Raw genomic sequence first — 54,738 nt, forward strand, 5'->3', positions numbered from 1 at the left:
GGGCGGGACTCGAAGGGGCAGTCGCGAGGACGACGCAGGCGACGTAAGCACCGCAGCGAGTGAGCGGAGCGAACGAGCGAGGAGCGCAACGAGCGTGCGTCGTCCTCGCGACTGGGGCTTCGGCGGTGTTCGCCGTCGATCCGCCACCAGCCATTTATAAACAAGCGACTGTGGCTTCGGCGGTGTTCGCCGTCGATCCGCTATCAGCCAGTTATAACTGAACGGATACGGCGGCTATCCACCGATCGGCGACCTCGATTTATCACCTAACGACTCGGCACCGACCAGCAACGACTACGGACTCCGTTTATCAGTCTGATTCGATCTCGTTCGCGGCCGCGAGCACCTCGTCGTGGAGTGCGCCGTTCGAGGCGACCAGCCCGGTCGAGTCGTGCCGCCAGCGGTTCCCGTCCAAGTCCGTCACGCGCCCGCCGGCCTGCCGGATCGCGAAGACGCCTGCCACCGTGTCCCACGGGTTCGCCGCGACGTTCGTGATCGTCCCCTCCAGCCCGCCGGCGGCGACGGTGGGCAGGACCACCTGCGCCGCGCCGAGCCGGCGCATATCGCCGAAGCGGGTGACAATCGCCTCGCAGGCGCGGGCGTACTCGTCGCGGGCGTCGTATTCCCACCAGATCGTCGGGTCGACGGTCGCGTGCCGGGTCTCGGTCACGCCGCTCACCGCGATCGGCTCGCCGTTGCGGTACGCGCCCTCGGCGTCGGCGATGTAGGTGTCGCCGAGCGCGGGCGCGACGATCGCCGCCGCCACCGGCTCGCCGTCGACGACGGCGGCGACCGCGGTGGCCCACACGCGGATGTCGCGGACGTAGTTGTGGGTTCCGTCGATGGGGTCGATCACCCACGCGGGGCCCGACTCGGGGACCGTCTTGCGCTCGTCCTCTTCCTCGCCGACGACCGCGTCGTCGGGGTACGACTCGCGGATCGACTCGATGACGGCGCGCTGGGCGGCGCGGTCCGCCTCGGTCACCACGTCGTCCTCGCCTTTCGTCTCCACCGCGATGTCGCTCCGGAAGCCCTCGTTCGCCACCGCGGCGCCCGCCTCCGCGGCACGCTTCGCGACCGCGGCGCGTTCGTCGACGTCGCCCGCGCGGGCCGCGGGAGCGGGGACTTCCTCGCGCCCGCCCGAATCGGCGCCGCGCTCGTCTGCGTCGGTCATGCGCCCAGTCGACGCCGCCGCGGAGTATAAACGTCGGTTCGACGCGGGGCGCGAGTCGAAATTAACTCAGTTCTGAATCCGAGTACATTTAAGTAGGTCGGAGTCGGACAATTGGATATGAAACCCGAGGAAGCGGTCCGTCAGCTCGAGTACACCATCGACGCCTCGCTCGACGAGATCGGTCAGCGCGCCGCCGCCGGCTACCGGCCCACCTTCGAGCGCGTGGCCGAGCGCGCGGACGGGAGCGCGGTGTACGACCTCGCGGGCGAGCTCTCTCAGGAGGTCGTCGACGGCTCCTGTCCCTCGCCGGCGGAGGCGAACGCGGTCGCCGAGCGCGTGCTCGACGACTGGGCGTACACCGACGGCGGGGAGTAAATCATGATACTCTTGTCAGAAATTCATTCGCCGGTATATGTGTTTATAGATACAAATAAGTGAATTATGCCGCTTATTTCTGGTGTAACCGATGTACAAGAAGAAAAATTAATTATGTATACTGAATAGAGTGAGTGGGCCTTGTTTAGACGCGGTGTAGATCGTGTTCTACAGTCGGTGTCCAACGAACGAGATCGGGTAGAGAGCTACTCTCAGAGTGATTCGGTTCACCCAACAGAGCAACTAACCGCAGTCGTCGGGAGCGTCTAAACAAGGCCGAGTGAGTGTCTGTTAGTTAGAGGTATTGGTTCTCGAAGCGTAGAACGAGATCTCAGATGGGATTTTTCCGGTACCACTGTCATTCCTCAACCGGCCGTAGGGTCTCACAAAACCGGACAATTCCGATATTATCTGATTAAGTACTTTCCCGCTTTGTTTGGTGTCCCGTATCCAGTAATGTTAAACGCCGAACAGGAGATCGCCACCGCGGTCTCGGCCGGCGTACGCCACACGAGGCTCTCGGCGACCGATGGGAACGACAAGCGACGTATCGCTGCCGGAGGAAACCATCTTCAAACTGCTCGCGAACCGCCGCCACCGCTTCGCAATCCACGCGCTGAAACGCACCGGCGGGCCGATGGATGTCGCCGACCTCTCGACGCGGGTTACCGCGTGGGAGTGCGGGATCGACCCCGAGACGATCGACCACGACGACCGCCGGAACCTCCACACGGTCCTCACGCGCACCCACCTGCCGAAGCTCGACGAGTGCGACGTGGTGGAGTACGACGACGAGGCGAAGCTCGTCGAGCCGACGCCCGCGCTCGACGACCTCGACGTGTACATCGAGGTGTTGCGCGGGCGCGAGATCCCGTGGAGCCTCTACTACGTGGGGCTCGCGGTGCTCGCGGGGCTCGTCCAGGTCGCCGTCGCGGTCGGCGTGCCGGGCTTCGCCGCGCTCGACGCGACCGCCGCCTTTGTCGTCACCTTGTTCGCCGTCTCCGCGCTGCTCCACTACTACTACGACGAGGGTGCTCGGTTGGGGAATCTGGAGAAACCGCCCGAACTGCGCGAGCGGGAGTGGCGGAGAAAAAGTATTGTTATTATTTTATAATCCTCAAATAAAATCTTTATTTAAAGATGATTCAACACCGACAGAAGTATACACAACTAATAAATTTAAATAAAGTCAAGATAAACTCAAAATAAGAGTCTAATTACGAAGTCGGAGTAGAGGTATTGCTTCCGTAGGGGCCGTCCTCGTCCGTAACGGCAAAAATAATCTCTCCGCCCGGCACGCTATTCAGGTCTCGTGCGTCGATTGCCACACCGACTAGCGTGGAGTTACCGGAGTCGAGTCCACCTGCACTCGCGTTAGTTGTCTCGTAGCCACCGTAGTTGTCCCAACTTGGGTAGAAGCTGTCTTCAGGGTAATTTCCGCTGTACTCATCGTACACCTCTTTCGGCACGAAGTGCCACCGCTCGGGGTTGGCTAACCCTGATTTATCGATGGTTATGTCAAGATCCTCCGGACCGTTGTTAGTCATCCTGAACACTCCGTCGAACGTCGACACGGAATCGGCATTGATACCACTCCCACCGTTCCCGTTGTTCGCGAAGTTCAGTTCCATCTGCTTGCCGTTCGTCTCTGCGTACGGTGACGTGTCCTCCAGACCCAGGTACGCACTCCCGTCCCCGGCCACGTTAACACTGACACTCCGGGTCGCTTCGACGCTTGCGAAAGCGCCGGTCCCCATTGCGGCTGCCCCACCGGCAGCGAGCGATCCTGCACCGATCACGAATTTACGTCGGTCCATGTCGTATCTCACCTGTGTTCACGCACCCCTGCGACCCGTCGTCCGGACCGGGAGTGCTTGGATATCCCATGTAGGGAGAGGTACTTCGTTATGAAATTCTCGACACGTTCGCGAGCCGCTCTCGATGCGTGACGTGGCCCGCTCGATTACTTGAGGGCACTCCTCGTCGCTCGAATCGAGGTCATCCTGAACCCGTACAACGTAGTCTTAGACCGCTTCAGGGAGTCGTCTTGATAAACAACGACTCCTTGAAGATCGGTCAGATGTACATACTGGGTTTCAGTCACTCCTCGCCTGACCGGTGATCTGTCCCTGTTAACATCATATAACAAATATTAACAGGTTAATTATCCCACCTATTTATGCTATTACATCTCACACGCTACAAGCGAGAATCGCCGGTTATTGGGAGACGGTCGGCGGCGCAATACCAGGGTGGCCACACTGATGCTCTCTACAACGACCACGACGGACCGACCGAGCCGAAACGGGGGTGAACTATCTGAGGACGAGGTGTTCGAGGTGCTGTCGAACCGACGTCGCCGCTTCGTCATCCACGCGCTCAAGCGCGCGGAGGAACCGATCGACGTCTCGGATCTCTCCACGCACGTCACCGCGTGGGAGCGCGGCGTCGATCCGGAGGAGGTCCGGTACGAGGACCGACGGAACGTGTATAGTACTCTCCAGCGGACGCACCTGCCGAAACTGGAGGAAAAGAACGTGGTCACGATCGACGACGAGGAGAACCTCGTCGCGCCGACGCCCGAACTGGAGGCGCTCGACATCTACGTCGAGGTACTCCGGAGCAGAGAGATCCCGTGGAGCCTCTACTACGTCGGGCTCGCGGGCCTCGCCGCTTCGCTCCTGCTCGCCGTCGCTACGGGAACGCCGGGGTTCGCCGGGCTCGAAGCGATCGACGTGGGAGTGTTCACCGCAACCGTCTTCGGAATCTCTTCGGTCGCTCACCACGTGATCGGCCGCCAAGCACGCCTCGGAAACACGGAGAAACCGCCCGAAATCCGCAAGCGCAGATGAGCACCGCGACCCGGACGCCGACGGCCAGCGTGCGGCCGCTCCGCGCGCTGAGCCTCGTGCTCGCGTTCGCGGCGGCGATCGGGCTGGTCTTCGGCACCGCCGGGTTCACGACGATGGAGGCCGACCGCGGGCTCTCGGTCAACGTCACCGACGACGAGAGCGCGTACCTCGGCTACGCGCCGCTCTCCGGCGAAGTCCACGACGGAGAGCCGACGTCAGTCGTCGAGTACCGCAATCAGTTCGGCAGCGACCTCAATGATTTCGACGTCGATGTCTCGATCTCGGACCCCGGATCGACGGACGCAACGATCGAGTCCGTCGGTCCGCCGCTGTCTCTCGACGAGGGAACCGCCGCCGCGGTCGACGTCACGCTGCGCTGTCCCGAGGAGGAGACCGTCTCGCTCGTTTTCGATGTCGACGGGAGCGGCGACGGCGTCAGCGTCTCGCTGAGCCGGGTCCGCTCCGTGACCTGCGTTCCGGCGGAAACGCAGCCGGCGGGAGGCCGACACGCCGGCGCCTCGAACGCGTCCGCCGCCGACGGACGCGACGACTGACTCCGCTCACGGTACGACCCGCACGCGGGCCGACCTGCTCACAGTTCGATCCGCTCCCCGATCTCCGGCGCGCTCGCTTCGAACCCGCCCTCGCGCAGGTCCGCGGTGAACGCCTCGCAGCGGTCGCCGTGGTTCACGATCACCGTCGCGTCGCGGTAGGAATCGAGGAACCCGAACAGCCCGTCGCGGTCAGCGTGCGCGGAGAAGTCGTACTGCTCGACGCGCGCGCTCACGGGCATCACGCGCCCGTCAATCTCGGCGCGGCCCGACTCCAGCAGGTCACGTCCGGGAGTCCCCTCAACCTGATACCCGGTCATCGTGATCTTGTTCACCGGGTTGGCCCGGATTGCGGGGATGTACGTCATCGCGGGGCCGCCGGACAGCATCCCGCTGGTGGTGACGATCGCCGCGTTCCCGTCGGCGATGCGCTCGCGCTGTCCGTCGCGACCGGTGACGAAGCGCGCGTGCGACTTCGCGCGCCGAAGCGCCTCAGGGTCGCGAACGAACCCGGGGTACCGCCGTAGCATCTCGGTCACTTCCTTCCCCATCCCGTCGACGTAGCATGGGATGTCGTGGGCCGCACAGACTAACAGCAGCTCTTGGGTGCGCCCGATGGCGAACGCCGGAACGACGACGGCCCCGCCCTCCCAGAGGGTCGTCTCGACGCTCTCTGCGAACCGCTCTTCAACGCGGCTCCGTTCGTCGTGTTCCACGTCGCTGTACGTGCTCTCGCAGACCACCACGTCGGCGTCGGGGCGCGCCGTCGTCCCCGCGACCAGCCGCTGGTCGTCGGTGTGGAAGTCGCCAGTGTACAGCAGCTGAGTGTCTCCGTCGTCGACGAGGACGTGCGCCGAGCCCGGAATGTGCCCGGCCGAGAACAGCGTCACCTCGTAGCCGCCGCCGTCGATCCCGCCCGCGACCGGGAAGGGGTCGCCGTAGCCGTGTCGCATCTCCACTTCGCCCAACCGCGCGACGTGCTCGGCGCCGAACGGGCACAGCGGGCTGTTCCCGTGGAGCTTCAGCGTGTCCTCGGCGAGCGTCCGCGCGAGCTCCCCGGTCGGCGGCGTCCAGTGGATCGGCGGGCGGCGGTCGCCCTTCAGCAGCGCAGGGACCGCGCCGACGTGGTCGAGGTGTCCGTGCGAGACGACGACCGCGTCGGGCTCGGGATCGCGAACCGGGTACTGCGGCGGCTCCGCGGTCATCAGTCCGTAGTCCACGAGCAGCGCGTCGTCGACGAGGAGGGCGCTCCGCCCCACCTCGCGGGCGCCGCCGAGGAACTCGATCTCCATCGAGGGACCGTAGCGGCCGCTGGCGTTAGTGTCCGTCGGTCGGTCGAGCGGCGCTGTCGACCGCAGTGAGTCACTCACTCGGGCGACCGACCTCGCCGACCGCGGTCAGTCGATCCGCTCGGCGGCGTCGCGCTGGACGAGCGGATCGACGTTCTCGACGGGCAGTGAGACCACGTCCTCGCTCGCGAGCTCGTACTCCCGCTCGTCGACGCCGAAGATCGCTCCCACGTCGCGGGTGATCCGCACCGTGGCTCGCTCGGTGGGCCGGTCAGGCTTCGAACCGGCACCCGGCTCCGCAGCCGCGTCCGATCCGCCCCCTGCCGGCGACTCGGGGATCGCTCCCCCGTCCGTCGTCGCGCCGGGGTCGGCCCCCTCGTCCGTGTCTCCCGCGGGGCGATCGCCCGGGACCGTGCCGCTGTCGCCGATCGCGCTGTCGCCGATCGTGTCGTCGGCGTCGGCCGCGTCGTCGGCCCCGATCGCTCCCGGAGGCGCCGGTTCGGGGGGCACCGGCGTCGGACCCTCGCCGCCGTCGGACGCGGACTCGGGGTCGGGCGCCGGGCGGTCCTCGTTCGGCTCCGGCTCGGCGTCGGCGGAGGAGTCTCCCCCGTCGCCGCCCATCGCGCCGGCGAGGGCGCCGGCGTCGCCCGACGCCGTAGCGGCGTCCGACGGCTCGGGTTCCGGGTCGGCGGGAGCCGTGTCCGCGTCCGACGGCTCGGGGCCACCGTCGGGTGAGTCGGTGTCTGCCCGACTCGGGTCCGGCGTCCTCGCTTCGGGGGCCGAGGACCCCTCCTCGGTCCCGAGCGGCCGGTCGTCGCCGTCCGCGGTCGCGGACTCGTCCGGGACCGGCGACTCGCCCGCGAGCACATCGAGCACCGCTGACTTGTTCGCGCTGATGCGCTCGACGAGGTCGTCGAACAGCCGCCGCTCCTCGGCCGTCATTCCCTCCTCGTCGACGGACATGTCGGCCGCGGCGAAGGAGGCGAGCTTGACGACCTTCCCGACCCGGCGCTCGTAGAGCGCCTCGGCGACCTCCTCCGCGGTCTCCACCTCGTCGGAGAGCCGTCGGACGTCGTCGTCGGAGAACGGGTTCTCGACCTGCTCGGCGCGGCGGTCGCGCGCGGCGCGCAGGTCCGCGACGTACGCGCCCACGTCGTCGTAAAACGAGTCCCGCAGGTGCTGGAGGCTGTCCTTCCGGCGCTCCTTCGCCTGCGCGGATCGGAGTTCGTCGAGGTTCATTTGTCGTCGGTCATCGTTCGGGAGCTTTCCGCGCCTCGCCGCGGGCCATCAGGAAGGCTCCCGCGAACTCGGGCACGGTGTTTCTACCGGATTCAACTCTGACGCGCTCGCCGTTTAATTCTACCGTCCGATCCGCGTCCGTCTCGATCCGGATCTCGCGGCCGACGAACCGGTCCGGGACCGCGTCCCGGAGCGGGTCGAAGTCGGCGAGCTCGTCGCGGTCGAGCGGCGTGACGACGAGCGCGGAGCCGCCGTGGAGCGTCCCCGGGAGCCGGATGAGCCGCCGGGTATCGGTCGTCACCGGCTCGTCGATCGGCGCGGCGTCGGTCGCGGCGACGCGCGCGGCGAGCGCGGAGACGAGCCGGCGGACGCCCGGCCCGCCGGCCTCCACGTTGCCCTCGCGCACGGCGGTCGGGTTCCGGTCAAACGCGCCGAGGATCGTCTCCGCGCGCCCCTCGCCGATCCCGTCGAGTTCCATGAGGCGCTCGCGCGCGGCCTCGTCGCCCATCTCGCGGAGGTCGTCGGCGTACTCGACCAGCGCGTCGTGAACGCGCGCGCCCCACCCGCCCTCGGTGCGGAGGACGCGCTTCGTTGTCCCCCGCTCGGAGACCGTCCGGATCAGTCCGTCGCTGTCGAGGTCGATGGCGCGCACGTAGTCGACGATCTCGCGGCGCGCCTCGCTGTCCAACTCCCGCACGCTCTCGTCCCGGACGTGGACGTGGTAGCCCCGCCCACCGGAGAAGACGACCGTCACGTCTTCGAACGCGAAATCGTCGTCGATGAAGTCCAGCAGCCGCACGAGCGCGTCCTTACATGCCGCCAGCATCTCCGGGTAGGAGGTGGTCTCGGGGTCGACGCCGGGGAGGTGGTCGGCGTCCAGGTCGAAGACGAGGTCGGCGTTCCGCCACCCCTTCTGCCCCATCGTCGTCGCTCCGGGGTCGTCGTAGCGCGCGGCCGAGAAGTAGGCGTGCCGGGGCGCGTTGTCGGCGAAGAAGGTGTCCACGTCGCCGAGGTCGTACAGCGACTGGTGACGGACCATCGTCGTCCCCGATCCGGGGGTCCACGGGATGTGCCCCCACTCGCGGAGGTTCGCGTCGGGGGGGAGCGACAGCGACACCGACCGGTAGTAGTCGCCGAACCGCCCCCGGAGGTACTCGCGAGTCCGGTCGTCCATTCGTCTCCTCTCATATCCGCGGTCGACGTATCAACGTTACCGTTCGCCGGTGTCCGCGACAGTACTCATCGAAAAGACGCGGCGGCGCGTGGCGACGAGCGCTCGAAGAGCGCGAGCCGCGAGGCTGGGGAGGCGTGGGGCGCTGCGCGGTACGGGCGCGGCCCCGCGGCTGGGAATTTGCGGTGTCCTCTGTCGAACTACGATCGATATGTGTAACCAGGCGGCCGTGATTTGGCCTCAGGCCCTCTCCTCGTCACTGACCGTCGACAGCATTTAGTCCGGCACCGTCGTCGGCCGAACACGGCCGGTCCCCATGCTCGACGAGACACTCGACCTGCTCATCGACGAGGTCGCAAAGCTGGTCCCCGATGTCGTGTTGGGCGCGATATTTCTGGTGACCGGTCTCCTGACGGCGATGCTCGGTGTGGCGACGCTTCTCGGCGTGGCGACGGTCGGGTGGTCACCGCGGTTCGGCGGGGTACTGACCGCCGTCGGCGCACTCCTCGTGGTCGGCGTGGTCGTCTGGTGGTATCGATGACCCTCCGGATCCGGTGAGCCCTCAGTCAGTCGCGAGAGTCTCGGCGACGGCGCCCCGTCAACCGCTCGACACCCTTCCGGCCACAACACTATCCGGGACCGCTCCGTACCGAGTGGTATGCGTTCGGAAGAGGAGATCAGAGAGCAGTACGAGTTCCTGCGCGAGCAGTTGGACGACGAAGAGATGAACCACCGCGGCGTCGAGGAGCTGTTCGCGCACTACAAGCGCGCGCTCGGCTGGGTGTTAGAAGAAGAACACATGTGAGCGGCGTACAACACGTTTATTACGCTCTACCTGCTATCGTCAGGTGACGCTTCGTCTGGAGGGCCGAAGCGTCAGCGGGGACCAATCGGCAGGCTCGACGCGGCTTTTTTCCGCGTCGGGCGTGCCTTCTTCGAGCGCTACTCCGACAGCGTCCGGCATATCCTGCTTCGATAGCGCCTCGCACGCCCTGATCCGATAGCGCCTCGCCTCCGTCTCGTCGCGCCCGATCGGAGCCGCTCGGTTTCTCTCCGATCGGCGCCCTGCTCCGACAGCCAGTCGTTCCTGTGAGCCGCGGGCTCCGGGCACGTATCAGGTAACCGTAACGACTTCCCATCGCCGAATACCCGCTCTATTTCGGATGACAGTTACGGAGTTGACAGAACGAACCCGTCGGTTACGGAGGCGTAGGTGCCGCCGGCTGGTCGTATGAGGACAGATGTAACGGTATATTTATTTATTTTCGGATAATATGTCTAGGCAGTCGTATGTATGACCTCACAGGTTTTCAGCGAGACCTGCTCTACGTGATCGCGGGGCTCGACGAGCCGCACGGGCTGGCCATCAAGGAGGAACTCGAAGAGTACTACGAAAAGGAGATCCACCACGGCCGCCTCTACCCGAACCTCGACACGCTCGTCGAAAAGGGGCTCGTCGAGAAGGGCCAGCGCGACCGCCGCACCAACTACTACACGCTGACCCGCCGCGGCCGCCGCGAGATCGAGGCCCGGACCGACTGGGAAGCCGAGTACATCGAGCACTGACCCGGCCGCCCGCCGCTCCCGCACTCGGTCGATAGCCGTCGGCCTCTCTTCTTCCTCGCCGTTTTTGCGACGCTCCCGTCGCGCCGCCTCGAACGGTTGGATTCAAGTCCGCCCCGGCGGAAGCGGAGCGTATGCAACCGGGAGATCGCGTCCGCGTCGAGCGCGGGGGCGTCACCAACGAGGGCGTACTGCTCCCCTCCACGACGCGCGACCACCTCGTCGTCAAGCTGGACGGCGGCTACAACGTCGGCATCGACCGCGAGGCGGCGGATGTCGAGGTGCTGGACTCCGCCGCCCGCGAGGTCGACCCTGCGGCCGAGACCGACGACGAGGCTGACGCCACCTCCGAGATCACCTTCGACGAGGACCTCCCTACCGTCTCGCTCATCTCCACCGGCGGGACGATCGCCTCCACCGTCGACTACCGGACCGGCGCCGTCACCGCGCAGTTCGACGCCGAGGACGTCCTCCGCGCCGTCCCAGAACTCGCCGGGCGCGCGAACTACCGCGGGCGCGTCGTCGCGAACATCCTCTCGGAGAACATGGAGCCGTCCATCTGGCGCGACCTCGCCGACGCGGTCGCCGAGGAGATCGAGGCCGGCGCCGACGGCGTCGTCGTGATGCACGGTACCGACACGATGCAGTACTCCGCGTCCGCGCTATCCTTTATGCTCGACTCGCCCGTCCCGGTCGTGTTCACGGGGAGCCAGCGCTCCGCGGACCGGCCCTCGTCGGACAACGTGATGAACGCGGTGTGCGCCGTCGAGGCCGCGAAGGCCGAGCATAGCGAGACCCTCGTCTGTATGCACGCCGACCCCTCCGACGACGCCTGCGCGCTCCACCGCGGCACGCGCGTCCGCAAGAATCACACCTCGCGCCGGGACGCCTTCGAGACGGTCGGCGCCGCGCCCCTCGGGCTGATCGACTACGAGCGCGCCGCGGAGGCGGGCGCCGACGGTGACGCGGCCGACGCTGCGATCGAGTGGAACCGCGAGCCGCGCTCGCGGGGCGGAACCGACGGGAGCGACGCGGCCGACGGCGACGCGATCGCGCTTGAGCCCTACCTCGACGGCGACGTGGAGCTGGTGAAGTTCACGCCCGGAATGGACCCGGCCGCGTGGGCGTACCTCGACGACAAGGACGGCGTCGTGATCGAGGGCACCGGGCTCGGCCACGTCCACACCGACCTCATCCCGCGGATCGAGGAGCTGGTCGAGGGCGGGACTGTCGTCGCGATGACGAGCCAGTGCCTCGAAGGTCGGGTCTGCGACCGCGTGTACGACACCGGCCGCGACCTGCTGGACGCCGGCGTCGTCGAGGCGGGCGACACCCTCCCCGGAACCGCGAAGGTGAAGCTGATGTGGGCGCTCGCGAACCGCGCGGACCCCGCCGACGCGATGACGCGTGACCTCGCGGGCGAGCTGACAGAGGAGTCGCGGCCCTGGCGATGAGCGAGGCAGCCGACGAGGCCGACGCAGCGCCGACCGTCGTCGTCCGCGAGGCGCGCCCGGCCGACGCCGACGCGGTCGCGGCGTTCACCCGCGACACGTGGGGCGAGCGCCACGAGGACTACATCCCTCGCGTGTTCCCGGAGTGGGCCGCGTCCGACGACCCGGACTGCGGCACCTTCGTGGCGACGCTCCCCCCGGACGCCGCCGACGTGGGCGACCTCGACGGCAGAGACGCGGGCGACACGCACGTCACGGGCGACGGAGACGGTGCCGCCGACGCGGGCGACCCCGAGGCGGTCGTCGGCTGTATCCAGGGCGCGCTCCTCAGCGAGTGGGAGGCGTGGGGACAGGGGATCCGCGTCGACCCCGCCGCGCGCGGCCACGGCGTCGGGACCGCCCTCTCGGAGGCGGTGCTCGACTGGGCGCGCGGACGCGGCGCGACCGTCTGCCGCAACATGGTGTTCTCGTGGAACGTCATGGGACTCGGCCAGTCGCGCGCGGTCGGCTTCGACCCCGCGACGGAGTTCCGGTTCGCGGAGCCGGCGCCCGACCCGGACGCAATCGACCGCGACGCCGCCGGTCTCGACCGTCTCCCCGACCCCGACCCGAACGCGGCGTGGGCGTTCTGGAGCGACAGCGCCGTCCGCGACCGCCTGCGCGGCCTCGCGCTCGACCCGGACGAGTCGTGGGCCTGCTCCTGGCTCACCCGCGACGAGCTCGCGACAGCGACCGCCGAGGACCGACTGCTCGCGGTCGCCGACGCCGACGCGCTCGCCGGCTTCGCCGTCCGGACCCGCGTGACGGAGCGCGAGGTCGACGGCAAGCCCACGCGGACCGCGGTCTACGGCGTCGCCGCGTGGCGCGACGTCGACGCGGCGGGCGCGCTGTACGACGCGATCGCCGCCGACGCCGCGGCGGCGGACGCCGACCGCGCTCGCGTGCTGATCCCCGAGACGGTCGAGCACGTCAGCGACACCGGCGCGAACCGCGTGCCGGTCGCGGCGGAGCCGGACTTCGTCATGTGCGCCGACCTCACCGGTGGAGACGGATGACCCTCTTCGGTCTCGCTCTCCCGTGGTCGCTGCCGCTCACGCTCGTGATCTACGGCGTCGTCGTCGCCGCCGCGGTGTGGATCTACCGCGACGCGAGGGCGCGCGGGAGCCGCTACGCGGTCGTTTGGGCCGCCTCGACGCTCCTCTTCACGATCGTTCCGGTGCTGGCGTACCTCTATCTCCACCGCGACGTCGGTCCGGCGCGCTAAATTGGTCGCGCGCGGCACCGGTCCGGGCCCCCTGCCGAACCCCCGGCCGCTTATGTACGCCGACCCGGAACGACCGACGGATGCCCTCCTCTCGCCCGCCCGACGGGTTGCGCGCGCTGGCCCGCGGCCGTCGTCCCCGAGTCCTCTCGGTCGCGCTCGCGAACCTGCTCCCACTCGTCGGCGTGGTCTCGCTCGGCTGGAACGCGGCCGCGCTGATGACGCTGTACTGGTTCGAACTCGGGATCGCCTCCGGGTGGGCGCTCGTCCGCGCGCTGTTCGCCGGACGCCCGTCCGAGATAGAACGCGACGGGCTGCTCATCGGCCCGCTCGCACAGCGACGGGTCGCCCTGTCGATCCCGTGGACCGGCGTTCAGGTCCGGCTCTCGTCGCTGCTCGTCCTCCCCGTCGCCGCGCCGATCCTCGCGGTCGTCTGGCTGGTCGTCGGCACGCTCACGGTCGGCGTCGTCGTCGAGGAGGGGACCGTCTCGACCGTGGTCGACACGGTCGCGCTCGCGACGCTCGCCCTCTTCATCGGCGAGGGGGTCACGACGCTCGTCGAGTACTTCGGTCGCGGCGAGCACCGGGATCACAGCGCGCAGACCGCGATCCAAGGCGTGTTCGCTCAGGGCGCGGCGATCTTCTTCGGCGCGCTGTTCACCGTCACGATCGTCGGCGCGGGAACGCTGGAGGAGGACACGCCGATCTCCGCGATCGATCCGGACGCGATCGGGATTCCCCTCCTGCTCGGCATCGTCGCGGTGAAGTTCGCTTTCGACCTCGCGAGCCTGTACGGCGACAGACTGGCCGCGTTCGACGAGTCGTCGTCGCTCGATCTGGGGCTCTCCTACGACCCGCCCGCGGCCGAGCCGGTCGACGGATCGCTCGCGAAGCCGACCGAGACGGTCCGCCAGCCCCGCCGCGCTCGCCTCGCCGGGGCGCTGACGACGCCGCTCGGCCACCCGGGGCTCTGGTACGTCAGCGGGGGCCTCGCGCTCCTCGGCCTCCTGTTCGCGTTCGGCGGCGACTGGGGGACCGTCGCCCTCCTCCTCGCGGCCGCGGTCGCGGTCCCGCTCGCGCTCGCCGCGCTCGACCACGAACTCCGGCACGGGCTCGTCGAGTACCGCGCCGGCGACGGCGCGCTCGTCGCGCGCGACCACCTGTCCGGCGCGACGATGTGGCGCGTCGAGCCGTGGGACGAGACGGATCTGCGGGTGGAGCGCCGGCGGCTCGACCGGCGGCTCGGGACCGAGACCGTCGTGATCGAACTGCGCGACGACGAGTACCGGATCCCGGGCCTCGACGACCCGGAGCCTGTCCTCGACGTGTTCGATCGGCGGCCGGACCGGCCGGACGGCTGACGGCTATCGATATCGATACGCGAACCCGAACGCCTAATTGGTCCCGTCTCGCCCGTGGAGACATGGTTGCGACGCTGCCGGACCTCCTCCGACTCGTCGTCGTCCCCGTGTTCGCGTGGGCGGCGATCCGGGACGTCCGGACCCGGCGCCTCCCGAACAGGCTGTGGCCGCCGCTGTACCTGTTCGGCGCGCTGCTTCTGGTCTGGGAGATTGTGACGATCTGGCCTCTCGGGGGGTTCGTGGAGATGCGATTCCTGGTGCGAGTCGCGATCAGTCTGCTTTTCGTCGCGCCGCTGGGCTACGCGTTCTGGTACCTCGGGGCGTTCGGCGGCGCCGACGCCAAGGCGATGATCGCGCTCGCGGTGCTCTTCCCGACGTTCCCGGCGTACGACCTCGCCGGGGTCACGCTCCCGCTCGTCGACACCCAGCTCGGCGTGTTCTCGCTGACGATCCTCACGAACACCGTCCTCCTCGGGCTCGCGTACCCGGTCGGCCTCGCCGTCTTCAACCTCGTCCGCGGCGAGGCCTCGCGGCTCATGTTCTTCGCGCGACCGGTCGCGACCGACTCGCTGCCCGACCGGCACGGGCGGCTGTTCGAGGACCCCGACGGGCCGACCCGGAACGGCCTCGATCTCGACGCGCTCCGGATGTATCTCCGGTGGCGCGGCCGCACGCTCTCCGACGTGCGGGCCGACCCCGACGACCTCCGCGACCCCGCCTCGGTCGGCGAGACGTTCGCCCCGACCGACGGCGGGACCCACGTCGGTCCGCGGACCGACGGGGGGCGCGCAGTTGACGACGCGCCCACCGACGGGGGGCGCGCAGTTGACGACGCGCCTACCGACGGGGGGCGCGCAGTTGACGACGCGGCCCCGGACGGCGGGCATGCGGCCGACGCGGAGACCGACAGCGACGCCGACCGCGAGTCCGACGACCCGTGGGCGGCAGAGCGGTTCCTAGACGAGATCGATCACGGCGCGTACGGCACCGACGCCGCGACGCTCCGCGAGGGCCTCGACGTCGTCGCCCGCGAGGACCGCGTGCTGGTCTCGCCCGGGATGCCGTTCGTCGTCCCGATGGCGGTCGGACTCGTCGCCTCGCTGACGTACGGCGACGCGCTGTTCGCGGCGCTGGGCGCGCTCGGGCTGGTGTGAGCCGACACTGACGACGCCATTTATAAACAGATGAGCGGTGCGGCGGCGCGTGCCGACGAGCGGCCGCAGGCCGCGAGTCGCGCGCGCGAGGGAGTCGCTGGCCCCGGAGCGAAGCGGAGGGCGCCAGCGACGAGGCCGGGGAGGCGTGAGGTGCGGCTGCTGTGCGTTCGGGTGAGACTCAAAGGGGCAGTCGCGATTCCCGCTCGCTTCGCTCGCGGGAATCGCGGCTGGGGCTTTGGAGGCGTTCGCCGCCGATCGCCAATCGCTCTTTTATCGGCGAGCAGCTGCGACTTTAGCGGTTTTTACCGCCGATCGGCGATCGACGATCCGTAAGCGATCAACGACGACCTCCCCGTCTCGCTAGCTCCCAGCGCGGAGGGCGGCCGCCGTCAGTACCCGCGTTCCGACCGGGCGCTTCACGAACTCCCCGAGGTCGCGGCCGACGAGGTCGCCGACCCCGCGCTGGGCCGCCACGTCGAGCAGCCGCTGGTCGACGGTGCCGTCGACAACGACGGCTCGCGGCGCGGGCTCGGCCCCCTCCACCGCGTCGAACGCGTCTCCCGCGTCGACCTCATCGACGACGCCGAACTCGTCGCCGAGGAGCCGGGCGCGGCCGGTCTCGCCGTCGACGACCTCGTCGACGTGCGCCGCGATCGACCGCGGTTCGTCGTGCTCGCCGGTCGCGCCGTCCGTCGGTTCCTCGTTCGCGGTCGCGCCGTCCGAAGGTTCCTCGTCCGCGGTCGCGTTGTCGCTAGCCATCTCGTCCGCGGTCGCGTCGCCTCCGGACACCTCGTCGGTCTCTCCGGCGGCGTCGTCCGCGACGGTGTCGGTACCGCCGGCTTCTTCGGGAGTTGACGCCGAATCCGCCGGTTCTACTTCGCCACCGGAGGCGGACGCGCCGCTCGTTCCGGCGGCTTCGGCGTCGGCGTCCGTCGCGTCGCGCGATTCGGTCGTCGACCCGGCAGTCGGCGGCTCGGTCGATTCGGGCGACGGGTCGACCGCGTCGCCGCCCGCGGAACCGCTCGGCACCGCGCCGCCGTCGCCGACGCGCGCGGCCGACTCGGGACCGTCGTCGTCGGGTGCCACGTCGTCGGTAGTCGTCCCGTCGCTGACGGACGCCCCGTCGCCGTCCTCGGGATCCTCGTCGCCGGCGGCCGCTCGGAGATCGCCGGCGTCCGCGAGGCTCGCGTACGGGACCTTCCCGCGGAGCGCCTCGAAGACGGCGTCGCGGTCGAGGTCCTCGACGGACTCGCCGGGCGGCGCGAACGCGACGTAGTCCACGTCGCCCACCTGCGCGAGTTCGCGGAGGATGAGCTCCCCGCCGCGGTCGCCGTCGAGGAACGCGGTGACGGTCCGGTCGGCGGTCAGCTCGGCGACCGCCTCGGGGACGTTCGTCCCCTCGACCGCGACGGCGTTCTTGATCCCGCAGTCGAGCAGCGTGAGCACGTCGGCGCGGCCCTCGACGACGATGACGGCGTCTGAGTCGCCGACGCGCGGCCCGGCCGGGAGCCCCTCGTAGTCGACGATGCCCTCGACGCGGGCGGCGTCGCGCACCTCGTCTAACACGTCGCTGCTCGCGAGGCTCGTCTCCTCGAAGCCGCCCGCGATCAGCTCCTTTGCGCGCTCGACGACCTCGCGGCGCTTGGCCGCCCGTACGTCCTCGATGCTCGTCACCTCGACGGAGGCGTGACAGGGGCCGATGCGATCGATCGTCTCCAGCGCGGCGGCCAGGATCGCGGTCTCGACCTTGTCCAGGCTCGACGCGACGGTGACCTCGCCGAACGACTGGCCGTTCTCGGACTCGACGGAGACGTCGATCCGACCCACGCGCGAGGACTCCTGGAGGTCCCGGAGGTCCAGCTCGTCGCCGAGCAGCCCCTCCGTCTGGCCGAACACCGCCCCGACGACGTCGCTCCGCTCGACGACGCCGTCGGCCGCGATGGTGGCGTGTATCAGGTATTTCTCTGTGTCTTTCATGAGTGGTGAATGGTGATAGCGGGCGGTAGCGCCCGTCCGTGTATCGTTGCGCTCCTCGCGGAAAATAGCTATCGCCACGTCCCTCCGGCAACAGTTATCGAAGAAAATTTCTCTCCGATATGTGTGTTCGAACTCATTCGATAGCTCTTTGTGTTTATAGTCGTAGTTTCATTGTACATGACGCGCTTACGGAGCGATCTCGTTTGGATACCGACGTTCGCGATACTCGTTGCGTTCGCGGTGCCGTGGCCGCTGTGGGGCGTCGACCGCGTCGCCGCCGGGCTCCCGGTGTGGATCTGGTGGCACGTGGCGTGGCTCGGGCTGTGTGCGGGCCTGTTCGCGCTGTTCGTCCGGAGCGGCGCGTGGGAGCGCGGGATGGGCAGGCGGGCGGGGACCGACGCCGTGGCCGCAGATTCCGCGGCCGCCGACACCGTGGCCACAGATTCCGCCGCCGTGGACGGCGCGACGAGCCACGACCCGTCGGAGCCGACCGGGGGTAACCGCCGGTGACGCTCGGCCTTTCGCTCGGCGTCGTCGTCGGCTACCTCGTCGTCGCGCTCGCGCTCGGCCTCGTCGCGTACCGCGTCTCGGAGACGACCGCCGAGGACTACTACCTCGCGAACCGGTCGATCGGCACGCTCGTGCTGCTCTTCACGACCTTCGCCACCCTGCTGTCGGCGTTCACGTTCTTCGGCGGGCCGAACCTTGCCTACCGCGCCGGCCCAGAGTGGCTGATCGTTATGGGGACCTTAGACGGCGTCCTGTTCGCGGTGCTGTGGTACGTCATCGGCTACAAGCAGTGGCTGATCGGCGCTCGTAACGGCTACGTGACGCTCGGCGAGATGCTCGGCGACCGCTTCGGCTCGACCGGGCTGCGCGCGCTGATCGCCGGCGTCAGCCTCCTGTGGCTGTTCCCGTACGTCATGCTCCAGCAGATGGGCGCCGGGGAGGCGCTCGTCGGCCTCACCGACGGCGTCGTCCCGTACTGGGGCGGCGCGGCGCTCATCACTGGGTTCATGATCCTCTACGTCGCCGTTGCCGGACTCCGCGGCGTGGCGTGGACCGACACGCTCCAGGGGCTGTTCATGCTCTCCGTCGTCTGGGTCGCCGCGGCGTGGGTCGTCTCGGCGCTCGGCGGCGTCGGCGCCGCGACCGGGGGGATGCTGGCGGCCCGGCCCGAGTTCGGGGGCTTCGGCGGCGGCGCGTACACGCCGGAGTTCATCGTCTCCACGGCGATCACCATCGCGTTCGGAGTGACGATGTTCCCGCAGATCAACCAGCGCTTCTTCGTCGCGAAGTCGGCCGCGACGCTGAAGCGGTCGTTCGCGCTGTGGCCCGTCCTCGTCTTGCTGCTGTTCCTCCCCGCGTTCATGCTCGGCGCGTGGGCGGCCGGGACGCCGGTCGAGGTGCCAACGGATGCGAACGTGCTCCCGGTCGTGCTCGGCGAGTACACCCCCGCGTGGTTCGCCGCGCTCGTCGTCGCGGGCGCGATGGCGGCGATGATGTCCTCGTCGGACTCGATGCTGCTCTCAGGGTCGTCGTACTTCACTCGCGACCTGTACCGACCGCTCGTCGACGCCGACGCCTCCGAGCGACGCGAGGCGTGGATCGCGCGGATCGGCGTGGCGGCGTTCGCGACGCTCGCGTTCGCCGCGAGCCTGTTCCGCCCGGGGACGCTGATCGAGGTCGGCGACACGGCGTTCTCCGGGTTCGCGCTGCTCGCGCTCCCCGTGATCTGCGCGCTCTACTGGCCGCGGACGACCCGCACGGGGATGATCGCCGGCGTCGCGGTCCCCCAGGCGGCGTACCTGCTCGTCGTGCTGTCCGCCGTCGTCGGTGCCGTCCCGACCCTGCCGAAGACGGTCCTCGGCGGCTGGGACGTTGCGCTCGGGCTGATGGCGCTGTCCGGCGCGCTCACCGTGGGGGTCTCGCTGCTCACTGCGCCGACCGAGGAGGGCGACGCCTCGCGGTTCGCGGTGGCCGGGGACTGACTCGGCCGATCCCCGTCGGTCGGGGTTCGACCGCCGTCGGTCTCACTCGTTCCGCAGGAACCGGAGCGTCTTCGGATCGGGCCCGTCGTAGTACCGGTCGAGCGCGGTCCCGAACGGATCGTCCCCGTCCGCGACCGCGTCGAACAGCGTCATCGACGACCGGAACTTCAGGTCGTCCGGCGACCCGAACACCTCGCGGGCCGACCGCCCCTCCAGCCCGTTGACGATCGCCGTACACTCCCGCAGCCGCGGCCCCAGCGTCGGGTGCGCGAGGTACGCGGTCGCCTCCTCGCGGGAACCGATCGCGTAGCGCTGCGACCTCCGACTGGTCCCCAACCCCCCGACCTGCGGGAACACGAACCACATCCAGTGGCTCCGCTTCCGTCCCGCGCGCAGTTCCCGCTTGGCCGACTCGATCACGCCGGCCTGCGCCTCGACGAACCGTCGGAGGTCGTGGGAGTCGTTCGGGTCGGCCATCTCCTCGGGGACGTTCTCGTCGCTTGTTTATAAGAGTGGCCGGCAGTGCCCGTTCCCGCCGCGTCGAACCCGGCGAAAGCCAAAAGACCGCTTCGCCCCGACAACGCGTATGAACGAGCCCGGCACCGAGGGCGTGCTGTTGGACCAAGAGACGCTCCACGATCGGCTCGACGACGCGTCGCCGTGGTTTCAGGAGCACTACCGGACCTTCCGGGAGTCGATGCTCGGCGAGCGCGACGGGTCCCCGTTCCCCTGCTACTTCGGGATCGAGGTCGAGCGCGAGGGCGACATGCTGTACGCCGCCTGCGAGTCGACCACGGACCCGGCCGCGCTGTTGCGGCTGCGCGATGTCCTCTCAGAGTACCTCGACACGTACCCGGACCACGCCGACCGCGCGCCGCTCGCGGTGTTCTTCAGGCCGCCCGACAACGACCGCGGCGAGGCGCACTACCACGAGCGGCTCTGGCACGTCCTGGAGTTCCTCCACGTCCACGACCCGGAGCCGTGGCCGGACGACATCCCGGTCGACCCCGACACCCCGCGGTGGGAGTTCTGCTTCGGCGGCGAGGCGCTGTTCCCGACCTCGCGCGCCCCCTTCTACGACGACCGGAAGAGCCGCTACTCGCCGGTCGGCTTAGAGATCACCTTCCAACCCCGGAGCGTCTTCGAGGGGATCACCGCCGACACCGAGGCGGGCGAGCGCGCCCGCGAGACGATCCGAGGCCGGATGGAGGAGTACGACGGGGTCTGTCCCCACGCCGACCTCGGCGACTGGGGCGCCGAGGGCGACCGCGAGTGGAAGCAGTACCTGTTCCGCGAGGACGACGACGCGAGCCCGGACGCCTGTCCGCTCGACCCGACGCGCGAACACCCCAAGGCGTCCGAGTCGCTGCTCGAACCCGGCGCGTGGCGGGCGTTCGACGCGGCCGACACCGGGAGCGAATCCGACGCGCCCGTCAGTTCCGGACTCGGCGATGACTGACGACGCGGTCCTCCTCCTCGTCGACTTCCAAGTCGGGTTCGACGAGCCGGGGTGGGGCGAGCGCAACAACCCCGACGCCGAGGCGGTCGCGGCCGCGCTCCTCGACCGCTGGCGCGAGACGGACCGGCCGGTCGCGCACGTCCGCCACGCCTCGACGGAACCCGACTCGCCGCTGCGTCCGGACGCCCCCGGCTTCGCGTGGAAGCCGGAAACGGCGCCCGCCGGGGGCGAGCCGACCTTCGAGAAGTCGGTCAACGGCGCGTTCCTCGACTCCGGGCTCGACGAGTGGCTCCGCGAGGCCGGGTACGAGTCGCTCGTCGTCTGCGGACTCACCACCGACCACTGCGTCTCGACGACGACGCGCGAGGCCGAGAACCGAGGCTACGACGTGCGCGTGGTCGCCGACGCGACCGCGACGCACGCCCGCGAAGCGCCCGACGGGGAGCGGATCGACCCGGAGACCTCCCACTGCGTCGCGCTCGCGCACCTGAACGGCGAGTTCGCGACGGTCGTCGAGAGCGACGACCTGCTCGCCGACCGCTGAGGAGAACCGCCCGTACGGCCCGTCGGTGACGGCGTCGCGGTCGACCTCGAACGTCGAGGAATTCGGTATTCCGACGGAGCCACCAAGCGCGGGGATCTACCGCGACCCGCACAGCAGAGAACGGAGGGACGCCGCGCCGGTCGCGGCCGCTCCGTGCCCCGCACGCGGCCGCCCGGCGCCCGCGAAGGGAAACCTCTTAATGGACTACGCGCGGAGTTCGTGGTATATGAGCAACGGCGATGACGACCCGGCCGACGCCGCGGACGACGGCGAGCCGGCGGAGACGGCCGCTCCGACGCTCCCCGACGACGCGACCGAGGAGTCCCTCACCGAGTACCTCGACGAGATCGCCGACCGCCTCGAGGCCGCCGAGACGGAGGCCGACCTCGACGACGTCGAGGCGCTCTTAGCCGACGCGGAGACCGGTATCGATGAGGCCGACCTCCCCGAGCCGGACGAGGACGACCAGGACGCGGACGACCCGCGCGGCGACCTCGAAGACCGCGTCGCGGAGCTTCGCGACGGCGTGGACGACGCCCGCGGCCCCTACGGGGAGGACGTCGTCGACGCGATCGAATCCGCCGCCGGGACGGTCGAAGACACGGAGTGGACCGACGACGGGCGCGAGGACGTCGCGGCCGCCGTCGAGTCGTTCGTCGACGCGGCCGCCGACGCGATCGACGACGCGCTCGGCGACGCCGACGAGGATCCCGAGGCGCTTCTCGCGGAAGGCGAGGCGGCCGACGCCGCGGCGCCGGCCCCCGTCGATCAGCTCGTCGCGGCGCTCGACGCGGTCGCCGGCGCGGTCACTGACGCCGACCTCGACGCGGACGACGACGCCGACGACATCGCCGCGCTGCTGGACGCGACCGACGAGCTGGAGGCCGGCCTCGACGACGCCGAGGAGTGGGACGACCTCGAAACCCACGAGCAGCTCCGTGCGCAGGGATACTACGACGTGCTCGGCCACTACAAGGACTTCCCCGTCGAGTGGGCGGCGCTGAAGGAACACGAGGCGCGGGGCAACGTCGACATGATCCTGCTCGCGCTCGACTCGCTCCAGTCCGAGTTCATGGAGCGCCACTGCCTGGAGGCGTTCGAGCGGATGGGCAAGCGCGGCAAGACCGAGGCGTCGGTCGAGGAGATCCTCGGCCGCGCCGAGAAGCGCGACCAGCCCGCGATCCGGATCCTCGGGACGATGGCGGCCGAAGAGGCGACCGACACCCTCGTCGAGTACGTCCCCGAGGACTCGAACCCGCAGCTCCAGAAGGTCGTGTTCAAGGCGCTCGGCGAAATCGGCGCGTCCGAGGCGGTCCAGCCGCTCGCGAACCAGCTCGACCCCGACGGCGACACCGACGAGCTCGTCCGCCCCCACGCCGCCCGCGCGCTCGGGCTGATCGGCGACACCCGCGCCGTCGACCCCCTCGCCGACGCGCTCGAGGCGCACCCGTCCGACGACGTCCGCGCGGCCGCCGGCTGGGCGCTCCGCCAGATCGGCACCCGCGAGGCGCTCGAAGCGGTCGCCGAGTACGCCGACGAACACTCCTTCGTCGTCTCGACCGAGGGCGAGAAGGCCCGGGACGCGCTCGACGACGAGGCGGAACCGGCGCCGACCGCCTGACGCGGCCCGCGTGATGCGGACCGACTGACCCGACCCGCTCCGCCCGCCGTTCGACCGACCCTTTTCACCGATACCGAGGGCACTCCCCTCGTGTCACCCGCTCCGTTCCGTGTCCCGATCTACTCGACCGCGAGCGTCGCCGCCGTCGTCGCGCTCGGACTGCTCGTCTCCGCGGCCGTCGTCCCGGTCGCCGTCGCTGGCGATGCCGGAACCGGCCCGGGAGTCGGCAGACTCGACCCCGGCGGCGCTGCCACCGCCCCGGCGAACGAGAGCCCCGAGAACCTGACGCTCGTGTCCACGACGCCGCGGATCGTCGAGCTGTTCCCGAACCCGACGACCGCGGAGAACCGCGGCGAGTACCTCGTCGTCCGGCTCCCCGAGCGCGGGAACTGGTCGCTCGCCGACGGACACCACGAGGCGGAGGTCCCGGCGAACGCCAGCGGCGTCGTCGCCCTCTCGATGGACCCCGCGAACGCGACGCCCCTGCTCGCCGACGAGACCGCGGTCGCCGGCAACGGCGGCACCGGGGACCCGACGCTCCGCGCGCTCGACGACCACTTCCCGCTCGCCGCGTCGGGCGACCGGATCGCGCTCCGCCGGAACGGGACGACGGTCGCCGCGGTCGACTACGACCGCGCGCCCGAGGGACACCGGTGGCGCGCCGACTGGGGGGAGTGGCGACCCCGCGGGTACGAACGCCGGTCGCCGCGTCGGACCGCGAACGCCGCCGTGACGCCGTTCGTTCTCCCCGACAGCCCCGGCCTGCCGGTCGAGCCGCTCCGCGACGCCGAGGACCGCCTGTTCGTCGCCGGCTACACGCTGACCTCGGAGCGGGTCGCCGACGCGCTCGTCGCCGCCGCGGACCGCGGCGTCCGCGTCCGCGTGCTGCTGGAGGGGTCGCCGGTCGGCGGTTTCCCGGCGCGGAGCGCGGAGCTGATCGACCGGTTGACGGCCGCCGGCGTCGAGGTCCGGATCCTCGACGGCGAGGTCGAGCGGTTCCGGTTCCACCACCCGAAGTACGCGGTCGCCGACGACCGCGCGGTCGTCCTCACGGAGAACTGGAAGCGGTCCGGCACGGGCGGGCGGAGCAACCGCGGCTGGGGCGTCGTCGTCGGAAGCGACAACACCGTGGACGCGGGCGGTCCCGGGACCGAGCGCGACGCGCTCGTCGCGGAGGACCTCGCCGCGCTGTTCGCCGCGGACTTCCGGGCGCGGGACGCGCGCTCGTGGCGCGCCTTCCGCGCCGACACCGAGTTCCACGGCGGCGGGCGCGTGAACGGCTCGTACCCGACGCGGTTCGACGCGCCCGCGAAGCCCGCGACGGCGAACGTGACCGTCCTGACCGCGCCGGGGAACGCCGCCGACCGGATCGTCGCGCGGATCGACGCCGCGGACGAGCGGGTGCTCGCGGTCGTGCCGCGGGTCGGCGGTCCCGACGATCGGATCGTCCGCGCGCTCCGACGCGCGGCCGACCGCGGGGTCGACGTCCACCTGCTGCTCTCGGACGCGTGGTACGACCGGGAGGCGAACCGGAACCTCTCCGAGTCGCTCAGGGACGAGCCGATCGCCGTCGACCTCGCCGAGCCGCGCGGCCGGTTCGAGAAGGTCCACGCGAAGGGGCTGGTCGTCGACGACACGGCGCTCGTCGGCAGCCTCAACTGGAATCCGAGCGCGGAGACGAACAACCGCGAGGTGGTGCTCGCGGTCGAGAACGAGTCGGTCGCCGACTTCTACGCTCGCGCGTACGCGGCCGACTGGCGGGGCGGCGGAATCCAGCTTCCGATCGCCTTCGTCGCCGGGTTCGGCGTCGCGCTCGCGGGAGCCGGCGCCGTCGCTCGACGGGAGCTCGCGTTCGGCTGAGAAACGAGGTCGGTGCGAACGGCCGCGGCGCCCGGCTCAGTCGTCGAGCGCGATCGTCGACGAGAGCGCCTCGTCGATCTCCGCCCCCGCCATCTTCTCGACCAGCGTCTCGATCACTTCGCTGCGGCGGCGCTTCACGAACTTGATCGAGCCGACGACGAGGTGGCCGCCCCCGGAGACGCCGGCCTCGGGGAGTTCCTCGTTCAGCTCGGTCACCATGTTCGGGATGTCGAGCCGGACGCCGTCGGACCGGAGGACGCAGAAGTCGGGGCCGTAGCCGATGGTGATGACGGGGTCGCCGGTCTCTTTCACTCTCGTGTCGTGGAGCTCGCCGGTCGTCTTGCCCGGCGCGGGGTAGGTGAATCGGTGCGCGTACTCGTCTAAGTCGATCCGGTAGAGGTGCGCGCCGGAGGCGAGCCGCTCGTGGTCGACGTGGTCCTCGACGGCGTCGAGCTGGCGCTCCACGTCGCGCTCGGCGCGCTCCGAGAGGAACTCGACGAGCTCCTCGTGGCGCGCCTCGTCGTCGCAACCGACGTTGAGCGCGTCGTTGACCAGGGTCTTCCCCTCGGAGTAGCGGAGCCAGTGGGCGGCGTAGTCGAGCGCCTCGCCGATGTCGAGGAGGTCGGACTCGTCGTACCCCGCGCCCTCGGCGAGCGCGACGTAGTCGTCCATCGCCTCCGCCTTCGAGCGGTCGGAGAGGCCGGCAACCGCCGGCACGTGTTCGAGCTCCTCGGTGAGCGACGGGTCGACGAGCCGGGCGAGCTCGACGCACATCATCCCGGTGGTGACCCGGTAGTCCTCGCCGTGGAGGTAGGGGTTCACGTGGGCGTCGAGCAGCGGCCCGACCGCCTCGGGGTCGGGGTGGTGGTGATCGACGGCCGCGATGGGGATGTCGTAGTGCGCGAGGTTCTCGTAGGCCGGCACGTCCTCCTCTGTCGACCCGTTGTCGAGCATGAGGAGGAAGGAGAGCTTCTGCCCGTGGCGCGCGCGGCCCTCCAAGGCGAAATTGAGGTCGCGGGTGACGTCCTCCATCTCGTAGTAGGGCGCCTTGCTCGGGAGCCGCTTGAACAGGTGTCGGGCGGCGTCGGGGTCGCCGTGGACCTCCTCGATGAGGTTCTCAACGGCGAGCTGTACCGGGATCGCGGCGCACATCCCGTCGCCGTCGGCGTGGTGTCGGACACGGATCGGGCGGCCGGCGAGGACCGTCCGGCGGAGCAACCGCGCGAGTTCGCGGAGGTCCTCGTGGATCGGCTCGAACGCCTCCCAGTCGACGAGCGGCTCGACGTCGGCCGGCTCGGCGCGCTCGTCGAGGGCCGCCTCGAAGCGATCGCGGGCTTCGGCGGCGCGCTCGTCGGGGAGCCGCGTCAGCGAGTCGACCTCCAACTGGAGCGCGTTCTCGCGGCTCTCGATCGCCCCCGAGACGTGGACCATGTCGCCGACCTCGACCTCGGGGTACGCCCGGACCCCGGCGGACTCGAAGGCGGCACAGGAGAGGACGCCGGAGGCGTCCGCGACGGCGAAGACGGTGGGACCCCCCGTCTGTTTCGCCTGAACGACCTCGCCCTCGACGGTCACCTCGTCGCCCGGCGTGAGGCCCCGGACCCGAGAGACCGTCGGCTCGTGGGCGACCGTCTCGGTGCGGTAGTCGTCGGGGTCGACGTCGTCGAACGCCACGTCGCCGTTCTCCTTGACCTCGGTGAGCCGGACGATCAGCCGGTCGCCGACCGCGTAGTCGCCGTCGAGGTTCGACTCGTGGACCAGCCCGCTTACGGCGTCGGAGAGGTCGACGAACACGCCGTAGTCGACGACGCCGTTGACTTCGGCGTGGTACAGCTCGTCGACTGCGGCGTCTTCGAGGGTACAGTCCGGCGCCAGATCGTAGACGGTCGGCCGGTCGTCGGCCGCCCCCTCCGCCGCGTCGGCGTCGGGTTCGGGGCTCGAATCGCCCCGCGTGCCGGAATCCCCGGCGAAGTTTTCGCTCATGAGCAGCCTTCGGGAACGGCCGGTGTTAAGCCTGTTCTCTCGGGGCTCGGGCCGGGAGTCCGCGTCGCGTTCCGCGGTCCGGAACCCCTATGAGGCGACGGCGACTTATCCCGCTTATGCGACTGTTCCGCTCGGACGAGCTCCTCGGCATCGCCCGAGAGACCCTGGATTTCGTCCTCGAGGCGAGCGAGGAGACGCACCCCAACGAGTACATGGGGTTCCTCCGCGCGGACGACGCCCGGAAGCTCGATCTCGACCGGGACGGACAGGTGATCACCGACGTGCTCGTCATCCCGGGCACGGAGTCGAGCCCGACGAGCGCCAGCGTCCGGACACACATGAAGCCGAACGACATGCGCGCGGTCGGGTCGGTCCACTCCCACCCCAACGGCGCGCTGCGGCCGAGCGACGCCGACCTCGCGACCTTCGGGCAGGGGAAAGTACACATCATCGTCGGCGCCCCCTACGGCTGGGGCGACTGGAAGGCGTTCGACAACGAGGGGCGACAGACCACCCTCGACGTCCTCGACGTGGAGGTGCCCGACGAGCACTTCTTCGATTTCACCCAGGAGGACATCGACCGGGAGCTCGACGAGCGCGACCGCGGCGGCTTCCTCTCGTGGTTCCGATGACGCGGGTCGTCGCGCAGGGGACGTTCGACCTGCTCCACCCCGGCCACGTCCACTACCTGGAGGACGCCGCGGCCCGCGGCGACGAGCTCCACGCCATCGTCGCCCGCCGGACCAACGTCACGCACAAGCCCGCACCGGTGCTGTGCGCCCGCCAGCGGCGCGACATGGTCGCGGCGCTCGACGCGGTCGACGAGGCGCACCTCGGCGATCCGGGGGACGTGTTCGTCCCCATCGAGCGGCTCGACCCCGACGTGATCGTGTTGGGGTTCGACCAGCACCACGACGAGGCCGACATCGCCGACGCGCTCGCGGACCGGGGTATCGACTGCCGGGTCGAGCGCGCGTCCGGCCGCGAGCCGAAGTACGAGGACGAACTGCTCTCCAGCGGCGACATCGTCGACCGGATCCTCCGAGAGCGCGGCGGCGAGGCGGACGCGGACCGGGACTGAGCGCTGACGGACGCCGTCCGCTCGGGTCCGCGTTTTCGCCCGCCGCTCGCCGCCGTTTTGTCGAAGCGCGGAACATATATGGGTCCGATTCGTAATTCACGCCACGTGACGCTCCCAGACAGATTCCCCGCGGTGTTGGCCGCGGCCGCGATGGGCGTGTACCTGCTCGTCGTCGTCGGCGCCACCACCTCGCTCACCGAGGCGGCGACCGCCTGCGGCGCCTGGCCGGCCTGCGGGAACGGCGCCGCCCTCCCGACGGCGACCGAGGGGTGGATCGCCCTCGGCCACCGCGCCCTCGCCGCCGTCGTCGGTCTCCTCGTCGCGCTCTCCGCCGCGCTCGCGTGGCGGGACGGCGCCGACCGCCGGGTCAGGGTCGCGCTCGCCGTCGCGCTCGTCGTCTATCCCGCGCAGGCCGGCGTTGGCGCGCTCGTCGCGCTCGGCGACCTCCCGGCCGCGCTCGGCTCCACGCACCTCCTGATCGGTATCGGAATCTTCGGGGCCGTCCTCGCCGCGCTCGCCTGGTGGCTGGAGGCCGAGACGGGCGACCCGGACGACGCGCCCGACGAGTTCGAACCCGGGACCGACGACCTGCCGCCGGTCGAGGAGGCCCCGGAACCGGACATCCCGTCGGCGGCGCTCCCGCGGCTGAAGGCGACCGCGACCGCGTACTTCCGGCTGATGAAGCCGCGGCTGATGTGGCTGCTCTGCCTCGTCGCCGCGGCCGCGATGGCGCTGGCGGGCGGCTCCGGTTTCACGCCGCCCGTCGTGGCGGCGACGCTCGCCGGCGGTGCGCTCTCGATCGGCGCCTCCGGGACGTTCAACCACGTCCTCGAACGCGACGTGGACAAGCGGATGCAACGCACCAGCGACCGCCCGCTCGCGACGGACCTCGTGCCCGTTCCGCACGCCCTCGCGTTCGGCGGTCTGCTGACGCTCGTCTCGCTCGGCCTGTTCTGGACGGTGAACTCCTTGACGGCCGCGCTCGGGCTCGTCGCGATACTGTTCTACAGCGTCGTCTACACGCTCGTCCTCAAACCGAACACGGTCCAGAACACCGTCATCGGCGGCGCGGCCGGCGCGCTGCCGGCGCTCATCGGGTGGGCCGCGGTCACGGGCGAGGTCGGCGGCGGCGGGGTGCTGCTCGCCGCGGTCATCTTCCTGTGGACGCCCGCACACTTCTACAACCTCGCGCTGGCGTACAAGGACGACTACGAGCGCGGCGGCTTCCCGATGATGCCCGTCGTCCGCGGGGAGACCGCGACGCGTCGGCACATCCTCTGGTACCTCGGCGCGACGCTGGTCGCCGCGGTCGCCCTCGCCGCGGCCGCCGACCCGCTCGGCGCGCTGTACGCGGTCGTCGGCGTCGGCGTCGGCGGGGTCTTCCTCTGGATGGTCGTCCGGCTCCACTACGAGCAGACCGAGGGGGCCGCCTTCCGCGCGTTCCACGCCTCGAACGCCTACCTCGGCCTGTTGCTGTTCGCCGTCGTCTTCGACGCGCTGGTGGTCTGACACGGTCGATATCGTCGCGAGCGCGCCGCGACCGACCGGGACCTGTCCCTTTAATCTTGTTCGTGTCCTACGCTGTGCCATGACACGCGTTGAAGTCGAGTACTGCGTCCCCTGTGGCATGTTGAACCGCGCCCGAGACGTCTCCGAGGCGATCCTCAAGCAGTTCGGCGAGAGCGTCGACGAGGTCGCTCTGGTGACCGGCGACGACGGCGTGTTCGTCGTCCGCGCCGACGGCGAGGTCGTCTTCGACAAGACCGAAGACGAGTACGACGTCGACGCCATCGTCCGCGCGGTCAAGCCGCACGTCGGCGCGACGGCGTAGTCACTCGGCTGTTCTCAGACTGGAGACGCCCGAGGAGGACTCTTCGACGGGTTACATTGATCACTGTTCTCACGCCGCAAGCTAATTACGACTCGCCGACAAATCTCGGTGACGATGTCGGACTCATCGGAGCGGACCCGGACCGAGGCGGTCGCCCCCGGCGATCCGGCGGTCGACGCCGCCGCCGAGAACCGGTCGCGGCTCGCGCGGACGTGGTACCGGTCGCGGTTCGGCGTCGGCGTCATCGCCGCCGACGTGCTCCTCACCGTCGGCCTCGCCGCCGGGGCGCTGCTGGTGACCGACGGCCCGTTCCCCGGGTTCGCCGGCCTCGGTTCCGGAGTCGTTCCGCCGTTCGTCCCCCTGTTCAGCCTGCTCGGCGCCCTGGGGTTCGTGTTCACCGCCCTCGTCGAGCGGTTCGACGCCTCCGTCGGCACGCTCGTCCGGTACAACCTCCGGCTGCCGGCCGCCCTGCCGCTCGGCGTCGGGGTGTACCTGCTCTCCGACATCCTTCTCGGCGGGACGACCGGCGACGCGCCCCTCGTCGCCGGCGTCGTCTTCCTCTCGGGACTGTACGTGAACCTCGCGTACAAGCGCCTGGGGGCGTTGGCGCGCCGCCTCCTCCCCGCGAGCGCCGATCGGAGCGCGGGCTCGGGAGACGGGGAGAGCTGACCCCGGCCACGCCGGACTCAGTCGGGGTCGAACACCGCACGCGCGGAGTTGGTCACGACGAGGATGCTGCTCGACGCCATCGCGAGCGCGGCCAGCAGCGGGTTGAGGACGCCGGATAACGCCAACGGGATCGCGACCGCGTTGTAGACGAACGCCCAGCCGAGGTTCTGTTTCAGCCGTCGGTTCGTCCCGCGCGTGACGGCGAACAGTTCGGGGACCGCCGAGAGCCGGTCCTCCAGGAGGACGGCGTCGGCCGCGTCCGCGGCGAGGTCGGTGCCGGAGGCGATCGAGACCCCGAGGTCGGCCGCGGCGAGCGCCGGCGCGTCGTTGCTCCCGTCGCCGACCATCGCGACCGAGCCGTCGGTGCCGAGCCGCCGGACCGTCTCGGCCTTCGCCTCCGGCGGCACCTCGGCGAACACCTCGTCGATCGCGGGGTGCTCCGCGAACCGCCTCGCGGCCGCGGGCGCGTCGCCGGTGAGCACCACCACCCGACGGCCGTCCGCGTCGAGGTCGGCGACCACCGACTCCCACCCGTCGCGCACCTCGTCGCCGACCGTCAGGACGCCGCGGCCGCGACCATCCCAGCCGACGTAGACGGGCACGTTCCCGCGGTCGCGGGCGGTCGCTCCCGCCTCGCGGAGCGTGTCCGGTATCGGCCAGCCGCGCTCGTCGAACAGGCCGGGGTGGCCGACGACGACCTCGTCGCCGTCGACGCGCCCCGCGACCCCGCGGTCGAAGACGTCCACGTCCGTCGCTGACGGGCCGCTCGGGGCGGGCGCGTCGTCGGTCTCGCCGACGCCGTCGACGGTCGAGTCCGCCGCGGTCGCCGCGCCCCCGTCGGTCGCCGGCCGCTCAACCGTTCGCCCCTCCGAGTCCCCCAGCACTCCGGAGACGATCGCCTCGGCGACCGGGTGGACCGAGGCGCGCTCGACGGCGGCGGCGCGGTCTCGCACGCGGTCGACCGGCGTCCCCGCCGCGGCCGTCGCGTCGAGCAGCCGCATCTCGCCGTCGGTGAGCGTCCCGGTCTTGTCGAGGACGACGGTGTCGACGTCGCTCGCCGACTCGAAGACGGCGTCGGAGACGACGACGATGCCGCGGTTCGCGGCGTCGCGGATCCCGGCGGCGACCGCGAGCGGCGTCGCCAGGCCGAGCGCACACGGACACGAGACGATGAGCACCGTCAGCCCGACGAGCGCGGCCTCGATCGGCGCCGACCCGAGCGCCAGCGTCGCGGCGGCGCCGACGGTCGCGACCGCGACGACGAGGGGGACGAACACCGTCGCCAAGCGGTCGACGAGCCGCTGGACGCCGGACCGCGAGCTCTGGATCTCCCACAGCAGCCGCACGAGGGTGTCGAGGGTGTTCGCCGCGTCCTCGCCGACCTTGACGACGACCGGCGAGTCGGTGACGACGGTCCCGCCCCGGACCGCGTCGCCCTCGCGCTTCGTGGCGGGGAGGGACTCGCCGGTGACGAGCGCCTCGTCGACAGCGGCCGTTCCCTCGGCGACGGTCCCGTCGAAGGGCACGCGCTCGCCGGGGCGCACGAGCAGCCGGTCGCCGGGGTCGACCGCGTCGGCGGCGACGGTCTCGTCCGCCTCGGTCCGCACCGTCCGGTCCTCGGTCGTCGTCAGGTCGGCGAGCATGCCGGTCGCCCGCCGCTTGATGATCGACTCGTAGTGGTTGCCGGCGGTGACGACCAGGATGACGGCGATGGTCACGTCGAAGTAGAGGTCGGTCCGGCCGACGAACAGCGCGAGCGTGCTGTAGACGTACGAACTCGCGGCCGCGAGCGACACCAACAGGTCCATGTTCGGCTGCCGGGCCCGGAGGCTCACGTACGCGCCCCGCAGGATCGGGTAGCCGGTGTAAAACAGGACGATGGAGGCGAACACCCAGATCTGCGCGAACAGGTACGTCCCGGAGACGCCGCCTAAGTCGAGTATCGGCTCGTACCCGAAGTAGGTCGGATACAGGAAGAGGACGTACCACAGCATCGCCATCATGCCGAAGAACCCGCCGCCGATCAGGAATCGCACGACCGCGTCGTCGTCCTCCGCGTCCGGGTCCGCGCGGTCGCTCGCCGAGTAGCCCGCGACCGAGAGCCGCCCGGGAAGCTCCTCGGCGCTCACGGCGTCGGGGTCGTAGTCGACCCGGATCGTGTCCGTGGCGTAGCTCGCCTCGGCGGCCGCGACCCCCTCCTGCTCGCCGGCCGTCATCTCGAGGAACGACTCGCAGGTGGCGCAGTGCATCCCGTCGACGTGGAGGAACGTCGTCTCGCCGTCGAACTCGTCGCCCGGCGTCGCGTCCGGCCGCTGCTCGTCGAGGTCGTCGAGGTCCTCGACGTCGTCCAGCGACCGCGCGACGGTTAGACAGCCCCGGCAGCAGAACTCGCCGTCGACGTCGGGCGCGGTGTGCGGGTCATCCCCAGTCGGGAGGTCACAGAGCGTACAGCCTGTCATTGGTGGTCCGTTCGCGGTCGGTGGGGCGGTCCGCGGACCGGGGGCGGCGGGTCCCGCGGTTCGTGATCGATTACGCGTGTTCGGAGTCGGCCGAGTCGCCGGCGAACCCCGGGAGGGTCCCGCCGGTCGCGACCCGGAGGCTCCCCCAGATGAGCAGGACGTTCACCAGCGTCACCGCCACGACGAACTCCGCCCGGTCGGCGATGAACACCATCGCGGGGACGAGTCCGCCGAGGACGAGGAGTACGGCCTGTTGAATCGAGAAGTCCATGCCGTAGCCATGCGCTCGCCGGAAATATATAACACCCGTGTTTTCAGGGTGCGAGAACGGGTAGATCTTATATGACTCTCTACTGTCAAAGCCGCCTATGGGCCAAAGTGAGGCAGCAAACGCTCCGACTGACGATGTCGGCGGCGAGGGAGAGGATTTCGACCCGATCGGCACGCTCACGCTCATCGGAATTTACTTCGCAATTTTGGTACTCGCGTGGGTGTACATCTACTTCGTAGAGTTCCTCGGCCGGGACCTCGTCGTGGTGGGGTGATCACACGTGCACATTCACGCCTACGAGAAGCTCTGGCTCGCGCTGTCGATCGTCCTGATTCTCGCGCTCATCGGCACCGTGACCTACGGCGCGGTCGGTCCCGGCGTGGCGATGGTCGCCGACTCGCAGTCGACGGTCGACGCCGCGGCGCTCGACGAGGACGAGCGGTTCTCCGAGCCCCGCGTCGAGCAGGTGGGCGAAAACGAGTACGAGGCGTACATCGTCGCCTACCAGTTCGGCTTCGAACCGTCTCCGATCGTCGTGCCGGCGAACAGCACCGTGACGTTACACGTCACCTCTCGCGACGTGATACACGGCTTCGAGGTCGTCGGCACGAGTGCGAACACGATGGCCGTCCCCGGCGAGGTCTCGGAGATCACGGTCGAGACCGAGGAGCCGACCGAGTACGGGCTCGTTTGTAATGAGTACTGCGGCGCCGGTCACCACGTCATGGAAGGAAAGATCAACGTCGTGAGCCAGTCGGAGTTCGAGAGCCGCGGAGGTGACTCGGAATGAGCACCGCCATCGAGTCCGAACAGACGTTCGTCGACAAGTTCCCGGACGAGGCGAGGGTCGTCCGCGCGGCCTTCCTGAGCTCCTTCTTCGCCCTGTTACTCGGCGCGATCTTCGGGATCATCCAGACGCTCCACCGGACCGACGTCGCGCGGATCATCCCCTCGACCGACTACTACACCGTCCTCACCGCGCACGGCGTGTTCATGGTGATCAGCTTCACGATATTCTTCCTCGTCGGGCTGTTCACCTGGGCGCTGACGCGCAGTCTGGACCGGCCGCTCCTGAACATCAAGATCACGTGGACGTGGTACGGGCTGATGGCGACCGGCATGACGCTCACGGGGATCTCGATCCTCGCCGGGTTCGTCGATTCCATCGACATGAGCGCGGACGTGCTGTACACGTTCTACGCGCCGCTTCAGGCGCACCCGCTGTTCTACGCCGGGCTCACCGTGTTCATCGTCGGGACGTGGATCGCGGGCGCCGACTGGTTCCGGACGTTCCTCGCGTGGCGGCGCGAGCACCCCGACGAGCGGATCCCGCTCCAGACGTTCATGGTGCTGACGACGATGACGATGTGGTACATCGCCTCGTCCGCCGTCGCCGCCTCCGTCCTGCTGTTCCTGCTCCCGTGGTCGCTCGGCTTCATCGACCAGGTGAACCCGACGCTCACCCGGACGCTGTTCTGGTTCTTCGGCCACCCGGTCGTCTACTTCTGGCTCATGCCGGCGTACATGCTCTGGTACACCGTCTTGCCGAAGATCGCTGGCGGCCGCCTCTTCAGTGACCCGCTGGCCCGGGTCGTGTTCGTGCTGTTCGTCCTCCTCTCGACGCCGGTCGGGATCCACCACCAGTACCTCGACCCGGGGATCGCCGAGGGGTTCAAGTTCATCTCGATGACGAACACGATGTTCCTGCTGTTGCCCAGCCTGCTCACCGCGTTCACGGTCGTCGCGAGCGTCGAGTACGGCGCCCGTCAGCGCGGCGGAACCGGGCTGTTAGGCTGGCTCACGAACCTCCCGTGGCGCAAGCCGGAGTTCACCGGCATGATGCTTGCCGGCCTGATGTTCGCGGCCGGCGGCTTCTCGGGCATGGTCAACGCCGGGATGAACATCAACTACCTCATCCACAACACGCTGTGGGTGCCGGGTCACTTCCACCTCACCGTCGGGACCGCGGTTGCGCTGACGATGATGGCCGGGACCTACTGGATCTGGCCGCAGATCAGCAACAAGCCGATCTACAGCAGCCAGATCGGGCTGTTCCAGGTCGTCCTCTGGTTCATCGGCATGGCGCTGATGTCGAACGCGATGCACGCGCAGGGGCTCCTCGGCGTCCCGCGACGCACCGCCGAGCCGGAGTACTCCGGCTTCGACTACCCGACGATGTTCGGCGGCTTCGAGGAGCTCAACATCCAGATCGCGATCGGCGGGACCCTGCTCTTCGTCTCGACGATCCTCTTCCTCGGGAACCTCGTGTTGACGATGGGGAACCCGAAGGTGTCCGGGCTCGCGGAGCCGCTCCCCAGTCCGGTCTCCGGCGCGGAGGACGCGCCGCAGGTGCTCGATAACCTCCGCCTGTGGGTCGGCATCGCGCTCACGCTCGTCGTCCTCGCGTACGCGCTGCCGATCGCGGCGATCATCAACCGCGGCGGACTGCTCGGACCGGGCGTCGGCACCTATCCGGTGTGGCTCGCGCCGCTGTTCGACGCGCTGGCAGATGCGGCCGCCCCGCTGTTCGGCGCCGTCGCCGACCTCTCGGCCTCGCTCATTGAGGTGGTCCGATGAGCGTCGACATCTCTCGCGGCGGGCTGCTCGTGACGCTCGCGATCTTCGGCGTGATCGTCTACGAGCTCCGGACCGTGCTCGACTTCGTCGGCGTCGAGCTGCCGATCATCCCGTACATGGGGGCCGTCTTCGTCCTCGCCGGGGCCTCCGTCTGGTACGTCACGCTGAAGGGCGGGTGGCGGACCGAGCCCGAGCCGGACGAACCGGCGTAGCGACGCCGGTCATTCCCGCCGACGCGCCCTCGCGCTCTTCTCTCCGACGTCGACCGCGTCGACGGAAGCAGTTATCACCGTCGACGCCCAATAATGCGTATGGAATCCAATACTGCCTCGAACGCCTCCGAGGCGCCCTCCTCCGGATCGTCCGGCACCGACCGGCCCGTTTCGCTCGCGGACGAGGACGCTCTCGACGCCTTCGTCGCCGACGCGGACGCCGCGCTCGTGGAGTTTTACACCGACGGCTGCGGCATCTGTGCCAGCATGGAGCCGGTGATCGGGAACGTGGCCCGCGGCGCCGAGGCCGACTTGGCGGTCGGCCTGGTGAATCCCCGCGACGACCCGCCGCTGGTCGAGCGGTTCGACGTGCGGAGCGTCCCGCTGTTCGTCCTCTTTGTCGACGGCGAGCCGGTCGCGCGGCGCGCCGACGGGTTCATTTCGGGCGACGACCTGACGGCGTGGGTCGACGAGCACGCGGCCTGACCGAGGCTGATGTGTCGGTTCGGACTCGTTCCGGGGGTCGCCGACGGACACCACCGAAGCCCCAGTCGCGAGCCGGGCGCACGCTCGTTGCGTTCCTCGCTCAGTCGCTCCACTCTGTCGCTGTGGTACGTACACCGCCTTTGCCCGCCTCACGACTGCCCCTTCGAGTGCCACCCCGTACCGCTCGGCCCCGCACCTCACACCTCCCCAGCCTCGGCGGACGCACCGGCGCGGGCGCCGCCGCGCCGGCCCGCCGCCTCCCTCGCGCGTGCTGGCTTCGCGGCCGCCGCTGACGGCCGCTCGCAGGTGCGCGCCACCGCACTTTCCGTACTCACTCGTCGTCTGACTCTCACCTATTTATAAACGATCGCGCTCGACGGAACCCTTTTGAGCCGGAGCGGCGTACTGTACGCCAGTATGGGACTGGGCTCGGACATGTACCGACAGCAGATCCTCGACCACTACAAGAACCCGCGAAACTACGGGGAACTCGAGGATCCGGACTTCACGCACGTCGGCGAGAACCCCTCCTGTGGCGACACGATCCGGATGGACGTGGACCTCGACGACGAGGAGCAGACGATCGAGGCGGTGCGGTTCACGGGCGACGGGTGCGCCATCTCGATGGCCTCCGCGAGCATGCTCTCGGAGCGGCTCCACGGGATGAACGTCGACGAACTCGACGGGCTCGACACCGACGACGTCACCGAGATGCTCGGCGTCGACATCTCGCCGATGCGCGTGAAGTGCGCGGTGCTGGGGCGACAGGTCGCGCAGGACGGCGCGAAGATCCACCGCGGCGAGCTTGACCCCGACGACCGGACGGTCACCGAGGAGTGAGCCCGCGGGCCGACGGCGCCCGTCGGCTCCCGCCACGGCTCGTCCCGAGCCCACCGGACTTTTGCCCGCGAACCACGTTCGTCAGCCCATGAGCGACGACTTCGACAAGGAGGCGGAACGCGAGAAGCTCCGCGAGAAGTTCGCGGACGACGAGCAGAAGCGCGAGCACACCCAGCGGATGTCCGAGCTCCTCCTGAAGGGCGCGACGATGACGAACCGCCACTGCGAGGAGTGCGGCGACCCCATCTTCCGTCACGACGGTCGCGAGTTCTGTCCCACCTGCGGGAACGAGGCCGGCGGCGCGGCGGGGGCGAACGAGGCGACCGGGACCGCGGCGGAGCCGGACGCGGCGGGAGGCACCGAGGCGACGGGAGCCCCGCCGGACGTGGACGCCGGCGCGGCGGACGGCGTCGCCGAGAACGGCTCGGTGGGTGCCGACTCCGGTGTGACCGATTCCGCCACGACCGAGTCCGGTGCGACCGAGAGCGCGGGGCCGCGGCCCTCCCGCTCGGCTGCCGTGCAGTCACAGGGATCGGCGCCGCCGCAGGGGTCAGCGCCGCCGCAGCAGTCCGACTCCCAGCGGCCCGAGCCGCGGCGGCCCGACTCCCGACCGCCCGAGTCCGGGCGACCCACCCCGCCTCAGTTGACGGACGACGCCGAGGGCGTCGGCGCCGCCCGCGCGTCGCTGACCCGGACGCTGACGCGGTTCGCCCGTGCCGCCGAGGAGACGGACGACCCGCGGCGCGCCCGCGACCACCTCGAAGCGGCCCGCGAGGCGGCCGAGGCGCTGGCGGCGCTGGACTGACACTACTTATAAACACGTCTCCGTGTCGCGGCCGCGGTCGAGGTCTCGGCTGTCGGTTAACAACCTGATCCCGGTAGATCGGCGGCGAGCCCCACCAGAGTCTCGGCCGACCGTTTATGAGTAATCGACTGCGGATCGCCGGCAATCACCGCCAAAGCCCCGCGACCGCGCCTCACGCCTCCCCAACCTCGCGGCTCCCTCCGCTTCGCTCCGGTCGCCGCGTCCCTCGCGCGTGCTGTCTCGCGGCCGCCGGTGGCGGCCGCTCGCAGGCACGCGCCACCGCAGTTTCGAGTATCAAATAGCCTGCGCTACCGCCCGCTCTCGACGGCGACGCGCATGTCCGCCGCCAGCCGCTCGGCGCGGTCGGCGTCGGCGGACTCGGCGTAGATCCGGATCTTCGGCTCGGTGCCCGAGGGGCGGACCAGCACCCACGCGTCGCCGTAGTCGAGCCGATAGCCGTCCGTCGTGTTCGGCTCCGCGTCGGCGGTCTCGACGTAGGCGCGGGCGGCCGAGAGCATCTCGTCGCGCTCGTCGTCGTCCGCGTACTCGACGTTCTCCCGCACGAAGTGGTAGTCGGTGTACGGCGCGACGACCTCGCTGACGGGCGCGCCGTCCGCGGCCGCGAGCAGTTCGAGGAAGCGCGCGCCGATGTACGCCCCGTCCCGCGAGAGCCGGTACGGCGGGAAGAACAGCCCGCCGTTCCCCTCGCCCGCGATGGGGACGTTGACCCCCTCGTCGTGGAGGTCGCGCGTCCGGGTGATGATGTTCGTCGCGCCGATGGGCGTCAGTTCGAGGTCGGCGTCGTTGGCGGCGCAGACGTCGACGAGCCGCTGGGAGACGTTGACCGCGCTAACGACTGCGTCGCCCGGTTCGAGACAGGCGTCCGCCAGCGCCGCGAAGGAGGTGTCGCCGTCGACGAACCGCCCCCGCTCGTCGACGAAGACGGCACGGTCTGCGTCGCCGTCGTGCGCGATCCCCACGTCGGCGTCGGAGGTCGCGACCAGCCGCGAGAGGTCCGCGAGGTTCTCGGGGACCGGCTCGGAGTCGCGGCCGGGGAAGTGGCCGTCCGGCGTCGCGTTCACCGTCAACACCTCGCAGCCGAGTTCGCGGTAGATCCGGGGGGACGCGACCGAGGCCGCGCCGTGACCGGGGTCGACCGCGACCGTGAGGTCGGCGTCCGCGACCGCCTCGCGGTCGACCGCGGCGGTCAGTTGGTCGGCGTAGTCGTCGACGGCGCCATCGATCGGCGTCGTCGCGCCGGCCGACCGCCAGTCGGCGTGGTCGTACTCGTCGTCGAGGACGCGCCGCTCGATGCGCTCTAACACGTCGACGGAGAGCTCGACGCCGTCGGCGCCCACCAGCTTGATGCCGTTGAACTCCGGCGGGTTGTGCGAGGCGGTGACGAGGACCGCGGGGACCCCGTCGGCCTCGCAGTAGTTCCCGACCGCGGGCGTGGGCACGACGCCGAGGCGGTCGACGTCGCAGCCGACCGCGGCGAGGCCGCTCGCGGCCGCGTTCGCGAACAGCTCGCCGGTGGTCCGCGTGTCGCGCGCGACGGCGACGCGGTCGGCGTCCCACACCGTTCCGGCCGCCTTCGCGATGTCGAGGACGAGCGCGGGCGTGAGGTACCGCAGCGCGACCCCGCGGATGCCACTCGATCCGAACAGCTCCATGCGGGGCCATCCGCCGGCCGAGGGGAAAGCGGTTCCGAACCGCTCGGCCGGTCGCGTGTCGCTCGACCGACATCCGCGGTCGTTCCCGCGACGACGCGTGCGGTTCATGCCGGTGGCGTTCGTTCGACCCGTATGGACCACACGCGACGCGACGCGCTCGCCGGGAGCGCGCTCGCCCTGTCCGTCGCGACGGCGGGCTGTCTCGACTTCGCGGCGGGCGACGGACCGCAGGGCCCGGAGGGAACGCCGGCGACGCTGACCTGCGACGACGACGGGTTCGTCCGCCTCGGTCAGCCGTTCGAGGCGTCGGTCACCGAGACCCTCGTCGAGACGGACGAGACGACCGTTGAGCTCTCCACGGAGGGAGCGACCGAGACGTACGGCCAGTCGCTCCGGCTCGTCCTCCGGAACACCGGCGACGCTCCCGCCGCCACGCTCGGCGAATCCACCTACTCGCTCCAGCGCGAGACGGGGGAGGGGTGGCTCGACATCCGCGGCTCCACCTTGGGCGAGGCGGTCGAACTCCCCCGGACCGAGGCGTCGCTCGACACGAGTTCGGCGTACTCCTGGGACATCACGCTGACCGAGTCGGCGATCGCCGACGCGGTCGACGGCGTCGACTTGGAGGTCTGCCCGCCGCTGGGCGACGGCACCTACCGGTTCGTCTACTGGGGGCTCGTCGACGCGCCCCCGATCGGTGCGGAGTTCGAACTGGTGGGGTGAGGCCGGTTCGACGCGAGCCGCGGAGATCTCGGGCCACGGTGGGGTTCCCGGCTCAGAAGGGCTCCCAGTCTGACGGCTGGCCGACCCGGCCACGGACGCGGAACTCCCGCGCGTCGTCGTCGACGCGGGTCTCGACGACGACCTCGAACGGCTCGTGGAGGGTGTGAACGACCTGTTCGTCGTGGGCGGTCGAGCCGACGACCCCGACGAACGGCCACCCCTCGCCGGAGGTCTGCGAGGTCATTACCCGGGTGAACCGGTAGATACGCTCTGGCTCCCAGTACATCAACAGCTGGGACAGCGAGTAGACGCCGACTGCGCGGTCGCGGCCCACGGAGGACTCGACGATGTCGGTGAACTTGATCCCGATGTCGGTGAGGTTGCCGGCGCTGGCGACGTACTTCGTCGCCGGCGTGTCCTCGCGCTTGTCGCCCTGCTCGTGGGTGACGCAGTCGATGACGACCACGTCGTCGCCGTCCGCCCCCGTCAGCTCCTCGTAGTCCTCGCGGACCTTCTCCGCGGTCCGTCCCGTCGAGATCACGACCGGGCCCGTGGACCACCCTGCGAGCAGCCGGTTGAACAGGTCGTACTTCCCGCTCATCGGCGGACCGCTGATGAGGACGCTGTCGGCACCGCGGACAGCGTCGGGAAGCACAGTCATTTTGTGGACGTGAGAGTGTGTCGGGTAAAACCCTTCCGAGGGATCACTTTCGAAGCATGGAGGGGAGGTCGAGCGACGAGGGCGGGCCCTCCCGCGGCCCGTCGGTGAGTGTCAGTTCGCGTATCGCCCCGGGGAGCGCGGCCGGCACCGGAGACTCGCGCGGTGCGCCGGCGCCGTCGACGAGCGACGACCAGACAGCCTCGTCCTCCGGATCGTCCCGCTCCGCCTTCGCCTCCAGCGCCTTCGTTCGCCCCTCGTCGTACGCCAGCTCGACGATGCTCCGGTCGTAGCCCCCCGAGAACGTCTCCAGCACGCGGTCGAGCTCCTCCGGGCGGGGGTTGTCGACGCCGGCCGCGACGCCCAGCGCGAAGGCGCGCTCGACCGCCTCCTCGCGGGAGAGGTCGTCCCACTCCGTGCCGAACGTGCGGTCGTACATCAGTGCGTCACCGTCGCCGCCGGGCCGACGCGGAGCCCGCCGTCGGTGAACTCCACGTCTTGGATGTCGGTGTCGACGTCCGTTCCCCGCATCTTCAGCACCTGGACCCCGCGGCGCATCCCCTCGTCTTCGAGGTAGTTGTGCATGAAGACGACGCCGTGCGCGAGGTAGTGCTCCTCGGAGTACGCGCTCGGGTCGGTCATCTCGGAGATCAGAAGCGTCGTCGCGTCCGTCCGCTTCAGCGAGGAGAGCAGCTGGATCATCGTGTCCTCGTCGTCGTCTAAGAGGAACCGCAGCAGCATCGTCGAGTCGAAGACGACACGGTCGATGTCGCGGGAGTTGATGAACCCGGTGAGCCGGTTGGTGACCCCCGAGCGGTCGCGGCGGTCGCCGGGGAGCCCGAAGAAGCGCCGGCCGTCCGACGAGAAGGAGTCGAGGAAGGTGACGCGGTCGGAGTCGAGCGCGCGGTCGAACCCGAAGTCGTAGCCGCTCATGTCCTCGCGGATCCCGTCCTTCGTCTCGTGCATGCTGATGTAGAGGACGTCCTCGCCGTTCCGAGCGCCTTGGGCCGCGAACTGTGAGCAAAACGTCGTTTTCCCGCTCCCGGGCGGGCCGCTGACAACGTAGAGGCGGTCCTCGGGGAACCCGCCGTCGACGAGATCGTCGAACCCCGGGACGCCGCTTGAGACGCGCATACGTAGGGACCCGTTGGACGGCTGATAAGCGTTGGCACCCGGTTCTCACCCGTGAGAACCGATCGCCGGCGGACGCTGACGGGGTCGCCGACGCGGTCGCCCGGCGCTCGCTCCGCCCTCTCGGCTACGCTTCCGCGGCCTCGACGTCGTCGAGGTCGCCTGCGATGGCCTCGTCGACGTCCGGCGAGACCCACACGACAAACCGGTCGTCCGACTTGACGATACCGCGGACGCCCTCGTCCTCGACGGTAGTGCTCTGATCGACGTCCTCGGGCGAGACGTCGCGAACCTGGAACACCTCATCGACCATCCAGCCGACCGTGCCGCCCTCGTCGATCTCGTCGTCGTCGAAGACGACGATCCGCTCTCGCGGACCGGCCTCGTCGATGTCGAACAGCGTCTTCGGGTCGACGATCGTCGTCGTCCGGCCGCGGAGGTCCATGACGCCCTCGACGTGGTCCGGCGAGTTGGGGATCCGCGTGAGCTCGCCGGCGTCGACGATCTCGTCGATGACGCCGATGTCCAGACAGTACGTCCCGTCGCCCAGGCCGAACTCCAGCACCTTGGTCGGTTCGGCGTCCGCCTCTGTGGCTGCCATGCCCGTACCTGCGGTGAACCGACAAATAACCGTGTTCCCTGAATTATCAGGGGTGATTACTGGGTCCGTGGATTTATGCTGATTCTGGGCGCGCTGTGGAGTATGAGCAGGACGACGGATCGGCGCGGCGGTCGGGACGGGTCGCCGCGGGTGGTGGTCGTCGACGATTCTCCGTTCATGCGGGGATTGATAAGCGACCTCTTGAGCGACGCCGGGGTCGCGGTCGTCGGCGAGGCGGGGGACGGAGAGGAGGCGCTCTCGGTGGTGGCCGAGACGCGCCCCGACGTCGTGACGATGGACGTCGAGATGCCCGGAATGGGCGGGCTCGAAGCCGTCGAGCGCCTGATGGAGGAGACGCCGACGCCGGTGTTGATGCTGTCCGCGCACACGGACGAGGGGGCAGAGGTCACCTTCGAGGCGCTCGACCGGGGCGCGGTCGACTTCTTCGCGAAGCCGGGCGGCGAGGTGTCCACCGGCGTCTCGCGGGAGTCGGACCGGCTCGTCGAGGCGGTGCGCTCGGTTGCGGACGCCGACCTCGACGCCGCGACCCGCGAGCGTGACGACCCGAGCGCCGCGGCGTCGCGCTCGCCGGACGCCGCGTCGGAGGCGGACGCCGCGGACGTCGACGGCCCGCTGACGGTCGTGATCGCGGCCTCGACCGGCGGCCCGAACGCAGTCGAGCGCGTGCTGTCGGCGCTGCCGATGGCGGACTGCCGCGTGGTGATCGTCCAGCACATGCCCGAGGCGTTCACCTCGCGGTTCGCGAACCGGCTCGACGAGGCCTCAGCGTACGACGTGCGGGAGGCGAGCGACGGCGCCCGGATCGGCGCCGGCGAGGCGCTCGTCGCCCGCGGCGGAAGCCACACACGCATCGACAGCTACCGGTCGGGGCGGCTCCGGGTGAAGCTCGACGAAGACGACGACTCCCACACTGTCACCCCCGCGGCGGACGTGACGATGCGCTCCGCGGCCGAGGTGATCGACGACCCGCTCGTCGGCGTCGTGCTGACCGGCATGGGCTCGGACGCGGCCGAGGGGATCCGCGCGATGGCCGACGCCGGGGCGTACACGCTAGCGCAGAGCGAGGACACCTGCGTCATCTACGGCATGCCGAAGCGCGCCGTCGAGACGGGCGGCGTCGACGCGGTGTGCGACCTCGACGACGTCGCCGGCGCGATCGTGGGGGGTGAGGCCTGATGGACTCCCACCGCGCCGCGTTCGTCGCCGAGGCCGAAGACGGGATCACCGACCTCAACAACGCCCTGCTCGCGCTCGAAGCGGACCCCGAGGACGCCGAGGCGATGGACGACGTGTTCCGCGTCGCTCACACCCTGAAGGGCAACGCCGCGGCGATGGGGTACGAGGGCGTCTCCGACTTCGGGCACGCCCTCGAAGACCTGCTCGACGCGGTCCGACAGGGCGAGCGCGAGGTGACGCCCGAGCTGATGGACCTCCTCTTCGAGGGGGTCGACACCGTCGAGGCGATGGTCGACGAGATCGCCGACACCGGCGAGGTGTCGACGGACCCCTCCGACCTCGAATCGCGCCTGCGCGAGATGGAGGAGCACGGCACCGTCGGCGGGAGCGACGCCGGCGGAGACGGCGATTCGGCCGGCGGCGCCGGCGATGCCGCGGCCGATGAAGGCGACGCCGGCGGTGACGATGATGGCGGAACCGAAGCCGACGCGGACGGGGAGGCCCCCGACATCTCGGTGCCGGAGCCGCCGGCGGCCGCGGACGACCTCCCGGACCCGGTCGCGTACGCGGACGTGACGATCGGCGAGGCCCAGATGCCGGGCGTCGACGCGGCGCTCGTCCTCCAAGCCCTCGACGAGCAGTTCGACGGGCACGTCACCGATCCCGCGCCCGAGGCGCTGGAGGACGGCGAGTACGACGAGGGGTTCGACGCCTTCGTCGGCGGCGCCGACCCCGAGGTCGTCGCCGAGGGGCTCCGGGCGCTCACGCAGGTCGAGGCGGTGACGGCGGCCGCGGTCGGCGGCGGCGACGCCGCCGAGGTCGAATCGAGCGACCCGGACGCCGAATCGGCGGCCCCCGAGCAGTCAGCCGCCGAGTCGGGCGACGCCGGGCCCGAACCCGCCGACCCCGGCGACGCTGACTCGGGCGAGATCGACGCCGAAGGCGCGGCGGAGCCGGCCGCGGCCGACGCGGACGACGAGCCCGACCAGTCCGACGACGACGGCGAAGCCGAGCCGTCCGCTGACGACTCCAGTTCGCCGTCGGACGACTCCAGTTCGCCGTCGGACGACTCCGGGTCCGCCGGCGGGACCGACTCCAAGTCCGGCGACGAGATCAAGTCGATCCGCGTTGACGTCGATCAGGTCGACGAGCTGTACGGGCTCGTCGAGCAGCTGGTGACGAGCCGGATCAAGCTCCGCCGCGAGATCGAGGGGACGGACGCGGAGTCGGACGCCTTAGACGAGCTCGACAAGCTCGCCTCCAGCCTCCAAGACACGGCGATGGACATGCGGCTCATCCCGTTCTCGCAGGTGTCCGACTCGTTCCCGCGGCTCGTCCGCGACATCTCGCGGGACCTCGACAAGCGGATCGACTTCGAGATCGAGGGCGACGACGTCGAGCTGGACCGCACGATCCTCACGGAGATGCGCGACCCGCTCGTCCACGTCCTGCGGAACGCGGTCGACCACGGGATCGAGTCGCCCGAGGAGCGCGAAGCGGCCGGGAAGGACCCGACCGGCCACGTGTCGCTCACGGCGGAGCGCGAGCGCGACCACGTGATCATCGAGGTGTCGGACGACGGCGGCGGGCTTGACCCCGACCAGCTCCGCGAGAAGGCGGTCGACGAGGACGTCAAGAGCCGCGAGGCGGTCGAGGCGATGGAGGACGACGAGGTGTACGACCTCGTCTTCCACCCCGGCTTCTCGACCGCGGAGGAGGTCACCGACGTCTCCGGCCGCGGGGTCGGGATGGACGTGGTCCGGACGACCGCGCGCGACCTCGACGGCTCCGTCTCGATCGAGAGCGAGCCCGGCGAGGGGAGCACGGTCCGGTTCCGGCTCCCGGTCACCGTCGCCATCGTGAAGGTGATGTTCGTCGACGTGGGCGGCACGGAGTACGGCATCCCGATCAAGTCGATCGCGGAGGTCGCCCGCGCCGACGACGTCGAGGAGGTCCACGGCGACGAGGTCGTCAGACACGAGGACGACCTCTACCCCGTCGTCCGGCTGAACGAACGTCTCGGCGAGATCGATCCGACCGCGGCGGAACGGCCGACCGAGACGCCAGCCGCCGACGGCGGCGTCGCGGCCGACGAGCCGGGAGACGACGGGTTCGTCCCGGCCGACCCCGCGGCGCCCGACGGGTCCGGCGAGGGCCCGAGCGACGACGGCATGCTCGTCCGGATCCGCGAGGAGACGCGCAAGGTCGCGCTCCACTGCGACGCGGTGCTAGACCAGGAGGAAGTGGTCGTCAAACCCCTCGACGGCCCGCTCTCGGGGACGCCGGGCCTCAGCGGCACGGCCGTCCTCGGGGACGGGGACGTCGTGGCCGTCCTCGACGTGGTGAGCCTATGAGCGGGTCGGCGGACGACGGCGAGACGGCGTTCGAAGGCGTCCTCCGGCAGATCGACGACACGGTGCCGTTCGAGCCGGGGTACTACAACGAGTCGTACCTCGACCGCCGGATCACGGCGCGGATGCGGCGGCGCGACACGGAGTCGCACGCCGAGTACGAGCGGATCCTCCGCGAGGACGCCGACGAGCGGCAGGCGCTGATGGACGCGCTCACGATCAACGTGACGGAGTTCTTCCGAAACCCGGAGATGTGGGACGTGCTCCGGGACGTGCTCCGCGAGCGGACCGCAGACCAGCGGCGCGTCCGCGTCTGGTCCGCGCCCTCGGCGGACGGCCGGGAGCCGTACTCCGTCGCGATGCTGGCCCGGGACGACCCGGAGATCGACGAGTCGCGGATCGAGGTGCTCGGCTCCGACATCAGCGAGGAAGACCTCGAAAACGCCCGCGAGGGCGTCTACCACACGACGCGCACAACGGACATCGCCGAGGAGCTGGAGCCGCTCTCCGACCCCGACAAGTACGTCGAGCGCGACGAGGACACGTTTCAGGTGCGCCCGGCGGTCAAGCGCCTCGTCGACTTCGAGACGCACGACCTGATCCGCGACGGCGCCCGCGACCCGTTCGACGTGGTGCTGTGCCGGAACCTGCTGATCTACATCGACGTGGACCACAAGGCCGCCCTGTTCGACACGCTGGAGGCGTCGCTGGCGGACGACGGCGTCTTAGTGTTGGGGATGACGGAGAGCGTCCCCCCGGACCGCACCGACCGCTACGAACCGATCGACAAGCGACGACGGGTGTTCGGGAGGCGCTGATGTCGCTGTACCAGCACGCCCGGGACGGGAACGTGGAGCGCCTCCGGGACGCGCTCGGCAGCGACAGCGCGGCCGTCAGGCGGCGGGCGGCGGAGTTCCTCGGCGAAGTCGGCGAGGAGAGCGATCAGGCGACGGTCGACGGGCTGCTCCGCGCGGCGACGACGGACGACGACCCAGAGGTCCGCGGGTCGGCGGTCGACGCGCTCGACGCGATCGGCGAGGAAGCGCTCCAACAGCTCCTTGAGGAGCTCACGGGCGGCGGCGGCGACGCCGAGGCCGAGTGGGTCACCGCGCGGAAGTTCGCCCGCGCGCTGAAGGCTGACCGCCCGGAGCTCCGGATGGCGGCCGCGAACGCGCTCGGGCGGCTCGACGACGCGAGCGGGGTCCAGCCGCTCGTCGGCGCGCTCGACGACGAGGACGCCCGCGTCCGGCTCCGCGCGGCGCAGGCCTGCGGGACCTTCGCGGACGCCCGAGCGGTCCCCGGCCTCCGCGAGCGGCTGGACGACGACGACCCGCGCGTGCGCCGCGCCGCGGCCAACGCGCTGGGGACGATCGGCACCGACGAGGCGCTGTCGCCGCTGTTGGACCTGCTCGACGACGGCGACGAGTCGATCCGCCGGATCGCGGCCGGGGCCCTCGGGAAGGCGAGCACGCCCGAACCGGTCGAGCCGCTCGCGCGGGCGCTCGGCGACGAGAGCGCGGTCGTGCGCAACGCGGCGGTGTACTCGGTGATCGAGCTGCTCTCGAACGTGCCCACCCAACAGAGCCACGCGGTCCGCGACCAGGTGGTCTCGGAGCTGAAGGCGGCCGACGACGCGACCGTCGTCGAGCCGCTCGTCGAGATCCTCACCGACGGCCAGCAGAGCCGCCAGCGGCGGAACGCGGCGTGGATCCTCGGCCGGGTGGCAGACCCGGACGCGTCGACGGCGGTGGAGGCGCTCGCCGACGCGCTCGCGGACGACGACCCGCAGACCGCGCAGTTCGCGGCCACGAGCCTCAAGAGCCTCGGCGGGCCGGTCGTCGAGGACCGTCTGCTCGACAAGCTGAGCCCCGAACACCCGGAGGACGCCCGCGCGAAGGCGGTGTTCGTCCTCGGACAGATCGGCGGACAGGAGACGCTCAACCGCTTGGAAGAGTACGCGGACGACGACAGTCAGGCCGTCAGGAAGCGCGTGTTCTCGGCCGTCTCGAAGCTCCGCGCGGGGGGTCCGTAAATGGCGCAGGACCAGGGCGAGTACAAGATCACCGACACGCAGGCGAAGTTCGCGGTCGCGGTCCGCGAGGGGCGGAAGGTGAGCGACGTCTCGTGGACGCCCGGGCGCGTCCTGCTCTCGAACCGGCGGCTAATCCTGGCCGGCAACGACGGGAAGCGGACGATTCCGCTGTCGAAGCTGGAGCGGCTCGGCGGCCGCCACGACGCGAACCAGTCCGTCGCGCGCGTCTCCAACTACGTGAGCTTCGACTTAGGCGATCAGGTCATGCTCGTCGCCGCCTCCGACCACGAGTCGTTCGAGCGCGACGTCTACCGCGCCCTGCTCGACCAGAAGACCGTGATGGCGAAACACCCCGCGATCGAGGGGGGCGTCGTCCAGGACACCGAGTGGGAGCAGGCCCGCGTGAAGATCGACGAGAACGGGCTCAACGCGGCCTTGGAGCGCGGCGCGTTCGTGAAGTTCGACCTCGACGATATCAGCGGGCTCGACGCCGCGAAGCGCACGGTGAACGGCGAGAAAAAGCCCGTCATCGAGGTGTCGCACACGGACGACGAGGGGACGAGCATCGAGACGCACGTCGCTGGCGACCCGAGCCGGATGCGGTTCGTCGAGTCGTGGCTCCGGAAGGGCGAGGAGCGGTCGTCGACGAACGTCGACCTCTCTAGCCGCGACCGCGAGGTGCTGATGGCGCTGTACTCCGGCGTCTCGCCGTTCGAGATCCCCTCGTTCCTCGGGATGGACGTCGACGACGTCGAGGAGACGTTTGAGCGGCTGGTCGAGCTCGAAGTGGTCGAGGAGGTCCGGATCCGCCGCGAGGTGGCGCTCAACTCCCGCGGCCGCAACATCGCCAGCGAGGCGATGAACGAGCAGTGAGGCGCGGTCTCCGCTTCTCGACCGCGCGGTGTCGCCGCGTCGAATCACAGTTAAGTCGGTGCCGCGTCGAGTCCGCCCATGAGCTACGAGGCGGTCCTCTTCGACCTCGACAACACGCTGTACCCGTACGCCCCCTGTAACGAGGCGGGCAAGCGGGCCGCGCTCGACGCCCTCCGCGAGCGCGGGTACGAGCTCGACCGCGCGGCGTTCGACGACCTCTACGCGACCGGTCGACGGGAGGCGAAACGCGAGACGCGAACCACCGCCGCCTGCCACGACCGGCACGTCTACTTCAAGCGCGGGCTGTACCGTCGCTCCGGCGAGCCGGACGTCGCGGCCGCGCTGGCGGCCGGCGACGCCTACTGGGACGGATTCCTCGCGGAGATGTCGCCCTGCGACGGCGTCGAACCGGCCTTCGACGCGCTCGACGCGGCCGGGATCGACGTCGCGGTCGTGACCAACCTCACGACGCGGATCCAGGTGCGCAAGCTCACGGCGCTCGGGGTCGACGACCGGATCGACTTGCTCGTCACCTCCGAGGAGGTCGGCCGCGAGAAGCCGAGCGCGCTCCCGTTCACGACCGCGCTCGCCGAGCTGGACCGCCGGCCGAGCGAGGCGCTGGCGGTCGGCGACAACCCCGAGACGGACGTCGCCGGCGCGAACGCGGTCGGTCTCGACACCGCCCTCTTCGTCGCCGACGGCGACGCGCCCGCCGAGGCGGACCTCTCGGCGCGGCAGCGCCCCGACCGTCGGCTCGACGCGCTCACCGACTTGACGGAGGTGGCGGCGTGACCCGCGATGACGCCGTGGGAGACCCCGAGCCGGGAGCGAACCCCGACCTCCTGCGCGAGGCGCGCGACGCGGTCGTCGAGTACGCGCCGGCGCTCGCCGATCTGACGCCCGGCCGGACCGGAAACCTGAGCGTCCGCGACGGCGACGCGGTGGCGGTCACGCCCACCGGCGTCCCCTACGACTCCTTCGACGCGGGGGACGTGCCCGTGGTGTCGCTGGACGGTGAGCGGCTCGCCGGGCGCATGGCGCCGTCGAGCGAAGTGCCGATGCACACGGGCATCTACGGGCACGACCGGCCGGGCGCGATCGTCCACACCCACTCGCCGTGGGCGACGACGATGGCGACGCTCGGCCGGAAGCTCCCGCCGGTCCACTACATGATCGCCGCGGTCGGCCGTGAGGTGCCGCTGGCCGACTACGCGCCGTACGGGACCGAGGAGCTGGCCGCGAACGTCGTCGCCGCGATGGCCGAGGCGGACTCCGACGCCGCAATCTTAGCGAACCACGGGCTCGTCGTCACCGGCCCAGACGTGGAGACGGCGGTCGAGAACACCCGCCACGTCGAGGACATCTGCCGGCTCTACCTGCGCGCGTCCGCGGTCGGCGAGCCGCACGTCCTCACCGACGAGCAGATGGCGACCGTCGAGGAGCGGTTCGAGAGCTACGGCCAGCAGCCGGACGCGGAGTAGGGGCGGCGGCGCCGGCAGTCGGCCGGTTTTATAAATACACGGGCGGCTACCGGATCGGTATGACAGACACGGAGCCGGCGCCGGCGGTCCGCGAGACCGCCGAGTCGATCGCGACGATGGAGATCCGCGGCGCGGCGACCATCGCCTCCGCGGCCGCCGAGGCCCTCGCCGAGCAGGCGGAGGCGGCGGCCGCGGCGGACGCGACCGCGAGCGACCCCGCGGCGTTCCGCGCGTCGATGCGCGCCGCGGCCCGCACGCTCCGCGAGACGCGCCCGACCGCGGTGTCGCTGCCCAACGCGCTCCGATACGTCCTCCAGCGGATGGAGGGCGACTCGGTCGACCGACTCCGCCTGAGCGTCGCCGACGCGAGCGAGGCGTTCGTCCGCCAGCTCGACCGCGCGCAGGAGGACCTCGGGCGGGTCGGCGCGAACCGCCTCGCCGACGGCGACACGGTGATGACCCACTGCCACTCCACCGACGCGCTCGCGTGTATCGAGGCGGCCGTCGAGCAGGGGAAGTCGATCTCGGCGGTCGTCAAGGAGACGCGCCCGCGCCAGCAGGGCCACATCACCGCCGAACAGCTCCGCGACGCGGGCGTCCCCGTCACGCTCATCGTCGACTCCGCGGCGCGGCGGTACCTCGACGAGGTCGACCACGTCGTCGTCGGCGCGGACTCGATCGCCGCCGACGGCGGCGTCATCAACAAGATCGGCACCTCGGGGCTCGCGGTCAACGCCCGCGAACGCGGCGTCCCGATCATGACCGCGGCACAGACGATCAAGCTCCACCCGGAGACGCTGACGGGCCACACCGTCGAGATCGAGATGCGGGACGAGAGCGAGGTCATCGACGCCGAGACCCGCGGGGAGATCGGTGAGATCGCGGTCGAGAACCCAGCGTTCGACGTGACGCCGCCGCGGTACATGGACGCGATCGTCACCGAGCAGGGGCAGTTCCCGCCCGAGAGCATCGTGACGCTGATGCGGGAGCTGTTCGGCGAGGGCGCGGCCGAGCCGTGGGCGGAACCATGAGCGGACGCGACGGCGCGGGCGACGACGACATCGCGTCCGAACCTGGCGACGGCGAGGGCGTCGACGACTGGGACGAGACGGTCGCGGCGTGGGGCCGCGAGGTCGACGAGTGGGAGGGCGAAGGTTCCGAGGATCGAGGGGACGGCGACGGCGGCACCGCGACCGACGGGGCAGCCGACGACGGCGCGGGGAACGACGGCGCGGGGAACGAGGCCGCCGACGGCGGTGCGCCCCCCGCCGGCGACGGGGTCGACCCGTCGGTCGACCGCGACCCCGACCTGAACCCCGACGACGCCGACCGCGTCCCGAAGGTCGTCTCGGCGGGCCACATCAACTGGGACGTGACGATCCACGTCGACCGCCTCCCCGAGCCCGACGGCGAGACGCGGATCGACCGGCTCAAACAGTCCGGCGGCGGTAGCGCCGCGAACGTCGCGGTTGGGCTCGTCGACCTCGGCGGCCAGTCGGTCGTCTACGGCAGCGTCGGCGGTGACGAGTCGGGCGCGCTGGCGCTGCGCGAGCTCGCCAGCGCCGGCGTCGATCCCGGCCAGGTACTCGTCGACGCCGCCGAGCCGACCTCGGTGAAGTACGTCATCGTCGACGGCGGTGGCGAGCTGCTCATGCTCGCGAACGACGGCGCGAACGAGTCGTTCTCCGCGGCCGGGCTCGACCGCGACACGCTCGCAGCCGCCGACCACCTCCACCTCACCGGCCAGCAGCCCGAGACCGCCGCGGCGCTCGCGACCGCGGCCGCCGAGGCGGGTGCGACCCGGAGCTTCGACCCCGGGCGCCGCGTCGCGGACCGGGAGTTCGACGCCGCGCTCCACGCGAGCGACGTGCTCTTCGTGAACGACCGGGAGGCCGACGCGCTCGCGGCGGCCACGGACGTCGATCCGTGGGAGCCGGAGGACCGCGTCGTCGCGATCAAGCTCGGCGACGAAGGCGCGACGGTGCGGACGCCGCACGGCAGCGTCTCGCACCCCGGGTTCGACGTCGACCCGGTCGACACGACCGGCGCCGGCGACGCCTTCGCGGCCGGGTTCCTCGCGGCCGCGCTGCGGGAGCCGGAGATCACCGGCGACGGGTTCTCGCACGACCCGCGCGACTACCAGGTCCCGATCCTGGTCGGCAACGCCTGCGGCGCGGTCGCGACCGAGTCGGTGACCGCGCGCACGGACCTCTCGTGGGACCGCGTGCGGGACCGGATGGGCGAGTCGCCCGAGACGGACCTCCTCATCGAGGTCCGCGGCTGAGACGCCGCGGTTTGACGCCGGGCCGCCGCGTCAGTCCTCGTAGTCGAACGCGACGGCGAGGCCGTCGGCGCCGAAGAAGACGAACCGATAGCGGCCGGGAACGAGGTCCGGACAGACCCGGAACGCGTCCGCCTGCGGCCCGTCCCCGACGAGCCCGGACTCGCTCATCTCGAACTCCCACGTCAGCGTCCCCCCGGGCGGGACGCCGATCGCCACGTCGTCGTAGCCGACGGCGGGGTCGCCCTCCGTCGCGCGGAGCTCGGTCCAGCCCGCCTCGGTCAGGATCTCCAGGTTGTACTGCCCGCGACTACCGACGTACGCCGTGCGACCGGAGACGTTCGTCAGTTCGATCCGGAACGCAGTCCCGCGGCCGATCGCGAGCGGATCGGACCCGGGGGCGTCGTCGCCGGGGATCACAACGCGGAGCGCGAGCGGGCCGTCGCCGCCGGCGCCGGTGCCGACCCCGCCCGCGCCGCCCCAGTTGACGCCGCCCTCGTAGAGCTGTGGGTGACGCTCGGCCCCCTCCGCGTCGCAGTCGAACAAGGCGGGGACGTTCGACGGCCCGTGGTCGGGTCGGATCTCCCCGGCGAGCCCCTCCGGGTCGCGGATTCCGTCGGCGTCGCGCACCGTCCCGGTCTCGCCCCAGCCGTCGGTGACCGAGAGCCGCGCCGCCCGGGGGAGGGGATCGCTCGTGACCCGGAGCAGCGCGGCCGAGTAGGTGATCGCCTCGCCGCAGGTGACATCGTCGCCCCCCGGCCCCTGAACCGTCGCGTTCGCGACGAGGGTCCCGTCCTCGACCGCGACCCCGCCGAACGCGATCTCGTCGTGACAGGTGTCCGGCCCGACGGACTCGACGTAGCAGAGCCTCGACGCCGCGAAGTCGGTCTCCTCGACGAACGCGCGGACCCGTTCGGGCGCGTCGTCGAACAGCCCCGCGCCCTCGCCGTGCTCCTCGGTGATCAGCGCGCAGAACCCGCGTCGCTCGTTCCGGTTCCACGCCGGCCCGGAGAGGGCCGCGCCGACCTGCTGAACCGCCGTCGTCACCCCGTCGCCGCCGTCCCCGCCGTCGCTCGCGTTACCGTCGCCGTCGCGTCCGTCGCCGCCGTCCGTTCCGTTTCCGCCCGGGATCGGGTCGCCCGCCTCGGTACACCCCGCGAGCGCGCCGGCGCCTCCGACGGCGACGCCGTGGAGGGCCGCTCGCCGCGTGAGACCAGTCATACCTCGCGGTACGCTGTCGATACGTAAGTCCCTCCTGTAGACGCAAACGCGCGTCTAACCAACCGGTCCGCGGCCGGTCCGGGAGCGCGGGACGCGTTCCGGCCGGCCTACGCCGGCGGCGCGAACAGCGCCTCGACCCCCTCGGCGTCGAGGTCGGCGGCGAGGCCGAGCGCGAGCGCGACGCGCGCCTTCGGGGCCGGGAGGTCGCCGGCGAACGTGACGCCGTGGTCGGCGAGCGTGACGGCGCCGCCGGCGGTCCCGTACACCGGCTCCGTCGGCCCGGCGGGCGGGCGCCCGGCCACGACGACCGGCACGGACTCGACCGCTTCGCCGATCGCCTCTCCGAGCGCCCCGGTGACGTTCCCGAGACCGGTCCCCTCGACGACGATCCCGCCGACCCCCGCGTCGA

The 54,738-nt window shown here is 70.5% G+C and carries 57 protein-coding genes and 1 pseudogene (1 of these 58 only partly in view); 40 read left to right on the forward strand and 18 right to left on the reverse strand.

What is annotated here, in order from left to right; genetic code table 11:
• Positions 1-310: 310 nt before the first annotated feature.
• Complete coding sequence (locus EXE41_RS01380) at positions 311-1,174, reverse strand: inositol monophosphatase (RefSeq protein WP_089308329.1); 864 nt, start codon at positions 1,172-1,174, stop codon at positions 311-313.
• A gap of 117 nt (positions 1,175-1,291) precedes the next feature.
• On the opposite strand from EXE41_RS01380, the gene EXE41_RS01385 reads away from it, so the two are divergent.
• Together EXE41_RS01385 and EXE41_RS01390 are read left to right on the forward strand one after the other, a co-directional pair.
• A complete protein-coding gene (locus EXE41_RS01385) occupies positions 1,292-1,549 on the forward strand; it encodes a hypothetical protein (RefSeq protein ID WP_137690117.1) in 258 nt (85 codons plus the stop codon).
• Positions 1,550-2,078: 529 nt separating this feature from the next.
• Positions 2,079-2,663, forward strand: coding sequence for a transcriptional regulator (locus EXE41_RS01390; protein ID WP_137690118.1), 585 nt, complete (start codon positions 2,079-2,081; stop codon positions 2,661-2,663).
• Between the two features lie 103 nt (positions 2,664-2,766).
• Here the strand turns inward: EXE41_RS01390 and EXE41_RS01395 are convergent, their stop codons facing one another.
• Positions 2,767-3,366, reverse strand: a complete 600-nt coding sequence (locus EXE41_RS01395; RefSeq protein WP_137690119.1) for a hypothetical protein — start codon at positions 3,364-3,366, stop codon at positions 2,767-2,769.
• A 447-nt stretch (positions 3,367-3,813) separates the two neighbouring features.
• Here EXE41_RS01395 and EXE41_RS01400 point away from each other — a divergent pair, with 447 nt between their 5' ends.
• Both EXE41_RS01400 and EXE41_RS01405 read left to right on the forward strand, forming a co-directional pair.
• Complete coding sequence (locus EXE41_RS01400; protein ID WP_137690120.1) at positions 3,814-4,401, forward strand: transcriptional regulator; 588 nt, start codon at positions 3,814-3,816, stop codon at positions 4,399-4,401.
• Entirely contained in the window at positions 4,398-4,955 is a 558-nt protein-coding gene (locus EXE41_RS01405; protein WP_199240847.1) for a hypothetical protein, read from the forward strand. Before EXE41_RS01400 ends, EXE41_RS01405 begins: the two co-directional genes overlap by 4 nt.
• Positions 4,956-4,993: 38 nt before the next feature.
• Here EXE41_RS01405 and EXE41_RS01410 read toward each other — a convergent pair whose 3' ends face one another.
• The 3 genes from EXE41_RS01410 to priS all read right to left on the reverse strand — a co-directional run bounded on the left by EXE41_RS01410 (position 4,994) and on the right by priS (position 8,654).
• The gene (locus tag EXE41_RS01410) at positions 4,994-6,244 is read right to left on the reverse strand and encodes an MBL fold metallo-hydrolase (RefSeq protein ID WP_137690207.1); all 1,251 of its coding nucleotides are present in this window, start codon (positions 6,242-6,244) and stop codon (positions 4,994-4,996) included.
• A gap of 105 nt (positions 6,245-6,349) precedes the next feature.
• The gene (locus EXE41_RS01415) at positions 6,350-7,480 is read right to left on the reverse strand and encodes a hypothetical protein (RefSeq protein WP_137690121.1); all 1,131 of its coding nucleotides are present in this window, start codon (positions 7,478-7,480) and stop codon (positions 6,350-6,352) included.
• Between the two features lie 10 nt (positions 7,481-7,490).
• Positions 7,491-8,654, reverse strand: a complete 1,164-nt coding sequence (gene priS / locus EXE41_RS01420; RefSeq protein WP_049930344.1) for a DNA primase small subunit PriS — start codon at positions 8,652-8,654, stop codon at positions 7,491-7,493.
• Between the two features lie 313 nt (positions 8,655-8,967).
• Here priS and EXE41_RS01425 point away from each other — a divergent pair, with 313 nt between their 5' ends.
• The 8 genes from EXE41_RS01425 to EXE41_RS01455 all read left to right on the forward strand — a co-directional run bounded on the left by EXE41_RS01425 (position 8,968) and on the right by EXE41_RS01455 (position 15,441).
• A complete protein-coding gene (locus EXE41_RS01425) occupies positions 8,968-9,192 on the forward strand; it encodes a hypothetical protein (protein ID WP_049930346.1) in 225 nt (74 codons plus the stop codon).
• 117 nt (positions 9,193-9,309) lie between these two features.
• Entirely contained in the window at positions 9,310-9,456 is a 147-nt protein-coding gene (locus EXE41_RS19170) for a hypothetical protein (RefSeq protein WP_167373080.1), read from the forward strand.
• 485 nt (positions 9,457-9,941) lie between these two features.
• Entirely contained in the window at positions 9,942-10,217 is a 276-nt protein-coding gene (locus EXE41_RS01430) for a PadR family transcriptional regulator (RefSeq protein ID WP_004597247.1), read from the forward strand.
• Positions 10,218-10,348: 131 nt separating this feature from the next.
• Positions 10,349-11,668, forward strand: coding sequence for a Glu-tRNA(Gln) amidotransferase subunit GatD (gene gatD / locus EXE41_RS01435; protein ID WP_049930348.1), 1,320 nt, complete (start codon positions 10,349-10,351; stop codon positions 11,666-11,668).
• On the forward strand, positions 11,665-12,720 hold the full coding sequence (locus tag EXE41_RS01440; protein WP_137690122.1) for a GNAT family N-acetyltransferase: 1,056 nt from the start codon (positions 11,665-11,667) through the stop codon (positions 12,718-12,720). The genes gatD and EXE41_RS01440 overlap by 4 nt, the downstream gene beginning before the upstream one ends.
• Positions 12,717-12,929 carry a hypothetical protein gene (locus EXE41_RS01445; protein ID WP_006112952.1) on the forward strand — a complete coding sequence of 71 codons (213 nt, stop codon included), beginning with the start codon at positions 12,717-12,719 and terminating at the stop codon, positions 12,927-12,929. Before EXE41_RS01440 ends, EXE41_RS01445 begins: the two co-directional genes overlap by 4 nt.
• Positions 12,930-13,009: 80 nt before the next feature.
• Positions 13,010-14,287 carry a DUF6498-containing protein gene (locus EXE41_RS01450; protein ID WP_137690123.1) on the forward strand — a complete coding sequence of 426 codons (1,278 nt, stop codon included), beginning with the start codon at positions 13,010-13,012 and terminating at the stop codon, positions 14,285-14,287.
• Between the two features lie 62 nt (positions 14,288-14,349).
• Positions 14,350-15,441 carry an A24 family peptidase gene (locus EXE41_RS01455; protein ID WP_137690124.1) on the forward strand — a complete coding sequence of 364 codons (1,092 nt, stop codon included), beginning with the start codon at positions 14,350-14,352 and terminating at the stop codon, positions 15,439-15,441.
• 360 nt (positions 15,442-15,801) lie between these two features.
• On the opposite strand, the gene dnaG is transcribed toward EXE41_RS01455, so the two are convergent.
• Positions 15,802-17,418, reverse strand: coding sequence for a DNA primase DnaG (gene dnaG / locus EXE41_RS01460; protein WP_137690125.1), 1,617 nt, complete (start codon positions 17,416-17,418; stop codon positions 15,802-15,804).
• 177 nt (positions 17,419-17,595) lie between these two features.
• Here dnaG and EXE41_RS01465 point away from each other — a divergent pair.
• Positions 17,596-17,835, forward strand: a pseudogene (locus EXE41_RS01465) (DUF3311 domain-containing protein); the annotation flags it as partial.
• Positions 17,836-17,924: 89 nt separating this feature from the next.
• Positions 17,925-19,409, forward strand: a complete 1,485-nt coding sequence (locus EXE41_RS01470; protein ID WP_086215837.1) for a sodium:solute symporter — start codon at positions 17,925-17,927, stop codon at positions 19,407-19,409.
• A 42-nt stretch (positions 19,410-19,451) separates the two neighbouring features.
• On the opposite strand, the gene EXE41_RS01475 is transcribed toward EXE41_RS01470, so the two are convergent.
• Positions 19,452-19,886, reverse strand: a complete 435-nt coding sequence (locus EXE41_RS01475; protein WP_137690126.1) for a DUF1810 domain-containing protein — start codon at positions 19,884-19,886, stop codon at positions 19,452-19,454.
• A gap of 109 nt (positions 19,887-19,995) precedes the next feature.
• Between EXE41_RS01475 and EXE41_RS01480 the strand changes: the two genes are divergently transcribed.
• The 4 genes from EXE41_RS01480 (at position 19,996) to EXE41_RS01495 (ending at position 24,893) form a co-directional block, all read left to right on the forward strand.
• A complete protein-coding gene (locus tag EXE41_RS01480; RefSeq protein WP_137690127.1) occupies positions 19,996-20,868 on the forward strand; it encodes a YqcI/YcgG family protein in 873 nt (290 codons plus the stop codon).
• Positions 20,861-21,412, forward strand: coding sequence for a cysteine hydrolase family protein (locus EXE41_RS01485; protein WP_137690128.1), 552 nt, complete (start codon positions 20,861-20,863; stop codon positions 21,410-21,412). The genes EXE41_RS01480 and EXE41_RS01485 overlap by 8 nt, the downstream gene beginning before the upstream one ends.
• Positions 21,413-21,638: 226 nt before the next feature.
• Positions 21,639-23,033 (forward strand): HEAT repeat domain-containing protein, encoded by a 1,395-nt coding sequence (locus tag EXE41_RS01490; RefSeq protein ID WP_137690129.1) that lies wholly within the window; start codon positions 21,639-21,641, stop codon positions 23,031-23,033.
• Positions 23,034-23,123: 90 nt separating this feature from the next.
• Positions 23,124-24,893: a phospholipase D-like domain-containing protein gene (locus tag EXE41_RS01495; protein ID WP_137690130.1), complete on the forward strand. Its 1,770-nt coding sequence runs from the start codon at positions 23,124-23,126 to the stop codon at positions 24,891-24,893.
• A gap of 36 nt (positions 24,894-24,929) precedes the next feature.
• Here EXE41_RS01495 and EXE41_RS01500 read toward each other — a convergent pair whose 3' ends face one another.
• Positions 24,930-26,876: a DHH family phosphoesterase gene (locus EXE41_RS01500; protein WP_137690131.1), complete on the reverse strand. Its 1,947-nt coding sequence runs from the start codon at positions 26,874-26,876 to the stop codon at positions 24,930-24,932.
• Positions 26,877-26,992: 116 nt separating this feature from the next.
• Here EXE41_RS01500 and EXE41_RS01505 point away from each other — a divergent pair, with 116 nt between their 5' ends.
• The 5 genes from EXE41_RS01505 to EXE41_RS01525 all read left to right on the forward strand — a co-directional run bounded on the left by EXE41_RS01505 (position 26,993) and on the right by EXE41_RS01525 (position 30,457).
• On the forward strand, positions 26,993-27,508 hold the full coding sequence (locus EXE41_RS01505; protein WP_049930371.1) for a Mov34/MPN/PAD-1 family protein: 516 nt from the start codon (positions 26,993-26,995) through the stop codon (positions 27,506-27,508).
• Positions 27,505-27,957, forward strand: coding sequence for an adenylyltransferase/cytidyltransferase family protein (locus EXE41_RS01510; RefSeq protein WP_049930683.1), 453 nt, complete (start codon positions 27,505-27,507; stop codon positions 27,955-27,957). Before EXE41_RS01505 ends, EXE41_RS01510 begins: the two co-directional genes overlap by 4 nt.
• Before the next feature lie 105 nt (positions 27,958-28,062).
• The gene (locus tag EXE41_RS01515) at positions 28,063-29,466 is read left to right on the forward strand and encodes a heme o synthase (protein ID WP_137690132.1); all 1,404 of its coding nucleotides are present in this window, start codon (positions 28,063-28,065) and stop codon (positions 29,464-29,466) included.
• 79 nt (positions 29,467-29,545) lie between these two features.
• Positions 29,546-29,788, forward strand: a complete 243-nt coding sequence (locus EXE41_RS01520) for a SelT/SelW/SelH family protein (protein WP_049930374.1) — start codon at positions 29,546-29,548, stop codon at positions 29,786-29,788.
• A gap of 114 nt (positions 29,789-29,902) precedes the next feature.
• A complete protein-coding gene (locus EXE41_RS01525) occupies positions 29,903-30,457 on the forward strand; it encodes a hypothetical protein (protein WP_049930375.1) in 555 nt (184 codons plus the stop codon).
• A gap of 17 nt (positions 30,458-30,474) precedes the next feature.
• Here EXE41_RS01525 and EXE41_RS01530 read toward each other — a convergent pair whose 3' ends face one another.
• Positions 30,475-32,916 (reverse strand): cation-translocating P-type ATPase, encoded by a 2,442-nt coding sequence (locus EXE41_RS01530; protein WP_137690133.1) that lies wholly within the window; start codon positions 32,914-32,916, stop codon positions 30,475-30,477.
• A gap of 70 nt (positions 32,917-32,986) precedes the next feature.
• Positions 32,987-33,187 carry a hypothetical protein gene (locus EXE41_RS01535; RefSeq protein WP_137690134.1) on the reverse strand — a complete coding sequence of 67 codons (201 nt, stop codon included), beginning with the start codon at positions 33,185-33,187 and terminating at the stop codon, positions 32,987-32,989.
• Between the two features lie 97 nt (positions 33,188-33,284).
• Here EXE41_RS01535 and EXE41_RS19175 point away from each other — a divergent pair, with 97 nt between their 5' ends.
• The 5 genes from EXE41_RS19175 to EXE41_RS01555 all read left to right on the forward strand — a co-directional run bounded on the left by EXE41_RS19175 (position 33,285) and on the right by EXE41_RS01555 (position 36,462).
• Positions 33,285-33,461, forward strand: a complete 177-nt coding sequence (locus EXE41_RS19175) for a hypothetical protein (protein WP_007345353.1) — start codon at positions 33,285-33,287, stop codon at positions 33,459-33,461.
• 6 nt (positions 33,462-33,467) lie between these two features.
• Positions 33,468-33,977: a cytochrome c oxidase subunit II gene (locus tag EXE41_RS01540; RefSeq protein WP_007345352.1), complete on the forward strand. Its 510-nt coding sequence runs from the start codon at positions 33,468-33,470 to the stop codon at positions 33,975-33,977.
• Positions 33,974-35,764 (forward strand): b(o/a)3-type cytochrome-c oxidase subunit 1, encoded by a 1,791-nt coding sequence (locus tag EXE41_RS01545; RefSeq protein ID WP_086215828.1) that lies wholly within the window; start codon positions 33,974-33,976, stop codon positions 35,762-35,764. Before EXE41_RS01540 ends, EXE41_RS01545 begins: the two co-directional genes overlap by 4 nt.
• Positions 35,761-35,976: a hypothetical protein gene (locus tag EXE41_RS01550; RefSeq protein WP_049930382.1), complete on the forward strand. Its 216-nt coding sequence runs from the start codon at positions 35,761-35,763 to the stop codon at positions 35,974-35,976. The genes EXE41_RS01545 and EXE41_RS01550 overlap by 4 nt, the downstream gene beginning before the upstream one ends.
• Positions 35,977-36,075: 99 nt before the next feature.
• Positions 36,076-36,462, forward strand: coding sequence for a co-chaperone YbbN (locus tag EXE41_RS01555; RefSeq protein WP_049930383.1), 387 nt, complete (start codon positions 36,076-36,078; stop codon positions 36,460-36,462).
• Between the two features lie 197 nt (positions 36,463-36,659).
• On the opposite strand, the gene EXE41_RS18990 is transcribed toward EXE41_RS01555, so the two are convergent.
• The gene (locus EXE41_RS18990) at positions 36,660-36,797 is read right to left on the reverse strand and encodes a hypothetical protein (RefSeq protein WP_158093601.1); all 138 of its coding nucleotides are present in this window, start codon (positions 36,795-36,797) and stop codon (positions 36,660-36,662) included.
• An 82-nt stretch (positions 36,798-36,879) separates the two neighbouring features.
• Between EXE41_RS18990 and sufU the strand changes: the two genes are divergently transcribed.
• Positions 36,880-37,302 carry a Fe-S cluster assembly sulfur transfer protein SufU gene (gene sufU / locus EXE41_RS01560; RefSeq protein WP_049930385.1) on the forward strand — a complete coding sequence of 141 codons (423 nt, stop codon included), beginning with the start codon at positions 36,880-36,882 and terminating at the stop codon, positions 37,300-37,302.
• An 88-nt stretch (positions 37,303-37,390) separates the two neighbouring features.
• Complete coding sequence (locus EXE41_RS01565; RefSeq protein ID WP_086215827.1) at positions 37,391-38,107, forward strand: Sjogren's syndrome/scleroderma autoantigen 1 family protein; 717 nt, start codon at positions 37,391-37,393, stop codon at positions 38,105-38,107.
• Positions 38,108-38,415: 308 nt separating this feature from the next.
• On the opposite strand, the gene glmM is transcribed toward EXE41_RS01565, so the two are convergent.
• Complete coding sequence (gene glmM / locus EXE41_RS01570; RefSeq protein WP_049930388.1) at positions 38,416-39,780, reverse strand: phosphoglucosamine mutase; 1,365 nt, start codon at positions 39,778-39,780, stop codon at positions 38,416-38,418.
• A gap of 132 nt (positions 39,781-39,912) precedes the next feature.
• Between glmM and EXE41_RS01575 the strand changes: the two genes are divergently transcribed.
• Entirely contained in the window at positions 39,913-40,503 is a 591-nt protein-coding gene (locus EXE41_RS01575; protein ID WP_086215826.1) for a hypothetical protein, read from the forward strand.
• A 52-nt stretch (positions 40,504-40,555) separates the two neighbouring features.
• Here EXE41_RS01575 and EXE41_RS01580 read toward each other — a convergent pair whose 3' ends face one another.
• The 4 genes from EXE41_RS01580 to EXE41_RS01595 all read right to left on the reverse strand — a co-directional run bounded on the left by EXE41_RS01580 (position 40,556) and on the right by EXE41_RS01595 (position 42,893).
• Entirely contained in the window at positions 40,556-41,164 is a 609-nt protein-coding gene (locus EXE41_RS01580; protein WP_086215825.1) for a hypothetical protein, read from the reverse strand.
• 43 nt (positions 41,165-41,207) lie between these two features.
• Positions 41,208-41,600 carry a hypothetical protein gene (locus tag EXE41_RS01585; protein ID WP_086215824.1) on the reverse strand — a complete coding sequence of 131 codons (393 nt, stop codon included), beginning with the start codon at positions 41,598-41,600 and terminating at the stop codon, positions 41,208-41,210.
• The gene (locus tag EXE41_RS01590; protein WP_049930394.1) at positions 41,600-42,295 is read right to left on the reverse strand and encodes an ATPase domain-containing protein; all 696 of its coding nucleotides are present in this window, start codon (positions 42,293-42,295) and stop codon (positions 41,600-41,602) included. The genes EXE41_RS01585 and EXE41_RS01590 overlap by 1 nt, the downstream gene beginning before the upstream one ends.
• Before the next feature lie 124 nt (positions 42,296-42,419).
• Positions 42,420-42,893: a chemotaxis protein CheW gene (locus tag EXE41_RS01595; RefSeq protein WP_049930396.1), complete on the reverse strand. Its 474-nt coding sequence runs from the start codon at positions 42,891-42,893 to the stop codon at positions 42,420-42,422.
• 102 nt (positions 42,894-42,995) lie between these two features.
• On the opposite strand from EXE41_RS01595, the gene cheB reads away from it, so the two are divergent.
• The 9 genes from cheB (at position 42,996) to EXE41_RS01640 (ending at position 53,111) form a co-directional block, all read left to right on the forward strand.
• The gene (cheB, locus tag EXE41_RS01600; RefSeq protein ID WP_199240848.1) at positions 42,996-44,090 is read left to right on the forward strand and encodes a chemotaxis-specific protein-glutamate methyltransferase CheB; all 1,095 of its coding nucleotides are present in this window, start codon (positions 42,996-42,998) and stop codon (positions 44,088-44,090) included.
• Entirely contained in the window at positions 44,090-46,444 is a 2,355-nt protein-coding gene (locus EXE41_RS01605; RefSeq protein WP_094494528.1) for a chemotaxis protein CheA, read from the forward strand. The genes cheB and EXE41_RS01605 overlap by 1 nt, the downstream gene beginning before the upstream one ends.
• The gene (locus EXE41_RS01610; RefSeq protein WP_137690136.1) at positions 46,441-47,259 is read left to right on the forward strand and encodes a protein-glutamate O-methyltransferase CheR; all 819 of its coding nucleotides are present in this window, start codon (positions 46,441-46,443) and stop codon (positions 47,257-47,259) included. The genes EXE41_RS01605 and EXE41_RS01610 overlap by 4 nt, the downstream gene beginning before the upstream one ends.
• Complete coding sequence (locus EXE41_RS01615) at positions 47,259-48,473, forward strand: HEAT repeat domain-containing protein (protein ID WP_137690137.1); 1,215 nt, start codon at positions 47,259-47,261, stop codon at positions 48,471-48,473. The genes EXE41_RS01610 and EXE41_RS01615 overlap by 1 nt, the downstream gene beginning before the upstream one ends.
• On the forward strand, positions 48,474-49,346 hold the full coding sequence (locus EXE41_RS01620) for a CheF family chemotaxis protein (RefSeq protein WP_049930402.1): 873 nt from the start codon (positions 48,474-48,476) through the stop codon (positions 49,344-49,346). It begins immediately after the preceding gene.
• 78 nt (positions 49,347-49,424) lie between these two features.
• On the forward strand, positions 49,425-50,138 hold the full coding sequence (locus EXE41_RS01625; protein WP_086215820.1) for an HAD family hydrolase: 714 nt from the start codon (positions 49,425-49,427) through the stop codon (positions 50,136-50,138).
• Complete coding sequence (locus EXE41_RS01630) at positions 50,135-50,827, forward strand: class II aldolase/adducin family protein (RefSeq protein WP_049930405.1); 693 nt, start codon at positions 50,135-50,137, stop codon at positions 50,825-50,827. Before EXE41_RS01625 ends, EXE41_RS01630 begins: the two co-directional genes overlap by 4 nt.
• 59 nt (positions 50,828-50,886) lie before the next feature.
• Positions 50,887-51,858: a ribose 1,5-bisphosphate isomerase gene (locus EXE41_RS01635; protein ID WP_086215819.1), complete on the forward strand. Its 972-nt coding sequence runs from the start codon at positions 50,887-50,889 to the stop codon at positions 51,856-51,858.
• A complete protein-coding gene (locus EXE41_RS01640) occupies positions 51,855-53,111 on the forward strand; it encodes a carbohydrate kinase family protein (RefSeq protein WP_137690138.1) in 1,257 nt (418 codons plus the stop codon). The genes EXE41_RS01635 and EXE41_RS01640 overlap by 4 nt, the downstream gene beginning before the upstream one ends.
• Positions 53,112-53,141: 30 nt before the next feature.
• Here the strand turns inward: EXE41_RS01640 and EXE41_RS01645 are convergent, their stop codons facing one another.
• Complete coding sequence (locus tag EXE41_RS01645) at positions 53,142-54,329, reverse strand: hypothetical protein (RefSeq protein WP_137690139.1); 1,188 nt, start codon at positions 54,327-54,329, stop codon at positions 53,142-53,144.
• A gap of 107 nt (positions 54,330-54,436) precedes the next feature.
• Positions 54,437-54,738: the final stretch of an asparaginase gene (locus EXE41_RS01650; RefSeq protein WP_137690140.1), read on the reverse strand. It continues 820 nt past the right edge of the window; the window shows 302 of its 1,122 coding nt (coding positions 821-1,122); its start codon lies off the right edge, out of view; its stop codon occupies positions 54,437-54,439.

Source organism: Halorubrum sp. SD690R (genome assembly GCF_005435035.1).
GTDB classification, from domain to species: Archaea; Halobacteriota; Halobacteria; order Halobacteriales; family Haloferacaceae; genus Halorubrum; species Halorubrum ezzemoulense.

What these genes read in the sequence shown, in the direction of transcription:
- EXE41_RS01380 (WP_089308329.1), bottom strand. Translation starts at nt 1,174, where the DNA reads ATGACCGACGCAGACGAGCGCGGCGCCGATTCGGGCGGGCGCGAGGAA.
- EXE41_RS01385 (WP_137690117.1), top strand. Translation starts at nt 1,292, where the DNA reads ATGAAACCCGAGGAAGCGGTCCGTCAGCTCGAGTACACCATCGACGCC.
- EXE41_RS01390 (WP_137690118.1), top strand. Translation starts at nt 2,079, where the DNA reads ATGGGAACGACAAGCGACGTATCGCTGCCGGAGGAAACCATCTTCAAA.
- EXE41_RS01395 (WP_137690119.1), bottom strand. Translation starts at nt 3,366, where the DNA reads ATGGACCGACGTAAATTCGTGATCGGTGCAGGATCGCTCGCTGCCGGT.
- EXE41_RS01400 (WP_137690120.1), top strand. Translation starts at nt 3,814, where the DNA reads ATGCTCTCTACAACGACCACGACGGACCGACCGAGCCGAAACGGGGGT.
- EXE41_RS01405 (WP_199240847.1), top strand. Translation starts at nt 4,398, where the DNA reads ATGAGCACCGCGACCCGGACGCCGACGGCCAGCGTGCGGCCGCTCCGC.
- EXE41_RS01410 (WP_137690207.1), bottom strand. Translation starts at nt 6,244, where the DNA reads ATGGAGATCGAGTTCCTCGGCGGCGCCCGCGAGGTGGGGCGGAGCGCC.
- EXE41_RS01415 (WP_137690121.1), bottom strand. Translation starts at nt 7,480, where the DNA reads ATGAACCTCGACGAACTCCGATCCGCGCAGGCGAAGGAGCGCCGGAAG.
- priS (WP_049930344.1), bottom strand. Translation starts at nt 8,654, where the DNA reads ATGGACGACCGGACTCGCGAGTACCTCCGGGGGCGGTTCGGCGACTAC.
- EXE41_RS01425 (WP_049930346.1), top strand. Translation starts at nt 8,968, where the DNA reads ATGCTCGACGAGACACTCGACCTGCTCATCGACGAGGTCGCAAAGCTG.
- EXE41_RS19170 (WP_167373080.1), top strand. Translation starts at nt 9,310, where the DNA reads ATGCGTTCGGAAGAGGAGATCAGAGAGCAGTACGAGTTCCTGCGCGAG.
- EXE41_RS01430 (WP_004597247.1), top strand. Translation starts at nt 9,942, where the DNA reads ATGTATGACCTCACAGGTTTTCAGCGAGACCTGCTCTACGTGATCGCG.
- gatD (WP_049930348.1), top strand. Translation starts at nt 10,349, where the DNA reads ATGCAACCGGGAGATCGCGTCCGCGTCGAGCGCGGGGGCGTCACCAAC.
- EXE41_RS01440 (WP_137690122.1), top strand. Translation starts at nt 11,665, where the DNA reads ATGAGCGAGGCAGCCGACGAGGCCGACGCAGCGCCGACCGTCGTCGTC.
- EXE41_RS01445 (WP_006112952.1), top strand. Translation starts at nt 12,717, where the DNA reads ATGACCCTCTTCGGTCTCGCTCTCCCGTGGTCGCTGCCGCTCACGCTC.
- EXE41_RS01450 (WP_137690123.1), top strand. Translation starts at nt 13,010, where the DNA reads ATGCCCTCCTCTCGCCCGCCCGACGGGTTGCGCGCGCTGGCCCGCGGC.
- EXE41_RS01455 (WP_137690124.1), top strand. Translation starts at nt 14,350, where the DNA reads ATGGTTGCGACGCTGCCGGACCTCCTCCGACTCGTCGTCGTCCCCGTG.
- dnaG (WP_137690125.1), bottom strand. Translation starts at nt 17,418, where the DNA reads ATGAAAGACACAGAGAAATACCTGATACACGCCACCATCGCGGCCGAC.
- EXE41_RS01475 (WP_137690126.1), bottom strand. Translation starts at nt 19,886, where the DNA reads ATGGCCGACCCGAACGACTCCCACGACCTCCGACGGTTCGTCGAGGCG.
- EXE41_RS01480 (WP_137690127.1), top strand. Translation starts at nt 19,996, where the DNA reads ATGAACGAGCCCGGCACCGAGGGCGTGCTGTTGGACCAAGAGACGCTC.
- EXE41_RS01485 (WP_137690128.1), top strand. Translation starts at nt 20,861, where the DNA reads ATGACTGACGACGCGGTCCTCCTCCTCGTCGACTTCCAAGTCGGGTTC.
- EXE41_RS01490 (WP_137690129.1), top strand. Translation starts at nt 21,639, where the DNA reads ATGAGCAACGGCGATGACGACCCGGCCGACGCCGCGGACGACGGCGAG.
- EXE41_RS01500 (WP_137690131.1), bottom strand. Translation starts at nt 26,876, where the DNA reads ATGAGCGAAAACTTCGCCGGGGATTCCGGCACGCGGGGCGATTCGAGC.
- EXE41_RS01505 (WP_049930371.1), top strand. Translation starts at nt 26,993, where the DNA reads ATGCGACTGTTCCGCTCGGACGAGCTCCTCGGCATCGCCCGAGAGACC.
- EXE41_RS01510 (WP_049930683.1), top strand. Translation starts at nt 27,505, where the DNA reads ATGACGCGGGTCGTCGCGCAGGGGACGTTCGACCTGCTCCACCCCGGC.
- EXE41_RS01520 (WP_049930374.1), top strand. Translation starts at nt 29,546, where the DNA reads ATGACACGCGTTGAAGTCGAGTACTGCGTCCCCTGTGGCATGTTGAAC.
- EXE41_RS01525 (WP_049930375.1), top strand. Translation starts at nt 29,903, where the DNA reads ATGTCGGACTCATCGGAGCGGACCCGGACCGAGGCGGTCGCCCCCGGC.
- EXE41_RS01530 (WP_137690133.1), bottom strand. Translation starts at nt 32,916, where the DNA reads ATGACAGGCTGTACGCTCTGTGACCTCCCGACTGGGGATGACCCGCAC.
- EXE41_RS01535 (WP_137690134.1), bottom strand. Translation starts at nt 33,187, where the DNA reads ATGGACTTCTCGATTCAACAGGCCGTACTCCTCGTCCTCGGCGGACTC.
- EXE41_RS19175 (WP_007345353.1), top strand. Translation starts at nt 33,285, where the DNA reads ATGGGCCAAAGTGAGGCAGCAAACGCTCCGACTGACGATGTCGGCGGC.
- EXE41_RS01545 (WP_086215828.1), top strand. Translation starts at nt 33,974, where the DNA reads ATGAGCACCGCCATCGAGTCCGAACAGACGTTCGTCGACAAGTTCCCG.
- EXE41_RS01550 (WP_049930382.1), top strand. Translation starts at nt 35,761, where the DNA reads ATGAGCGTCGACATCTCTCGCGGCGGGCTGCTCGTGACGCTCGCGATC.
- EXE41_RS01555 (WP_049930383.1), top strand. Translation starts at nt 36,076, where the DNA reads ATGGAATCCAATACTGCCTCGAACGCCTCCGAGGCGCCCTCCTCCGGA.
- sufU (WP_049930385.1), top strand. Translation starts at nt 36,880, where the DNA reads ATGGGACTGGGCTCGGACATGTACCGACAGCAGATCCTCGACCACTAC.
- EXE41_RS01565 (WP_086215827.1), top strand. Translation starts at nt 37,391, where the DNA reads ATGAGCGACGACTTCGACAAGGAGGCGGAACGCGAGAAGCTCCGCGAG.
- glmM (WP_049930388.1), bottom strand. Translation starts at nt 39,780, where the DNA reads ATGGAGCTGTTCGGATCGAGTGGCATCCGCGGGGTCGCGCTGCGGTAC.
- EXE41_RS01575 (WP_086215826.1), top strand. Translation starts at nt 39,913, where the DNA reads ATGGACCACACGCGACGCGACGCGCTCGCCGGGAGCGCGCTCGCCCTG.
- EXE41_RS01580 (WP_086215825.1), bottom strand. Translation starts at nt 41,164, where the DNA reads ATGACTGTGCTTCCCGACGCTGTCCGCGGTGCCGACAGCGTCCTCATC.
- EXE41_RS01585 (WP_086215824.1), bottom strand. Translation starts at nt 41,600, where the DNA reads ATGTACGACCGCACGTTCGGCACGGAGTGGGACGACCTCTCCCGCGAG.
- EXE41_RS01590 (WP_049930394.1), bottom strand. Translation starts at nt 42,295, where the DNA reads ATGCGCGTCTCAAGCGGCGTCCCGGGGTTCGACGATCTCGTCGACGGC.
- EXE41_RS01595 (WP_049930396.1), bottom strand. Translation starts at nt 42,893, where the DNA reads ATGGCAGCCACAGAGGCGGACGCCGAACCGACCAAGGTGCTGGAGTTC.
- cheB (WP_199240848.1), top strand. Translation starts at nt 42,996, where the DNA reads ATGAGCAGGACGACGGATCGGCGCGGCGGTCGGGACGGGTCGCCGCGG.
- EXE41_RS01605 (WP_094494528.1), top strand. Translation starts at nt 44,090, where the DNA reads ATGGACTCCCACCGCGCCGCGTTCGTCGCCGAGGCCGAAGACGGGATC.
- EXE41_RS01610 (WP_137690136.1), top strand. Translation starts at nt 46,441, where the DNA reads ATGAGCGGGTCGGCGGACGACGGCGAGACGGCGTTCGAAGGCGTCCTC.
- EXE41_RS01615 (WP_137690137.1), top strand. Translation starts at nt 47,259, where the DNA reads ATGTCGCTGTACCAGCACGCCCGGGACGGGAACGTGGAGCGCCTCCGG.
- EXE41_RS01620 (WP_049930402.1), top strand. Translation starts at nt 48,474, where the DNA reads ATGGCGCAGGACCAGGGCGAGTACAAGATCACCGACACGCAGGCGAAG.
- EXE41_RS01625 (WP_086215820.1), top strand. Translation starts at nt 49,425, where the DNA reads ATGAGCTACGAGGCGGTCCTCTTCGACCTCGACAACACGCTGTACCCG.
- EXE41_RS01635 (WP_086215819.1), top strand. Translation starts at nt 50,887, where the DNA reads ATGACAGACACGGAGCCGGCGCCGGCGGTCCGCGAGACCGCCGAGTCG.
- EXE41_RS01640 (WP_137690138.1), top strand. Translation starts at nt 51,855, where the DNA reads ATGAGCGGACGCGACGGCGCGGGCGACGACGACATCGCGTCCGAACCT.
- EXE41_RS01645 (WP_137690139.1), bottom strand. Translation starts at nt 54,329, where the DNA reads ATGACTGGTCTCACGCGGCGAGCGGCCCTCCACGGCGTCGCCGTCGGA.